The sequence below is a fragment of the Curtobacterium sp. MCBD17_013 genome, assembly GCF_003234565.1.
GTDB lineage: Bacteria > Actinomycetota > Actinomycetes > Actinomycetales > Microbacteriaceae > Curtobacterium.
In genome coordinates, this window is sequence record NZ_QKTU01000001.1 from 285,602 (window position 1) to 343,272 (window position 57,671).

Genomic DNA, 57,671 nt, shown 5'->3' on the forward strand with positions numbered 1-57,671 from the left:
AGCTACGGCCCCGCCGACGCCGAGCGGTGGCTGCCCGAGGAACACTCGAGCCGACGGAGCGACTTCGCCCGTGACCGCGCCCGCCTGCTGCACTCGAGCGCGCTCCGGCGACTCGCGGCCAAGACGCAGGTGCTCAGCCCGACCACCGGCCTCGACTTCGCCCGCAACCGCCTGACGCACTCGCTCGAGGTCGCCCAGGTCGGACGGGAGCTCGCGGACAGCCTCGGGCTCGACCCGGACGTCGTGGACACCGCGTGCCTGGCCCACGACATCGGACACCCGCCGTTCGGCCACAACGGCGAGACCGCGGTCAACGCCTGGGCGGCGGACATCGGCGGGTTCGAGGGCAACGCGCAGACGCTCCGGCTGCTCACGCGCATCGAGCCGAAGCTCTACGGCGAGGACGGCCGACCCTACGGACTGAACCTGACGCGGGCGAGCCTCGACGCGAGCTGCAAGTACCCGTGGCCAGCGGCGCAGGGCGTGCTCGAACCGTCGTCGGGCCGGCGGAAGTTCGGGTTCTACGACGACGACGTCGACGCGTTCACGTGGCTCCGCTCGGGCGCACCACGGCGGCAGCGGTGCATCGAGGCCCAGGTCATGGACCTGTCCGACGACATCGCGTACTCGGTGCACGACTTCGAGGACGCCGTCGTGGCCGGGTTCATCGACGTGGCCGCCCTCGGGGACCGCGTCGGCGAGAACGACATCGTGTCCGCCATGCACGCCTGGGTCGGCGACACCCTGAGCCGGGACGAACTCCTCGAGGCGTTCGACCGGCTGCGGTCGCTGTCGCTGTGGATGACCTCGTACGACGGCTCCCGCGTCGCGCAGGCCCGGCTCAAGAACCTGACGAGCCAGTTCATCGGCCGGTTCGCCCGCACCGCGACCCAGGCGACGCGGGCCTCCTACGCCTCGGGCAGCCTGGTCCGGTTCGCGGCGAGCGTCGTCGTCCCGCCCGAGATCATCGGCGAGATCGCGGTGCTCAAGGGCATCGTCGCGGCCTTCGTCATGACGCAGGGCGACCGGCAGCCCGTGTACGAACGCCAGCGGGCGGTGCTCACCGAACTCCTCGACGCGCTCGTCGCGGCGGAGGACCGCGAGCTCGAGCCCGGGTTCGCCGCGGACTGGCGGGCGGCCACCGACGACGCCGGCCGGCGTCGAGCCGTCGTGGACCAGGTCGCGAGCCTGACCGACCAGGGCGCGCTCGCATGGCACAAGCGCCTCGTCGCGGGCGTGCGCGAGACCGTGCACATCGCGGTCTGAACCCGGTCCCGGGGCGCGGGACCTGTCCACCCCCCGACGCCGGGTCCGCAGTCGGGGTCGGCGCCGCCGCGTAGGATCGTCGCGTGGCGGGACTCATCACGCGGGACGACATCGACGAGGTGCGTCAGCGTGTGAACATCGCCGACGTCGTGGGGGACTACGTGACGCTGAAGTCCGCCGGCGTCGGTTCCCTCAAGGGACTCTGCCCGTTCCACGACGAGCGGACCCCCTCGTTCCACGTGCGGCCCCAGGTCGGTCGGTACCACTGCTTCGGGTGCGGCGAGGACGGCGACGTCTACAGCTTCCTCATGAAGATGGACCACACGACGTTCCAGGAGGCCGTCGAGCGGATGGCCGCCAAGATCGGCTTCACGCTCCACTACGAGGACGGCGACGGCCCCCGCACCGACCACAACACTCGTGCCCGCCTGCTCGCCGCGAACGAGGCCGCGGCCACCTGGTTCATCGAGCAGCTCACGACCCCGGGTGCCGAACCCGCCCGGCGGTTCCTCGGCGAACGCGGGTTCGACCCCGCCGCGGCGGCGCGGTTCGGCATCGGGTTCGCCCCGAAGTCGTACGACGCCCTCCGGGACCACCTGCGCGGACGGGGGTTCAGCCTCGAGGAGATCGTCACCGCCGGCCTCGTCAGCCAGGGCGATCGGTCCCCGTACGACCGCTTCCGCGGACGGCTCATCTGGCCCATCCGCGACGTCACGGGAGCCACCATCGGCTTCGGCGCGCGGCGGCTGCTCGACGACGACAAGGGGCCGAAGTACCTCAACACCCCCGAGACGCCCGTGTACCACAAGAGCCAGGTGCTCTACGGGCTCGACCTCGCTCGCCGGGACATCTCGAAGAGCAAGCAGGTCGTCATCGTCGAGGGCTACACCGACGTCATGGCGTGCCACCTCGCGGGTGTGACGACGGCCGTCGCGACCTGTGGCACGGCGTTCGGCGTCGACCACATCAAGGTCCTCCGCCCCATGCTCGGCGACGTGTCCGGGCGCGACCCGTCCGCCACGGGCGAGGTCGTGTTCACCTTCGACCCGGACGAGGCCGGTCAGCGCGCGGCCTCCCGGGCCTTCGCGGAGGAGCAACGGTTCGCCGCGCAGACGTTCGTCGCGGTCGCCCCGGGCGGACTCGACCCGTGCGACCTCCGCCTCGCTCGGGGTGACGACGCGATCCGCCGGCTCGTCGCCGGGCGACGCCCGATGTTCGAGTTCATGATCCGGCGGACGCTGGACGGCCACGACCTCGAGACGGTCGAGGGGCGCGTGGCCGCGTTGCGGGCCGCGGCTCCCGTGCTCGCCGGCATCCGGGACCGCGCGATGACGCAGGGCTACGTCCGTGAACTCGCGGGCTGGCTCGGCATGGACATCGGTGAGGTCCGCAGCGCCGTCGAGACCGCGCGGCGCCGGCAGGGCACCTCCGGTGACGCTGCCGGGCCGGGACGATCCGCCGCGGCGGGGTCCCGGTACGCCGATGGCACCGGGGGAGTCCGCGGTGCCGACGGCCGCACGGGAGCAGCGTCCGGCGCGGCCGGGGCCCGTGCGCTCGCGCCGGGTGGCACGGGCGGCACCGGTGCCCCGGCTCCGGACGACGCCCCGACCGCGACGCTCCGCGCGCTCCCGAACGACCCGATCACGCGCATGGAGCGCGACGCCGTCATGGCGATGGTCCAGCAGCCCGAACGGGTCGGTGCCACGCTCGTCGGGCTCACGGCGGGTGCGGTGTTCACGGCCCCGGTGCTCGCGGTCGTGCGCGACGCCGTCGTGGCGAACGGGGACGCACTCGGTGGACCGGGGTGGCTCGACCGAGTGCTCGGCGACGTACCCGGGCCGTTCGCCCCGTTCGTCCAGGAACTCGCCGTCGCGCCGCTGCCCGCCCGTACGGATGAGGACCTGGCGTTGTACTGCCGCAGCATCGTCGTGGCCCTCGTCGAACGGGACCTGCTCGCCCGGAAGGCGTCCCTGCTCGGACAGCTCCAGCGCACCGACCCGCACGAGCAGGCCGATCGCCGCGCCGAGCTCCAGCGGCAGCTCGTCGCGATCGATGCCCAGCGGATGCGGCTCAAAGCGGACGCCGAGTCGGCTTGACGCCGCGCGCCGAATCGCGCCGCCGCGCGCCGACTCGCGCCGATGCGCGCCGGAGCACGCTTCCGTCCGGCCGGACGGTATTACGACGGTGTAAACAAGCGTCCCCCGATTCGTCCTCCAGGTGGCGGGGGTGCCAATCTTGAGTGTCCTCGCGCGCCCAGCAGATCCACACGCGCGACCGAGGACTCCTGCATCCATGACAGAGAGGCATACGGACATGGCTTCCGTGACCAAGCTGGGCAAGCGCGCCGCCGTGCTCGCCGGAGGGGCCCTGGCGACGACGCTCGTGCTCACCGGCTGTGCGGGCGGCGGCTCGTCCTCGAACCTGAACGGCCTGATCGTCGGCACGAGCGACAGCATCGTCTCGCTGGACCCGGCCGGGTCGTACGACACCGGGTCCTTCGTGGTCCAGAACCAGGTGTTCCCGTTCCTCATGAACACGCCGTCGGGCAGCCCAGACGTCAAGCCGGACATCGCGACCAAGGGCACCTTCACGAACCCGACGACCTACACGGTCACCCTCAAGAAGGGCCTCGAGTTCGCGAACGGGCACAAGCTCACCTCGAGCGACGTCAAGTTCTCGTTCGACCGCGAGGTCAAGATCAACAACGCGAACGGCCCGCAGTCGCTGCTCGCCAACATGAAGAGCATCTCGACCCCGAACGCGACGACGGTCGTGTTCCACCTGAACCACGCCGACCAGACCTGGCCGCAGGTGCTGTCGAGCCCGGCCGGCCCCATCGTCGACGAGCAGGTGTTCTCGGCGACCAAGCTGACGCCGGCGTCGAAGATCGTCTCCGGCGACGCCTTCGCGGGACAGTACAAGATCACGTCGTACAAGCAGAACGACCTCATCCAGTACGCCCGCAACGACAAGTACGACGGCGTGCTCGGCAAGGCGAAGACCGACCAGGTGACGGCGCAGTACTTCACCAAGGAGACGGACCTCAAGCTCGCGGTGCAGAAGGGCGACGTCGACGTGGCGTACCGCTCCTTCACGCCGACCGACGTCACGAACCTGGCGAAGAAGAAGGACCTCAAGGTCACTTACGGTCCGGGTGGCGAGCTCCGCTACGTCGTGTTCAACTTCAACACGCAGCCGTTCGGCGCGACGACGAGCGAGAAGGACCCGGCCAAGGCCCTCGCGGTCCGCAAGGCCGTCGCCGACGTCGTGGACCGCAACGCCCTGGCCAAGCAGGTCTACGACAACACCTACACGCCGGCGTACTCGATGGTGCCGGACGGCCTGACCGGTGCGACCACGCCGTTCAAGACGCTCTACGGCGACGGCAACGGCGGCCCGGACGTCCAGAAGGCGAAGAAGACCCTCGCCGACGCGGGTGTGACCGGCAAGGTGACGCTCAACATCCAGTACGCGCCGGACCACTACGGCGAGGCGAGCGACGACGAGTACGCGCTCCTCAAGACCCAGCTCGAGAACTCGGGCCTGTTCGACGTCAACATCCAGTCGACGCTGTACACGACCTACTCGGCCGAGCGCGTGAAGGACGCCTACCCGGAGTACCAGCTCGGCTGGTTCCCGGACTTCTCGGACGCGGACAACTACCTGTCGCCGTTCTTCACGAAGGACAACTTCGTGCAGAACCACTACGACGACCCGACGATCCAGAAGCTGATCGCGCAGGAGCAGGCGGAGTCCGACAAGACGAAGCGTGCGGACATCATCGGTCAGGCGCAGCAGCGTGAGGCCGAGCAGATCTCCACCCTGCCCCTCCTCCAGGGCAAGCAGGTCGCCGTCGCGAGCAAGGACGTCAAGGGCCTCGTGCTCGACCCCTCGTTCAAGTTCCGGTACGGGACGCTCACCAAGTAATCTCGGCACCACGTGCAGGGGGCGCTCCGACCGGGGCGCCCCCTCTCGTTGCCCGGCCGGGAGGACCGGGGCGACCCCGGTACGGTCCGCACGCCGACGAGGCGGGCGCGAACCGTCCCTCCCGACCGGCACCGGACAGAAAGGCACACAGCACTCGTGACCGTGACCAACGCGGACCCCGTGGCGGCGGAGCCGACGAAGGCGACCGCCGCTCGTCGCTCGGCCGGCGGGGGAGGGCTCGGACGGTACGTCCTCGTCCGGTTCCTCCTCATCTTCCCGACCGTCTTCATCCTCGTGACGCTCGTGTTCTTCCTCATGCGCGTCATCGGGAACCCGATCGTCGCCTCGGTGGGAGGGCGCCTGACGCCCGAGCAGCTGCAGGCGCGGTTGCACGCCGCGGGCTACGACCGTCCGGTGATCGTGCAGTACCTGCAGTACCTCGGACAGATCGTCCGCGGCGACTTCGGCACGACGGTCACGGACCACCGGCCGATCAGCCAGATCATCCTCGAGTACGGCGGCGCCACGGTCGAGCTCGTGTTCTACGCGCTCATCATCGCGCTCGTGCTCGGCATCCCGCTCGGCATGCTCGCCGCGTACATGCGCGACAAGTGGCCGGACGTCCTCCTGCGCGCCCTGGCGATCCTGACGTACGCGACCCCCGTGTTCTTCGGCGGTCTGCTGCTCAAGCTCGTGTTCTCGATCTGGCTCGGGTGGCTGCCGCTCGGCGACCGCGCCTCGACCCGGGTCGAACTCGCGCTGAACAACGTGCCCGGTGCCACGGGCATTTACCTGATCGACGCGCTCCGGACCGGCAACGGCGTCATCATCGGCGACGTCCTGCAGCACGCGGTGCTGCCGGCGTTCACGCTCGGGCTGCTGACGGCGGGCATCTTCCTGCGCCTCGTCCGCGCGAACATGATCGGCTCCCTCGGGTCCGACTACGTCGACGCCGCCCGGTCGCGCGGTGTCCGCGAGTCCCGGCTCGTGCGCACGCACGCCTTCCGGCCGGCCCTCGTGCCGATCATCACCGTCATGGGGCTGCAGATCGCCATGCTCCTCGGCGGGTCCGTGCTCACCGAGACGACCTTCGGGTGGCGGGGACTCGGGTTCGAGCTCCAGCAGTACCTGTCCGCGCGCGACTTCGTCGCCGTGCAGGGGATCGTCGCGGTCCTCGCCGTCATCGTCGCCGTCACGAACTTCGTCGTCGACGTGGTCGCGGCGCTCATCGACCCGAGAGTGAGGTACTGAGATGTCCGACGTGGCCCTCCTCGACCGCCGCGAGGCCTGGTGGAAGCGCCTGCCGATCGTCGAACAGCTCCGGCGGAGCGTCGGCTGGCAGCGGGCGATGCTCGTCACCGGAGTCGTCATCTGCGCGCTGTTCCTGCTCGTCGCCCTCTTCGCGCCGCTCATCGCGCCGTACGGGTTCGCGCAGTTGCAGGACGGCGCGGGCCATCCGTTCCCACGCACCGGCGCCCCGAGCAGCACGCACGTCTGGGGCACGACCGTCGGTGGGTTCGACGTGTTCAGCCGGGTGGTGTTCGGCGCCCGCACCGCGGTCCTCGTGGTCGTCGTCGCGGTCGTGATCTCCATCGTCGTCGGCGTCCTGCTCGGCATGGTCTCCGGGTACATCGGCGGCTGGCTCGACCGGGTGCTCGTGGTCGTCGCCGACGCCGTGTACGCGTTCCCGTCCCTCCTGCTCGCGATCGTCGTGTCGATCGTGATCTCCGGCGGTCAGTCGAGCTACGCGGGCGGCATCGTCTCGGCAGGCATCTCGATCACGGTCGTGTACGTGCCGCAGTACTTCCGCGTCATCCGTGCCGAGGCCGTCCGGCTCAAGGGCGAGGCGTTCGTGGAGTCGGCCCGCGTCGTGGGCACGAACCCGTGGCGCATCATGACGCGCCACGTGCTCCGCAACGCGACGCGCAGCCTGCCGCTCATCCTGACGCTCAACGCGTCGGACGCGATCCTGACGCTCGCGAGCCTCGGGTTCCTCGGCTTCGGCATCGGCCCGACCGCGGGCTCGGAGTGGGGGTACGACCTCAACCGCGCCCTGTCCGACACCGCGAGCGGGATCTGGTGGACGGGTGTCTACCCCGGCATCGCGATCGTGCTGCTCGTGCTCGGGGTCACCTTCATCGGCGAGAGCCTCAACGACATCTCCGACCCCCGCCTCCGTGCGCGCCGCCGCGCGAAGCAGCGGGTCACCGAGCGGCCGGTCCCGGCCGCGGCCACGGAAGGAGCGGGCGCATGACGGACGCGACGAACGAGGCGGGCGCCGCGCCGCGCCTCCACAACGGTCGGAGCACCGGGGAGGCGGTGGCGACCGTCGACGACCTGTCGGTCACCTTCGCCACGGACAACGGTGCGGTCGCCGCGGTCGACCACGTGTCGATCGACGTGCGGCCGGGTGAGGTCCTGGCCCTGGTCGGCGAGTCCGGGTCCGGCAAGTCGGTGACGGCCCGGAGCATGCTGCGCCTGCTCCCGGAGACCGCCACCGTGTCGGGTGCGGTCGTGCTCGGCGGCGACGACGTCGTGCGCGTCTCGTCGCAGCGGCTCCGGGAACTCCGCGGCACCGCGGGCGCGATGGTGTTCCAGGAGCCGTCGACCGCGCTGAATCCCGTGTTCACGGTCGGATGGCAGATCGCCGAGGGCATCCGTGCCCACGGTGGGGTCTCGAAGCACGAGGCCCGGAAGCGCGCCATCGAGTACCTGCGCCGCGTCGGGATCCCCGACCCCGAGCAGCGGGTCGACCACTACCCGCACCAGTTCTCCGGCGGTCAGAAGCAGCGCGTCGTCATCGCCATGGCCCTCGTCCTCGAGCCGAGCGTGATCATCGCGGACGAGCCGACGACGGCCCTCGACGTCACCGTGCAGGCGGAGATCCTCGACCTGCTCCGGCGCTGCCGCGACGAGTTCGGTGCCGCCATCGTCCTCATCACCCACAACATGGGCGTGGTCGCCGACCTCGCGGACCGGGTGGCCGTGATGTACCAGGGCGAGGTCGTCGAGGAGGCCGACGTACGGACGCTGTTCGCCGCGCCGACCGCCGACTACACGAAGCGCCTGCTCGCGGCCGTGCCGCGGCTGTCGGCCGCGACGACGAGCGACCGGCGGGCGCTGGTCGACGAGTCCGTCGCGCCGGTCGTGCGGGCTCGCGGTCTCGAGATCGAGTACCCGGGGCGGCTCGGATCGCCCGCGTTCTGCGCCGTCAAGGGCGTCGACCTGGCGATCCGCCCCGGCGAGGTCCTGGGACTCGTGGGCGAGTCGGGGTCCGGCAAGACGACCATCGGCCGGGCGATCGCGGGCCTCACGCGCGTGACCGGCGGGTCCCTCGAGGTGCTCGGCACCGAGATGCTCGGCTACCGCGAGCGCGACTTCAAGCCCCGTCGCAAGGAGATCGGGTTCGTGTTCCAGGACCCCGCGACGAGCTTCAACCCGCTGCTGACGATCGCGGAGGCCGTGGCCGAGCCGCTCGTCGTGCACGGTGAGGCCCGGTCCCCGCGCGCCGCCCGCGCACGGGTCGACGAACTGCTCGAGGCCGTCCAGCTGCCCCGGGCGTACGGCGAGCGGTTCCCGCACGAGCTCTCGGGCGGTCAGCGGCAGCGCGCGTCGCTCGCGCGGTCGCTCGCGCTGCGGCCGAAGCTGCTCATCGCCGACGAACCGACGAGTGCGCTCGACGTGTCCGTGCAGGCCCGCGTGCTCGAACTGTTCCTCGAGCTCCAGCAGGACCTCGGGTTCGCGTCGTTGTTCATCAGCCACGACCTCGCCGTCGTCGGCGCGCTGTCCGACCGGATCGCCGTGCTTTACCGGGGCGACCTCGTCGAGGAGGGCACCGCGGCCGAGGTCCTCGGCGCGCCCCGGCATCCGTACACCCAGCGCCTCCTCGCGTCCCTGCCGGTCCCGGACCCGGCGGAGCAGGCGGAGCGACGGCGTACCCTGGAGCAGCTGGCGGCGCAGTGATCGACGGCTCCCGCGATCAGGAAGGGGACGCATGGTCGGGGTGAACGGTCCCGCGGTCATCGCGGACGACGTGTCGATCGAGTACCGCGGCACCGGCGCGGCCCGGCCGGTCCGTGCCGTCGACGGCGTCAGCCTCACGGTGCAGCAGGGCGAGATCCTCGCCGTGCTCGGTGGTTCCGGGTCGGGCAAGTCGACCCTCGCCGCGGCGATCGCCGGACAGGTGGGGGACCCGCGCGAGGGCGAGGCATCGGCCCGTCGGCACATCGTCGGCGGCGAGCTCACCGTGCTCGGACAGGGCCTGCGTCGGCTCGGCACGCACTCGCGGCGCCGCACCCGGCTGACCGGCACGATCGGCTACCTGAGTCAGGACGCGGCCGACCACCTGAGCCCGGACCTGACCGTCGGCGAGGCGATCGCCGAGCCGGTGTACGCGCGGGACCGACGGTTCGACCGGAAGGTCGCCGGCCTCATGGTCGCGCGCCTCGTCGACGCCGTGCACCTGCCGCTCGGGATCATGCGCTCGCACACGTGGGAGCTCTCGAGCGGGCAGCGGCAGCGCGTCGCCCTCGCCCGGGCGCTCGTGCTCGAGCCGCAGCTCCTCGTGGCCGACGAGCCCGCGCGGGGCGTCGACGTCCTCGTCCGCCAGTCCGTGCTCGAGGCCCTCGCGACCATCCAGCGCGCCCTCGGGTTCTCGGCGGTCGTCGTCTCGAGCGACGTCCGGGAGGCCCGTGCCCTGGCCGACCGCGTCGCCGTGCTCCGCGAGGGGGGGCTCGTCGGGCTCGGCACCTTCGACGAGGTGTTCGACGCGCCACTCGACCCCTACGTCAAGACCCTCGCCGCGACCGCCGCACGGCCCGTCAAGCGGGCCAAGCCGACCTCGCGTCGGATGGCACCCCCGATCGAGACGGCCGTCGCGGCCACGACCACCGAAGGAACCGTGTGAGCACCAACGAACGGCAGCAAGCGACCCGCGGCCACCGCGCCGTCGTGACCGACGCCGGGCGGCCCCTCCCGGGACCGGTCCCGACCCCGGGCCCGGTCGCGGTCCTCCCGGCCCCGGCGGACCTGCACGTCGCCGCGGTGGAGGCGGCGGGCGGCTCCGTCGCGCCGGCCTCGGCGGACACGCGGGGCATCGTCTGGCTCGACGCGCGCGACGCGCAGGGCCTGGCGGACGCGCTCGCGGCCTCGCCCGGCGTGACGTGGGTCCAGCTGCCGTTCGCCGGCGTCGACGCCTTCGCCGACCTCATCGCGGACCACGGCGACCACGTGCTCTTCACGAGCGCGAAGGGTGCCTACGCGGAGCCGGTGGCCGAGCACGCGCTCGCCCTGACGCTCGCGACGCTCCGCGTGCTGCCGAAGCGCGCCCGGGCGACGAGCTGGGCGACCGAGCCCGAGGGCGTGTCGCTGTACGGACGGAACGTCGTCGTCATCGGTGCGGGCGGGATCGCCCTCGAGTACATCCGGTTGCTCGCCCCGTTCGACACCGAGGTCACCGTCGTCCGACGGTCCTCGGAGCCCGTGCCCGGAGCGGCGCGCACCGTCACCGTCGACCACATCGACGAGGTCCTGCCGGATGCCGACGTCGTGATGATCGCCGCCGCGATGACGTCCGGCACCGCGCGACTGCTCGACGCCGACCGCCTGGCGCGCATGCGTCCCTCGGTCCGGATCGTGAACATCGCCCGTGGCGGACTCGTCGACACCGACGCGCTGCTCGCTGCGCTGCGGAGCGGGCAGATCGCCGGCGCGGGCCTCGACGTCACCGATCCCGAACCGTTGCCCGACGGCCACCCCCTGTGGGACGAGCCGGGCGTGGTCATCACGCCCCACCAGGCGGACACCCCGGACATGGTGGCGCCGCTGCTCGCCGAACGGATCCGCGTGAACACCGCGGCGTTCCTCAGTGGTGACGGCACCGGGTTCATCGGGGTCGTCGATCCGGCTGCCGGGTACTGATCGCAGGTGCCGGCGGCCCGGCGCCGGCCCGGCTCGCTGTTCCTCGTCGACTCAGCGGGAACGACAACGGCCCCCCGCAGATGCGGAGGGCCGTCGCCGTGGATCGCTCCCCGACTTGGACTCGAACCAAGAACCTGCCGGTTAACAGCCGGCTGCTCTGCCAATTGAGCTATCGAGGAATGCTGCTGAACAGCGGGTACGAGCATACCAGCACTCCGGGCTCGCCACGACCACGGGGCCGCATCCCGGGCGCGTCACGCTCCGAGCTGACACCGGTGCGGTCACGTCGGATGCCCGTCCGCGCCAGGAGACCCTGTTAGCGTTCTCAGGTGCGGATCGTCCGGAGGAGCGCGGCGGCGACGGCGCTCGGGCTGGCGCTCGCGTCGCTGCTGGCCCTGGGCGCGTGCACGACGAACGAGCCGGCCGCGCCGCCCACCGCGGGCGCGCTGCCGTCGACCGCGAGCCCGCAGGCACCCGGCCCGGCATCGGGATCCCCGAGGACCGCAGCAGGCGCGGGTGCGTCAGCGGACACGGGGGCCTCGTCGGACACCGCTCCGGGCACGGGCGCGGGGGCGGGTACGGACAGCGTCGGCGCGAGCCCCGTCGTGTTCGCCTTCCGCTGCCGGACCACGACGAGCAGGAGCGCGACGGACGGCGTCCCCGACGACGACTCCGGCGACGTCACGCTCTTCACCACGTACGCCGCCGCATGGGAGGCCCGGAGTCGCTCCTGCACCGCCGTGCGGATCGCCGGGTCGGTGCCGTCCGACCAACAGCGTGCCGCCGTGGCGGCGGCGGGCGGGGCGCTCGGGCTCCGCGCGCTCGCGGGCCGGTGCGCAGAGGTCGGGACCGGTCCCTTCGACGGCAGGGTGGCCTCCCGACATGCGTTGCTCGAGGCCCGTGCCGTCGTCCTCTACTGCCCGGGGCACCCGCAGATCGCGCGCGTGCGCGCCGCCATCGCCGCGGTCGAGGGCTGAGGGGTCAGCCTTCCGGGTGGTCGCGACCGGGGAGCCAGGACTTGCCCGGCACCCCCCAGCTCTGCTTGCGCACCGCCTTGAGTGCGGCCTTGCCGTACGGGTGGGACAACCGGTCGGCGTAGAGCACGCCGTCCAGGTGGTCGTACTCGTGCTGAAAGACGCGGGCGAGCCAGCCGTGCGCCTCGATCTCGTACGGGGTGCCGTCAACGTCCTGCGCGCGGAGGATGGCGCCCTCGGCCCGACGGAGCGGGAACCGCTCGCCCGGGATGGACAGGCAGCCCTCGGACTCCTCGTCCTCGTCGAGGTCCGCGTGGGTCTCCGGGACGAGGGGCGACGTCCACAGCACGGGGTTCACCGCCGCGCCCCGCCAGAGCTCGCCGTCGTCGTCCCTCCACGAGAACACGAACAGACGCTTGGCGACCCCGACCTGCGGCCCGGCCAGCCCGACGCCCGGAGCGAGGTCCATGGTGGCGTACATGTCGTCGACGAGCGCACGGAGTCCGTCGTCGAAGGCGGTGACCTCGGTCGCAGGAGCGTGGAGCACGGGATCGCCCGTGATGCGGATCGGGAGGACGGCCATTCGTCCAGGCTATCGGCCAGCCGAGCGGTAGCCTCGACCCCGTGGCGCCGGACCTCGTCGATCTCACCGATCGCATCAACATGACGCCGTTCCAGGCGCTCATGATCCCGGTGGCCCTCGTCGGCAGCGTCTTCCTGTCGCTCGGCGCGCACTTCCAGAGCGCCGGCGTGCACCGGGTCGAGGCGCGCATCGGCAGGCAGTCCGGCGGCCTGTCGGTCCGGCACGTGCTCGCGCTCCTCGGCAGTGGATCGTGGGTGCTCGGCACCCTCATGCTCGGGTGCGCCGTGGTCCTCCAACTCGTCAGCATCACCTTCGCGCCGCTCATCGTCGTGCAGCCACTCGGGGCCGTCGCCCTCGTCATCACGACGTGGTTCTCGACGCGCTCCTCGGGCGTCCCGCTCGACGCACCCTCGCGTCGGGCGGTGTGGACCTGCATCGTCGGCGTCGGGATCTTCGTGGGGATCGCCGCGCTCGTCGGACACGAGACGCCGATCTCGCACAGTCAGCTCGTGACGGTGCTCGTCGTCCTCGCCGTCGTGCTGGCGATCGTGCTGCTGTCCTTCCGGCTCGTCCGCAGGCGGCGCAACCCCCTGTACTTCATCGTCGGGGCCGGGATCCTCTACGGCTTCGTCGCCACGCTCGCCAAGGTGACGCTGAACCGTGTGGTGAACGGCACGTTCGACTGGGTGACCGCCGTCGCGATCGCGGGGGTGATCGTCGCCGCGGTACTCGGCGGCTACTTCGTCCAGAACGCCTACGCCAGCGGATCGCCGGACCTCGTGATCGCCGGCCTGACGGTCATCGACCCGATCGTCGCCGTGGGGATCGGCATCGTCGTCCTGCGCGAGGCCACCGGTGCGCCGTGGTTCGCCGTGGCCGGGTTCCTCCTCGCCGCGGCGATCGCGATCACGGGCGTGTTCCAGTTGGCGAAACACCAGCCCGAGGCGCGACGCTGAGCGTCGCCCGGCGCACCGGGCCGGGCCACGGTCTGTACCGATGCGCAGGACCGGGCCGACCCGCCGACGCCCGGTGGGGGCGTGCGCGGCGAGGCGTGCGGTAGCGTCGGAGGCCAGCCGAGCATGAGACGAGAGGACGACGCGCCCCGTGCCAGGACAGGACGAATCGACGACCACCCCCAGCGGGCGACCGGAGCGGCTCCGCATCCTCCTCGCCGCCGACACCTTCCCACCGGACGTCAACGGCGCCGCGGTGTTCTGCGAACGACTCGCGATCGGCCTCGCCGAGCGCGGGCACGAGGTGCAGGTCGTCGCGCCCGCCGCCAACCGCCACCACGGCACGCACGACGAGGAACACGGCGGCGTGACCTTCGTGGTGCACCGGCTCTTCTCGATGAAGTGGCCGCTCCACTCCTGGCTCCGGTTCGCGTGGCCCTGGACCGTGCGCCGGAACACCGCCCCGATCCTCGACGCGTTCAAGCCCGACGCGCTGCACATCCAGTCCCACATCGTGATCGGCCGTGGCATCGCGCGTGAGGCCAAGGCACGCGGCATCCGCGTCATCGCCACGAACCACTTCATGCCCGAGAACCTGCTCGAGTACGCACCGTTCGGACGGTGGACGCTGCCGATCGCCCTCAAGATCGCGTGGGCGGACGCGGCCAGGACGTACCGGCTCGCCGACGCGGTCACGACGCCCACCCGGAAGGCGGCGGCCTACCTGCAGGCCGCGATCAAGGCCCAGCAGGTGCTCGCGATCTCGTGCGGCATCGACGCATCCCGGTACACCTCGCGTGACCTCCGACCGCCGCGGAACGAGATCGTGTTCGTCGGCCGCGTGGCGCCCGAGAAGCAGCTCGACGTACTGGTGCGTGCCCTGCCCCTCATCCCCGCCGAGCTCGAGGCGACGATCCGCATCGTCGGTGGCGGCGAGATGATCCCGCGGCTGTCCTCGCTCGCCGAGGAACTCGGGGTGGCGGACCGCGTCGTGTTCACCGGGTACCAGTCGGACGAGGACCTCCGGGCAGCGCTGACGAACGCCACCGTCTTCGCGATGCCCTCGACCGCCGAGTTGCAGAGCATCGCCTCGCTCGAGGCGATGGCCTCCGGACTGCCGGTCGTCGCAGCGGATGCGATGGCCCTGCCGCACCTCATCGACGGCAACGGGTACCTGTTCCGTCCGGGCGACCCGCAGGACCTGGCGGACAAGCTCACCGCCGTGCTCGCAGCGCCCGACGACGAGTACCTCCGCATGAAGCGGCAGAGCCTCGACATGATCGTCGACCACGACATCAACCGCACCCTGTCGACGTTCGAGGCGCTGTATCGTGGTGAGCCGGTGCCCGATGGCCCCGGCGCGGGGCGGTAGCCAAGCTGGTCAAGGCAGTCGGCTCATAACCGAACGATCCGCGGGTTCGAGTCCCGCCCGCCCCACCGCCGCGTTCGCCGCGGCGCGTCCGGTCGGTGGTCGTCCTCGGAGCCGGCCGCTCGCCCGCGCCGTCCCGCTCGCGTCGGTGCCGGTCGGTAGGGTCAGGGCATGAGGAAACGCGTCGCCGAGACGTCGCAGATGCACGCGCCGAGCCCTGACGTCACGTTCGAGCTGCACCGGGGTGCGACGGGCGTCCGGGTCAACGCGTTCCGTATCGGGTTCATGGGGGGCATCGGCGTCCTCGTCGCGCTGCTCGCCGCGATCCTCCTGCGCGAGCTCTCCACCGTGCTCGTCTACATCGGCGTCGCGGTGTTCGTCGCCCTCGGCCTCGACCCCGTCGTCAACTGGCTCGAACGCATCATCCCGCGGTGGCTCGCGGTCACCGTGGTCGTGCTCGGCGTCATCGGCGCCTTCGTCGGGATCCTGTTCGCGATCGTCCCCGTCATCGTCGACCAGGCCACGAACCTCGTGCAGTCCTTCCCGGACTTCGTGCAGGGGTTGTCGCAGCAGGACTGGGTCCAGGACCTGTCGCGGCAGCTGAACGGCTCGATCAACATCGACGACGCGCTCGGATCGGCGAGCAAGTACGTCGAGGACCCGGGCAACCTCCTCAGCGTCGGCGGCGGACTGCTCGCCGTCGGGACCGGCATCGTCTCGGGGCTGACCGGCGCGGTGATCGTGCTCATCCTCATGCTGTACTTCCTCGCGTCCATGCGGTCGATCAAGCGCATGACGTACCGCTTCGTGCCGGCGTCGCGTCGCGCGAACTTCGCCGACGTCACCGAGCAGATCACCCGGTCCGTCGGTCGCTACGTGGTCGGGCAGATCGCCGAGGCCGTCCTCAACGGCGTGCTGAGCCTCGTGTTCCTCCTGATCATCCGCGCGCCGCTGCCCGTGCTCCTGGCGACGTTCGCGTTCCTCGGCGCGCTGGTCCCGCTCGTGGGCACCCTCGGGGCCGCGATCGTGATCTGTCTGATCTGCCTCTTCGCATCACCCCTCACCGCGCTCGTCGCCGCGATCTACTACCTCGTGTACATGCAGGTGGAGGCCTACGTGATCGCCCCGCGGATCATGTCGCGGGCCGTGCAGGTCCCCGGTGCCCTCGTGGTCATCGCCGCGGTGGCGGGTGGCACGATCGGGGGTGTCCTCGGCGCGCTCGTGGCCGTGCCCGTCGCCGCGTCGGTGATCATCATCGTGCAAGAGGTCATCTACCCCCGGCAGGACCAGCTGTGACGACCGCGGACGGCGACCGGCGCGACGGTGGCGATCCGGCCCTCCAGGCGCTGCGTGCCGAGCGCGAGCGGTGGGTGCGGAGTCCACGGGGGCCGCTCGCCCTGGTCAACAGCCAGACCGTCACGGTGCCGCAGCCCGTGTGGCCGGTCCCCGGGACGTGGGCGCCCGCGATCGGTGGGCTCAGCGTCACCGCGACGGCCGATGCCGGGGTCGTCGTGGACGACGTGCTCGTCGACGGGACGGTGCACGTCGCCGGCGACGACGCCGTCGTGGCCTCGACCGTCCGGTTCGCCGACGGCACGTCCGGTTCCGTCGCCGCGACCACCGCCGGCCACGCACTCCGGGTGTGGGATCCGGCCTCGCCGGCGATCGCCCGCTTCGGGCACATCGGTGTGTTCCCCGTGTCGACGGCGTGGGTGCGGACCGGCGTGTGGGAGCCCGGCGACCGGGAGGGCCGGGGCAGCGTCACCGACGCGGCCGGCGCCCCGCTCCCCGTCGCGGGGACCCTCCGGATCCGGATCGGCGTCGAGGACCGCGCGCTCGTCGTCGTCCGTGCGGGGGACCGGCTCCAGCTCGTGTTCCAGGACGCCACCTCGGGGGAGCGGTCCTACTCGATGGGCCGGTTCCTGTTCCTCGACGATCCCGGTGCGGCCGGTCCGATCACGGTGGACTTCAACCGTGCGGTGCTGCCGCCGTGCGCGTTCTCGTACCAGTACGCGTGCCCGGTCCCGCCGCCCGAGAACCGCCTGCCCGTGCCTGTCGAGGCCGGGGAGACCCACGGGTACGACGCCGACGGCGCCGTCCTGCACTGAGGGCCGCCGCCGACGCGCGCAGCACACTGGCGTTCCCAGCGGTGCCCGTGCATAATGAGCACGTCCCTCGGACGTCACAATCGCATATCGAATCGGTTCCGTCTGCGGAGGCAGGCGTGGTCGTGAGCCTCCGGGTCCAGGTCGATGGGGAAGTCGCACCTGATGATCGGAGGAATCGTGACCCCAGGAACCGTGACGGCCGGACGTCCGGCCACGAGGGGTGTGCTCTACGTGCACTCCTCACCTCGCGCGCTCTGCCCGCACGTCGAATGGGCGGCAGGTCGCGCCATGAGCCGTGCCGTGAACTTCTCGTGGCTCGACCAGCCCGTGCTCGAAGGCGCCCGGCGCACCGAGTACACCTGGACGGGTCCGGTGGGCACCGGTGCGGCGATCGCGTCCGCGCTCCGGGGTTGGGAGCACCTGCGGTACGAGGTCACCGAGGACGCGACCGAGCAGTCCGACGGCGGCCGGTGGATGCACACGCCGGACCTCGGCGTGTTCTACGCGCAGACGGACGCTGCCGGCAACGTGGTCGTTCCCGAGGACCGGGTGCGGTACGCCATGGAGCTGGCGGGCAGCAACGCGCTCGAGCTGCACCGCGAGTTACGCCTCGCGCTCGGGCAGGCGTGGGACGACGAGCTCGAGCCGTTCCGGTACGCCGGTGAGGACAACCCCGTCGTCTGGTTGCACCGCGTCGGCTGATCGGCCGCGGATCGTCAGGACACGACACAGGGCCGGGAGCAGACGCTCCCGGCCCTGCGTCGTGTCGCCCGGGCGCGCGGTCAGACGGTCCGGAACGCGACGACCGCGTTGTGGCCGCCGAACCCGAACGAGTTGCTGATCGCGAGCAGGTCGCCGTCGCCGAGCGTGCGTGGCTCGCGGACGACGTCCATGACGATCTCCGGGTCCTGCTCCGTCAGGTTGATGGTGGGCGGTGCGACGCGGTTCGCGAGCGCGAGGACCGTGAACATCGCCTCGATCGCACCCGCACCGCCGAGCAGGTGCCCGGTCGACGCCTTCGTGGCGGACACGGCGATGCCGTCGAGGTGCTCCCCGAACACGCGACGCATCGCGTGGTACTCGGCGACGTCGCCGACCGGGGTGCTCGTGGCGTGCGCGTTCACGTGGACGACGTCCTCTCGCGCGGCACCGGCGTGCTCGAGCGCCTGGATGACCGCCCGGGCGGCCGCGCTGCCCTCGGGGTCGGGGGCGGTGATGTGGAAGGCGTCGGAGGTGATGCCACCACCGGCGACCTCGGCGTAGATCCGGGCGCCTCGGGCCTCGGCGTGCTCCTTGGTCTCGAGGATGAGCGCCGCTGCGCCGTCCCCGAGCACGAAGCCGTCGCGCGTGACGTCGTAGGGCCGGGAGGCCGTGGCCGGGTCGTCGTTGCGGCGGGACAGCGCCTGCATGGCCGCGAACGCCCCGAGGGGCATCGGGTGCAGCGCCGCCTCGGACCCGCCGGCGATGACGATGTCGGCGTCACCGGTCGCGACGTGGCGGTAGGCCTCGACCAGGGACTCGGTGCTCGACGCGCAGGCCGAGATGTAGGTGCGGGCACCGCCGCGGGCGCCGAACGCCATCTCGATCGCGGCGGCCGGACCGTTCGCCATGAGCATCGGCACGGTCATGGGGAGCATCCGCCGGGGACCGCGCTCGCGCAGGGTGTCCCACGCGTCCAGCAGCGTGTTGACGCCGCCGATCCCCGTCGCCCAGTCGACGATGAGGCGCTCGGGGACGACGGCTCCGTCGTCGATGCCGGCGTCCGACCAGGCCTCGCGCGCGGCGATGAGCGCGAGCTGCGAACCCGGGTCGAGGCGCTTGACCTCTTGGCGGGTCAGCTGGTCGCCGATGAAGCGGCGGGCCTGCCCGGCGAAGTGGACGGGCAGGTCGTAGCGCTCGACCCAGTCCTCCTCGATGGCGGTGATCCCCGACTCGCCCGCGAGCAGGGCATCCCACGTGGCGGGGGCGGTCGCGGCGAGCGGCGAGATGGCGCCGATCCCCGTGACGACGACGGTGTGCTTGGTGGTCATGGACGACGGTCTTTCTGCAGGACGGACGGTGCGACGGGCGGCGCGACGGGCGCCAGGACACGTCGTGGCCCGGACCCGAGGGGATCCGGACCACGACGGGTCAGGCGGGTGTCAGCCCTGCGCCTTGACGATGTAGTTCACGGCGTCACCGACGGTCTTGAGGTTCTTGACCTCTTCGTCCGGGATCTTCACGTCGAACTTCTCCTCGGCGTTGACGACGATCGTCATCATCGAGATCGAGTCGATGTCGAGGTCGTCGGTGAACGACTTGTCCATCTGCACGGTGTCGGTCGCGATGCCGGTCTCGTCGTTGATGAGCTCGGCCAGGCCGGCCAGGACTTCTTCGGTGGACGCTGCCATTGTTCTTCTCCTTGAGGGGGTGTCGATGACCGTGGACAAGCCTAGGGCACGCCGGGTCTGGGGGTTCGGGAGCGCCGCAGGCGGCACGCCGGGTGGAACGGTCAGGGGAGCACGACGACCTGCGCGCCGAACACGAGTCCGGCGCCGAAGCCGATCTGCAGGGCGAGGCCGCCGTGGAGGTCCGGGTGTTCCTCGAGCAGGCGGTGGGTCGCGAGGGGGATGCTCGCGGCCGACGTGTTGCCGGTCGTCGTGATGTCGCGGCCGATCACCACGCGCTCCGGGAGCCCGAGCTGCTTGGCGAACTCGTCGATGATCCGCATGTTCGCCTGGTGCGGTACGAACGCGGCGAGGTCCGAGGCCTCCACGCCGGCGACCTCGAGCGCGCGCTTGGCGACCTTGACCATCTCCCACACCGCCCAGCGGAAGACCGTCTGGCCCTCCTGGCGGATGGTGGGTTGCTCGCCACCCGCGCGCCACTCGGAGAACGTGCTCGTCATGCGGATGGCGTCCCACTTGGAGCCGTCGGATCCCCAGACCGTCGGCGCGATGCCCGGGGTGTCGCTCGGCCCGACCACGGCCGCGCCGGCGCCGTCGCCGAGCAGGAACGAGATCGAGCGGTCCGTCGGGTCGACGATCTCGCTCAGCTTCTCGGCCCCGACGACGAGCACGTGGTCGGCGACGCCCGTCTTGACGAAGGAGTCGGCCTGGGCGATGCCGTACGCGTAGCCGGCGCACGCGGCGCTGATGTCGTACGCGGCGGCGGGCGCGGCGCCGATGCGCTCGGCGAGGAGCGACGCCATCGACGGCGTCGCGACGGTGTTCGTGACGGTGGAGACGAGCACGACGCCGATCTGGTCCGCCGTGATCCCGGCGGCCGCGATCGCCTCGCGGGACGCCGCCTCGGCGAGGTCCACGGCCTGGACGTCGTCACCGGCCCGCGCACGGGTGACGATGCCGGTGCGCTGGCGGATCCACTCGTCCGACGAGTCGATCGGCCCGACGAGGTCGTCGTTCGGGACCGCGTGCTCGCCCCGGGCCGCCCCGATGCCGAGGATGCGGGTGAAGGCGTGACCGGTCCGCTGGGCGAGCATCGGGCGCGACGGCGCCGGGTCGAGGACGCCCTCGTCCGCGCTCACGCGGCCGCTCCCGCCGACTCGAGCAGGTCGATCGCGGCGGGGAGGTCCTCGGGCGACTTCACCGCCACGGTCGGCGTGCCGCGCATGGCCCGCTTGGCGAGCCCGACGAGCGCACCGGCCGGCGCGAGTTCGACGATGCCGGTGACCCCGGCGGCGACGAACGAGTCCATGACGGCGTCCCAGTGCACCGGGTTCGCGATCTGCCGCACCATGAGGTCCACGAAGCGGCGGCCGTCGTCGACACGGGAGCCGTCCGCGTTGGTCCAGATCGGGAGGGTCGGGTCGGCCACCGAGGCCGCTGCGGCGAGCGGGGCCACGCGGTCGACCGCGGGGGCCATGAAGTCCGTGTGGAACGCACCGGCGACGCTGAGGGGGACGACCCGGGCCTTGGCGGGCGGCTCCGCGGCGAACGCGGCCAGCGCCTCCACGCGACCGGCGACGACGGTCTGACCGCCGCCGTTGTGGTTGGCGGCGCTGAGCCCGGCCGCCTCGATCGCGGCGGGGAGGGCCTCCTGGTCGCCGCCCAGCACGGCGCTCATGCCGGTCGGCGTGCGGGTGGCGGCGTCGGCCATGGCGCGTCCGCGTTCGGCGACGAGCGCGACGGCGTCCGAGGGGGCGAGCACACCCGCGATCGCGGCGGCGGTGAACTCGCCGACGGAGTGCCCGGCGACGCCGCCGACGAGGCTCCGGCGCCCGTCGGCGAGCAGCGCGTCCGCGGTCACGAGTCCCGCGGCGACGATGAGGGGCTGCGCGAGCGCGGTGTCGCGGATGGTGTCGGCGTCGCTCGTCGTTCCGTGCGCGACGAGGTCGACGCCGATCGCGTCCGACCACGCGGCGACCCGGTCACGGACGGCCGGGTCCTCCAGCCACGGGGCGAGGAATCCGGGGGTCTGCGAGCCCTGTCCGGGGGCGACGACGACGATCACCGGACAATCCTCCCCGGCGTGCAGGGGCAGGCATGTGTGCGGACCGTCACAGAAATCGGGTCCGACATTGTGGGACCCGAACGAAGGGACTCGCCCTGGCGGCCGGGACGGTGTCGGTCAGCGCCGTGGCGGTCGGCGTCGTCGCTGGCCCGTGGACTCCGACATCGCCCCGATGATGAGCGCCGACTGCACGATGAGCGCGTCGCGGGCGTGGGTGGCGTCCCATCCGATGACGTCGGCCACCCGGCGGAGCCGGTAGCGGACCGTGTTCGGGTGGACGAACAGCTCCCGCGCCGTTGCCTCGAGGCTGCGTCCCGTGTCGAGGTAGCACCAGAGGGTCTGCAGGAGTTCACCGGACTGGTCCTTGAGCGGCGTGTAGATCCGCTGGACGAGCGCCGTCCGCGCCAGGGGATCGCCCGCGAGGGCACGTTCGGGCAGCAGGTCGTCGGCCAGCACGGGTCGGGGCGCGCCCCGCCACGCCCGGGCCACCGCGAAGCCGGCGAGGGCGGCCTTGGCGCTCGTCGAGGCGTCGACGACACCCGGGACCTCGTTGCCGAGGACCAGGTGTCCGTCGCCGAAGGACGGTGCGAGGGCCTCGGCGATGGTCGTGAACGAGGTCGGGTCCTCGCCCTCGGGTGTGTCGTCCCGGGGCGTGGCCCGGCCGATCACGACGACGAGGCGCGCCCCCTGCACACCGATCAGGACGTCGGCGTCGAGGTGCCGGGCGGTCCGACGGATCGTGTCCACCTCGAGCTGCGGCGGCGCGGTGCCGACGAGCACCGCGACCTCGCCGTGCCCGTGCCAGCCGAGCGCGGCGATCCGGCTCGGCAGCTCGTCGTCGTACTCGCCCGACAGGATCGAGTCGACGACGAGGGCCTCGAGTCGGGCGTCCCACAGCCCGCGGGCCTCCGCGGCCCGGGCGTAGACGTCCGCCGCGGCGAACGCGATCTCGCGCGAGTACAGGAGGATGGCCTCCTGCAGGCCGTCGTCGCCGTCCTTCACGCGGTCCTCGACGACCTCGACCACGACGCGGATGAGTTGGAGCGTCTGCTGCAGACTCACCGACCGGAGCAGTTCGCGCGGTGCCGCGCCGAAGACGTCGGCCGCGATCCACGGAGTGGCCGCGGGGTCCTCGAACCAGGCGATGAACGACGTGATGCCCGCCTGTGCGACCAGGCCGACGGCCGACCGGCGGCCGGGCGGCATCTCGCCGTACCAGGGGAGCGTGTCCTCGAGACGCTTGATCGTCGCGCTCGCGAGTTCGCCCGACACCTGGCGGAGCCAGGCGAGCGTCCGTCCCCGGTCGCCCGCCCGGCCCAGGGCATCGGCGCGCAGTGCGCTCACGGGCGGGTCAGCTCTCGCCGCCTGCGCTGCCGGTCGTGCCGGCCGTGACGTCCCACAGGCGGTACTTGTCGATCGCCTGACGGACCACCGACGGATCCATCTCACCGCGACGCACGAGCTGCTGCAGGGTCCGCACGACCACCGACGGGCCGTCGATCAGGAAGACCCGACGCGCGGCGGCACGGGTGTCCGAGAACCCGAAGCCGTCGGCTCCGAGCGTCGCGTAGTCGCTCGGGACGAACTCGCGGATCTGGTCGGGAACCGCGTGCGACCAGTCGCTCACGGCGACGACGGGGCCGTGCGTGCCCTGGAGCTTCTCGGTGACGAAGGGCGTGCGCGGCTGCTCCTCGGGGTGGAGGAAGGCGTCCGATGCGGCGGCGAGGCCGTCACGACGGAGCTCGTTCCAGCTCGTGACGCTCCAGACGTCGGCGGAGACGCCCCAGTCCTGGACCAGCAGCTGCTGGGCCTCGAGGATCCACGGCACGGCGACACCGGACGCGAGCAGCTGCGCCTTCGGGCCGTCGTGCTCGGCGGCCTTGAGCAGGTACATGCCGCGCACGATGCCGTCGACGTCGACGTGCTCCGGCTCCGCCGGCTGGACGAGCGGCTCGTTGTACACCGTGAGGTAGTACATGACGTTCGGGTCGGCGTGCTTCGGCGAGCCGTCCTCGTTCCTGCCGTACATGCGGTCGAGTCCGGACTGCACGATGTGTGCGATCTCGTACCCGTACGCGGGGTCGTACGCGACCACGGCCGGGTTCGTCGACGCCAGGAGCAGCGAGTGGCCGTCGGCGTGCTGCAGACCCTCACCCGTCAGCGTCGTGCGGCCCGCGGTGGCGCCGATGAGGAACCCGCGCGCCATCTGGTCGCCAGCGGCCCACAGGGCGTCGCCGGTGCGCTGGAACCCGAACATCGAGTAGAAGACGTAGACCGGGATGAGCGGCTCACCCTGCGTCGAGTAGGACGTGCCGACCGCGGTGAAGGCCGCGAGGGCTCCCGCTTCGTTGATCCCGACGTGGATGATCTGTCCCTGCGGGCTCTCCTTGTAGGCGAGGAGGAGCTCGCGGTCGACCGAGGTGTAGTGCTGGCCGTTCGGGTTGTAGATCTTCGCGGTCGGGAAGTACGCGTCCATGCCGAACGTGCGGGCCTCGTCCGGGATGATCGGCACGACGCGGTCGCCGAAGTCGGGCGAGCGGAGCAGGTCCTTGAGCAGGCGGGCGAACGCCATGGTCGTCGCGACCTCTTGCTTGCCCGAGCCCTTCTTGGCGATGGCGTAGCGGCCGTCGTCCGGCAGCGTCACCTGCGTGTACTTGGTCCGGCGCTCCGGGACGTACCCGCCGAGGGCACGCCGACGCTCGTGCATGTACTGCACGGCCTCGTCGTCGTGTCCGGGGTGGTAGTACGGCGGCAGGTAGGGGTTCTCGTCGAGCTGCGCGTCCGACACGGGGATCCGCATCTCGTCGCGGAACTGCTTGAGGTTGTCGAGCGTCAGCTTCTTCATCTGGTGGGTCGCGTTGCGGCCCTCGAAGCTCGGGCCGAGTCCGTAGCCCTTGACCGTCTTGGCCAGGATGACCGTCGGCTGGCCCTTGTGCTCGGAGGCCGCCTTGAACGCCGCGTACACCTTGCGGTAGTCGTGGCCGCCGCGCTTGAGGTTCCAGATCTGGTCGTCCGTGTAGTCCTCGACGAGTGCGAGCGCCTTCGGGTCGCGTCCGAAGAAGTTCTCGCGGACGTACGCGCCGTTCTCGGCCTTGTACGTCTGGTAGTCACCGTCGGGGGTGCGGTTCATCAGGTTGAGGAGCGCGCCCTCGGTGTCGCGGGCGAGGAGGTCGTCCCACTCGCGACCCCAGACGACCTTGATGACGTTCCAGCCCGCACCGCGGAAGAACGCCTCGAGCTCCTGGATGATCTTGCCGTTGCCGCGCACCGGGCCGTCGAGGCGCTGGAGGTTGCAGTTGATGACGAAGTTCAGGTTGTCGAGGCCGTCGTTCGCCGCGACCTGCAGCTGGCCCCGGGACTCGACCTCGTCCATCTCGCCGTCGCCGAGGAACGCCCACACCTGCTGCTCCGAGGCGTCCTTGATGCCGCGGTTCGTCAGGTACTTGGCCTGCTGCGCCTGGTAGATCGCGTTGATCGGCCCGATGCCCATCGAGACCGTCGGGAACTGCCAGAACGAGGGCATGAGACGCGGGTGCGGGTACGACGACAGTCCGCCGCCCTGGTGCGAGTGCTCCTGCCGGAAGCCGTCGAGCTGGTCCTCGCTGAGACGGCCCTCCAGGTACGCCCGGGCGTACATGCCGGGGGAGGCGTGGCCCTGGAAGAAGACCTGGTCGCCGCCGGACGGGTGGTCCTGCGCGCGGAAGAAGTGGTTGTAGCCGACCTCGTACAGGGCGGCGCTCGACGCGTAGGTCGAGATGTGGCCGCCGACCGCGACACCGGGGCGCTGGGCGCGGTGCACCGTGATGGCGGCGTTCCAGCGGATCCAGCGGCGGTAGCGGCGCTCGAGGTCCTCGTCGCCCGGGAACTCCGGCTCGTTCTCGGGCGCGATGGTGTTGACGTAGTCGGTGGTCGGGACCATCGGCACGCCCAGGTGGAGCTCGCGCGAGCGTTGCAGCAGGCTGAGCATGACCTCGCGCCCCCGGCCGTGGCCGTTCGCTGCGACCAGGCCGTCGAGGGACTCACGCCACTCGGCGGTCTCCTCCGGGTCCTGGTCCTGGGTGTCGGCACCCGCGATCCATGGCTGACGCTGGGGGTCCTGGTCGTTCACCGTCACCGTTGACCTCGTTCGTTCGTGGTGGACATGTCGATGCATCCGTCGCCGGGTCACGACGCGTGGATGGGCGAGACCACTCTAGTTCCCGCGTCCGACGCGCTCGCGCGGCTCGATGCCAGCGCACGCGGCATCGGGCACCGCGCTTGCGTTCGCGTGCCGTCGGCGTAGGATCTCACGTCGTGCGCGCGCCCGCCCGGGTGTGCGCCTGATGCAGCCGGGACCCATGCCGTCCCGCGACCGGGGCAGACCCAGAGAGAAGCACGCCAGATGGCACTCGAGATCGGTTCCCTCGCTCCCGACTTCGAACTGCCGGACCAGCGCGGCGAGCACGTCCGCCTCAGCGACTTCCGCGGTGTGCGTCCGGTGGCGCTCGTGTTCTTCCCGCTCGCGTTCTCCTCGACCTGCACGAGCGAGCTCTGCGCGCTCCGCGACAACATCGCGATGTTCGCCGACCACCGCGTCGAGCTCATCGGCATCAGCGTCGACTCGAAGGCCACGCTCCGCTCGTTCGCCGACTCGAACGGGTACGACTTCACGCTGCTCGCGGACTTCTGGCCGCACGGTGCGGTCAGCAAGGAGTACGGGGTCTTCCTCGAGAAGAAGGGCTTCGCGAACCGCGCGACGTTCGTCATCGACACCGACGGTCGGATCCGCGCCTCGATCATCACCGAGCCGGGGCTCGCCCGCGACGTCAGCGAGTACCGAGCCGCGCTCGATCGTCTGACGCCCGCACCCGCCGCCGCCTGAGCCCTGCGGCGAGGGGCCGTGCGCCGAGGGGCGGTGCGCCGAGGGGCCGTGCGGACCCGGCACGGCCCCTCGGTCGTCAGACGCCCACGGCCTGCCGGACGGACGGGTCCTGGACGAAGGCCGCGACGGCGGTGGCGAGCACGGCCTCCGTGGCCGCCTCGCGCGTCGCGGCACCGAACATCGCATGGTCGGCCTCCGGGAGCTCCACGACCCGGAGCGTCCCGGGCAGGTGCGCGAGCCGGTGGGCTGCCGTGGCGCCGCCTCGTGCCCGGAAGACGGCGCCGTCGCCCGGACCGAGCACGAGGGTCACGTCGGTGCCGGCCGCGAGCGGCGCGCGGATGACGGGTTCGACGAACTGCACGTGTCCACGCCGGGCCAGCGCCAACGCCACGCGGTACGGCAGGTGCCGCTTGACGGCGGCGACGAGCGCGTCACGGCGTGTGCGGACGTGGGGCCGTGCCTCCGCGTCCGCGGCCGCGACGGCACCCGGTGCTGCGGGGCGGGACCGGTAGTCCGCCTGGCTGAGGCCGACCACGAACCCGGCACGACCCGCGGCGACCCGGAGGCCCAACCACCCGCCGACCGAGAGTCCGACGATCCCGACCCGGTCGGCCGGGAGCGCGAGGTGGTCGAGGACGTGGCTGACGTCGTCGATCCACTCCTGGGTGAAGAGCAGGCTCGGCTCGTCGGCGACGACGGGTCCGGTCTCGCCCGTGCCCCGACGGTCGACACGGACGGACCGGATGCCCGCCGCGGCGAGTCGTCGAGCGAGGTCGACCTGCAGGCGCGTGACGCCGATGCGGTGTTCGGACGAACCGTTGAGCAGCACCACGGTCGGGGCGTCGTCGTCGCCGTGCCGCGGCCTGGTGTCGACGGCGAAGAGGTGGTCCGGTCCGATGCGGACGAGGTGTTCCTCGACGTCCTGGTCGACGACCGCCCGCTCGGTCGGGACGAGCTCCATCGGCGCCGGGACGGGCTCGGGCGGCACACGGCGGGTCACCCACTCGCCGACGGCGTCGACGCTCGCGGCGGGGATGCGCGCGGAGAGGCTCGACACGCCGAGGAGCGCCTCGTGCCCGTCGACCCGCACGATGTCGATCCCGTCCCGGTCGTACCCGGCCGGGACACGGCGGTCCCCGTCGTTCCGCACCGCCACGAGCACGGGCATGCGGTCGGCCGGTCCGGTCGGGTACCCGAGGGCCCCGATCGCCGCTGCCTGGTCGGCGGGGATGTCAGCACCCACCACGGTGACCGTGCCGTCGTGGGCGGTGGTGACCGCCGATCCGGGTCTGGTGTCGATCCCCGCCACCGAGACCGCGGCGAGTGCCCGTGCCGCCCGGAGCCAGGAGCGTCCGGACCGCGGCGGGTCCCAGAGCACGAGTCCCGCGGCGTCCGGGTCGTCGTCGGCTGCCGCGGCCGCGACGAGGGCCCCGGACGCGAGGCCGACGTACACGATTCGGGTGCAGCCGGCGGTGCGCAGCGCCTCCGCCGCGAGCCGTGCGCCGTCACGATGGGACGTCGCGGTCGCGGCGACGACGGAGTCCCCGCTGCCGGGGTGGTCGTAGCGCACGGAGGCGATGCCGTGGTCCGCGAGTCGCGCGGCGAGGAGGCGTTCGGTCCGGTAGGCGAGGACGTGCTCGTGCCCGAAGGGTGGGCAGACGACGACCCCGGTGGAACCGGGCCGGGTGGGGCGTTCGACGGTCGCGAGCACGGCCCCACCGCCGAGCCACGTGTCGAGCGCCGGCATCAGCGCAGCGACAGCTGGTCGAGCGTCGAGACCGGCCAGTCCGCGAGCGAGGTCCCGAACGTGCGGAAGAGGGCGAGCGTGATCCGCTCCATGCCGAACGCGATGCACGACGTGTGGGCGACGCTGCCGTCCGCGGTCGTGATCCCGAAGGGTGCGCCGAAGTGGTCACCCGCACTGTTCGCACTGGCGATCGCGGTGCCGTCGGAGAGCCCGGGGTAGATCGGGACGGTGACCTCGATCTTCAGCTCGTCGGTGAGCTGGTTCGCGGCGAGGAACTTGCCGGCGCGGCCGAAGAAGGGGTCGTTCGCGGGGACGCGGGTGACGTCGAGCCCGAGGGCGGCGAGCATCGCGGCCTGGCGCTCGCTCCACGTGTTGCGGAAGGTCCTGGCGTCGTCCTCGCCGCCCACGTAGACGAACTCGTGCATGCGGAACGACTGGAGCCGCATCGGGTCGTCGGAGGGCTCGTGGCGGAACGTGTACCCGACGACGTCGAACACGCGACCGTCGACCTGCTGGCCCGCCAGGTGGTCGTAGAGCGGGTGGCACACGGCGGACACGAGCATGGTCTCGCCGGGGTGCAGGAACCGGTCCCAGTCCTCGCCCGCGGCACGCGCGGCGAGGAGCGCGGCGTGGTCGCGGTCGGAGCCCGTGAACGTGTGGATGGCACCCGTGAGCTGCGGGAACGAGGCCACGTAGTCGGTGCGCTCGAAGGCGGACCGGGCGATGACCGGGGCGAAGCGGATCCGCTCCGGGGCGAGCTCGGCGAACCCGAGCGTGATGTACCGGTCGACGGCGTCGACGACGTCGTCGAACGTGCCGTTGCGGCCGAAGAGGCCGGGCTCCCCGGCGGGGACGAGGAGGCCGGCGTCGACGAGCTCGTCGCGGAACGCGAGGCGGGCGGCGTCGAGGTCGGTGGTCTGCGGTGCTGTTGTCGTGTCGGTCACGGGTTCGACCTTCCGTTGCTGATGGTTGCGATCTTGGCGTTGTGGTGCAGGATGCGGTCGTTGCCGACCATGAGGGCGGTGCCGTGCGCGTCGCGCACGATCCGGCCCAGGCTCGACGGGTCTCCGAGCCGGTACCCCGCGATGCCCGTGATCACGAGCGCGCGGGAGACGATGTCGAGCACGGCTTCGCTCGCCGTGACCTTGAGGCCGTTGACCCAGCGGGCCGTCGCCACGGACTCGAGCACGGCGGGCTCGTTCGCCGCCGCCTCCCACCGTCGCGCGGACGCCTCGACCGTGTCGGCCAGGGACTGCACGCGCAGCTCGACCTCGGCGAGGCGGAGTGCTGCGGGCGGGGTGGTGCCGAGGGCCTTGCGGGCGGCGCGACGGACCGACGCGCGGGCGGTCTCGGTGGCGCTCCGGGCCATGCCGAGCCAGGCCGCGGCCCAGAGCACGTGCGACACCGGCGTCATGGTCTGCGCCGACATCTCGGCGAAGGGCTGGGCGAGCACGTGGTCCGGGTCGACGTCGGCGGTCAGCGAGAACCCCTCGCTCGCTGTGCCGCGGAGGCCGAGGGTGTCCCAGCCGCTCCGACGCACGAGTTCGGTGCGCTCGGCCGGGCAGACCACGAGCACCTGGTCGGACGGCGGGCTGTCCGGGGTCCGGCGCGCGGTGGCGAGCACCGCGCTGGCATGGAGACCGTAGGAGATGACCGGGGTCTCCTTGGCGAGACGCACGCCGCAGGTGGTGGCCTCGACCGAGCAGCCGCTCGATCCGGTGTCGCCGCCGGTCGTGATCTCGGTCGTGGCCGAGGCGATGAGGGCGCCCTCGTCGCGGACCCGGGCGAGGAGCCGGGCGGCGGCGACGCTCGTGCCGCCGTGGCGGACGAGCGTGGCGACCTGCCCGACGTGCATCGCGAACACCATGGCCGTGGAGGCGCAGGCGCCGCCGAGGACGGTCGCGACGTCGGCGAGTTCCGTGAGCGTGGCACCCTCGCCGCCCAGATCGACCGGGAGGACCGCGGCGAGCAGTCCGAGTCGGCGCAGCGCCGCCACGGACTCGCTCGGGAACCGTCCTTCGGCGTCGATCCGGTCCGCCCACTCGGCGGCGACGCCCGCGGCCTCGACCGCGCGGTCGTGCAGGGAGACGACGTCCGTGGCGCGGACGTCGGGGAGGACCGTCACGCTGCCACCGCCTGAGCGCGGACGACCGCCTCGATCGACGCGATCGTGGCGAACGTGCTGCGGGTGAGCGCCTCGTCGGGGAACTCGATGTCGCACTCCTCCTCGACGGCGAGCATGACCGTGATGGTCGCGTGTGACGTCAGGCCGACCTGGTACAGGTCGTCGGTGTCGAGGACCTGGGCGACGGGGACGGAGAGGTGGCCGTGGCGCTCGAGGACCTCGCGGATGATCGTGGACATTGGCTGGTGTTCCTTCCCCCGGATGACGGAGACGGCGGTCGCGGCGGCGAATCCGCCCTCGTGGGTGAGCGAGACGCTCACGGACTGGAGCCGTTCGCGGACCGATCGGTCACGGGCGGCGTGGTGGAGCCGGACGACGGGTGCGCCGCTCGGCAGGCTGAGGATCTCGACGTCGTGCGGCAGCACCGGCTCGTCGGGAGCCGGGCGGAGCAGCTTGACCACGGCCTCCTTGCCGGCGAAGCGCGCGGCGACGCGGTGCGGCTCGTCGTGGCACTGGAGCCGCTCCCTGGGCGACAGGATGCGGTCGAGGTAGCGGTCGCCGAACCGGTCGATGCTCGCGGCGACCGTCTGCACGGCGATCATGTCCGTGCCGACCCGGATGCGGGGGCTCATGCGGACGCTCCGTAGTGCTCGAGGACCCGGTCGACGTGCCGGTCCATGTCGAGTTCCTCGGCGCGACGGGTCGCTCCCGCGCGGAGTGCGGCGCGGAGCGCGCGGTCGTCGACGAGTCGTTCGATCGCGCCCCGGAGCGCGGCGGCGGTGGGCGGCACGACGAGGCCGCTGTCGCCGTCCGCGACGAGCGGGGGTGACGCCGTGGTCGTGGTGAGGACGGGCACCCCGGCGAGCAGGGCCTCGGCCACGACGATCGGGAAGTTCTCGGCCCACCGGCTCGGCATCACGAGCAGGTCGGTCTCGGCGAGGGCGCGGGCCCGCCCGGCCTCGTCGAGCCAACCGGCAGCGACCACCGCGTCGGCCGCCGACACGGCGTCGCGCAGGGGGCCGTCACCGCCGACGGTGAGCGTGGCGCCCGGGACACCGGCGCCCCACGCCTCGAGCAGCAGCGGGATCCCCTTGTGCTCGGCGAGCTTGCCGAGGAACAGGACGCGGAGCACGTCGGACTCGCTCCGCGGCGGGGCGTCCCGGGGCGCCGACCAACCGTGCGGCAGCACCGTGCTCCGGTGGGCGTCGAGTCGGAAACCGCGTTCCGCGTGCCGGTCGCGCGTGCGCTCGCTGGGGAAGATGAGCGTCGCGTCGCGCGGGATGGCAGCGGCGACGACGCGCGATCGGAGCCCCTGGACCCGACCGACGTGGTCGATCGGGGCGTCGCCGCGCGTCAGGGACGCCGACGTGTGGACGAGCGTGAAGTCGTGCGCGGTGTGCACCACCCGCGGACCGGCGAGCCGGAACGGTGCGGCCCCGAACCCGGAGAACCGGTGGACGTGCACGGCGTCGAACCCGCCGTCCTCGAGGAAACGGGTGATGGCCGTCGGACGGAGGGAGTCGCGCAGCTCGGCCGCGTGGAACCGGACCCGGGCGAGGCGGCCGGTGCCCTGGCGGTCCGGGGAGTAGGGACGGCGTCCGGGGACGACGACGAGCCGTGCGCCCGTCGCGGCCACGAGGGCGCGGGCGCCGTCGTCGACCCATCCGGTGACGACGGTGACGTCGTGCCCGCGCCGGACCTGTGCTCCGGCGAGTGCGAGGCAGTACTGTTCGGCGCCGCCCAGCGGACTGAGCAGGGAGCTGGACACATGTGCGATCCTCATGCCGCGCCTCCCGCCCGGACCAGGCGCGTCACCGCGTCGTGGAGGAGCGTGGCGCTGCGGTCCCACGAGAACCGGTCGCGGATCGTCGCGGCTCGGCGGGTGCGCTCGTCGGCAGCGGTCGGCCCGGTGAGCGCGGCGGCGAGCCCGTCGCGGATCGCGTCGGTCGAGGTCGGGTCCACGTAGGTGGCGTCGTCACCGCACACCCAGCGCAGGGCCGGCACGTCCGAGACGAGGACGTCCGATCCGGCGGCGAACGCCTCGACGGCGGGGAGGCCGAAGCCCTCGTCGAGGCTCGGGAACGCCACCAGCGCGGCGTGGGCGTAGAGGCGGGCGAGCTCGGCGTCGTCGACGTACCCGAGGCGGAGCGCCCCGCGGTCGTCCGCGTCGGTGCGCGCGTAGATCGCGCTCCCGCCGCCGACCATCACGAGGGGGTGCGTCGTCCGCAGGGCCTCCGGGAGCGCGGCGTGCGCGGCGACGAGCCGGGCGGTGTTCTTGCGCGGGTCGTCACTGCCCACGGCGAGCACGTACCGTCCGGCGGCCTCACGCGCACCGGCGGACTCGGGCACCGCGAGGCCGGGGCGGAACGGGTCCGCGGGCGCGTTCGGCACCGTGACGACCGGGGTGCCCGGGCCGAGCAGGGCCCGGACGCGCCCCGCGATGGGCTCGCTCACCGCGACCACGAGGGCGGCCGAGCGGAGCTGGGTCCGCAGCACCGGCGCGTGCGTCGCGACGTACCGCCGGCTGAACCACTCCGGGTGGTCGAGGACGAACAGGTCGTGCACGACGACGACGTGCCGGGCCGCGAGCGCGGGACCGCGGCTCGTCAGCGTGAGCAGGTACTCGTCGGCGGACCGGCCGACGCCGGCGGACTGGGCTCGCGCCCAGGCGGCGATCGGACGGTCCCCACCGGTGCCGGCCGCGGTCTCGCGGACGTCCGGGAGGCCCGACAGCCGATCCGCGATCTCGGTCGCGTACCGCTGCTGCCCCGTCACCCGCTGCGTGCGGAAGGCGCCGTTCACGACGATGCGGGCGCCGACGGGGGAGCGCCGACCGCGGCGGCCGGTACGCGGCCCGCGGCCGGGGACCGGCACCGCGAGGAGGGGCTCGTCGTCGAGGTCGTGCTCGGACCGCCGCGCACCGGGGCGGAGCGGGGCCGACGCCATGTCGGCCGGCTCGTCCCTCGCGACGGCGGCCACGCCGTGCCGGGTCACCGACCAGGCCGGGGCGGACGTCGCGGCCGCGGCGATCGGCACGCCGGAGCCCGCCGCGACGAGCGCCGCCGCCGTGCCACCGGCGAGGACCGGGAGCATCCAGTCCCGCACCTCGTCGGCGAACCGCTCGGCGCCGAAGTCCCGCGCCCGTCGGCGACAGGCGTCGGGGTCGACCGTGACGGCACGGTCGACGGCGGCCGCGAGTTCGTGCGCGCCGAGGCCGGACGCCACCGCGCCTGTGACGCCGTCGACGACCGACTCGGTCGCGCCGCCGGTCGGTCCGACGACGACCGGGACGCCGAGCGCCATCGCCTCGACCGGCATGATGCCGAAGTCCTCGACGGCCGGGAACACGTACACGGCCGCCTGCGCCATCACGGCCCGGAGCAGCCGGTCGGACGGGTCGAGCACGAACCGGACGGGCACACGGGCCGCCGCGGCGTGGGCCTCGAGCGCCGCCTGCTCCGGGCCGCCCCCGGCGAGTACGACGGGACGCCCGGCGGCCTCGCCGGCCGCGATCACGAGGTCGAGTCGCTTGTAGGGGATGAACCGGGAGGCACCGAGCACGTAACCGGCCGGTAAGGCGTCGAGGACGCGGCGTTCGTCGTCGTCGAGCAGGGCTCGCCAGTCGGACACGGCCTGGAGGTCGGCGACCTCGACCGGTGGGTGGATCACGCGGGAGTCCTTGCCCCAGGTGTCGCGGATGCGGCCCTGCACGAAGGCGCTGTTCGCCGCGATGTTCCGATGGGCCGCAGCGCGGCGCCGATCGGTCAGGCGGAGCGGCACGGCGGCGATCCGGCTCGCGAGCCCGTTCCCGCGGCCGTCGAACTCCGGGGTCCAGACGTACCGGGCGGGCGTGTGCACGTACGCGAAGTGCCGGTCGGCGGGCACGGCCGAGTGGGCGACGACCTGGTGCGAGAACGCGTGCGAGCTCGACAGCACCCAGTCGTACCCCTCGGCGCGGAGCCGACGCCACACGGCGGGCATCGCGGGGAGCGCCAGGGCCTTGCGACCGCGGAGCGGGGTGCGAGCGAGGAGGCTCTCGGTGACCCGTCCGGGTGCGAAGCGGTCGGGCGCCTCGTTCCAGAGGCAGAACACGTCCGCGTCCGGGTACATGCGGGCGAAGGCGTCGAGGACCTTCTCGGACCCGCCGGAACGGCCGATCCACTCGTGGACGATGAGTCCGGGCATGACTCGTCGTTCCTTCCTAGTAGGCGCCGTCGGAACCGACGACGGCACGAGCGGTGCGCCAGAGGATCCCGAGGTCGAGGGCGAGGGACCAGTTCTCGACGTAGTCGAGGTCGAGGCGGATGGCTTCCTGCCACGACAGGCGGGAGCGGCCGCTCACCTGCCAGAGGCCGGTCATGCCGGGGCGCACCTTGAGACGTCGGTGTGCGCTGGCGTCGTAGAGGGCGATCTCGGCGGGCCGCTGGGGGCGGGGCCCGACGAGGCTCATGTCGCCGCGGAGGACGTTGACGAGCTGGGGCAGCTCGTCGATGGAGTACCGGCGGATGAACGCCCCGATCCGGGTCAGCCGGGGGTCGTCCGCGATCTTGAACAGGGGCCGGTCGCTGGTGCCCTGCGCCGCCAGGAGCTTGTGCAGGTGGGCGTCGGCGTCGGTCACCATCGAGCGGAACTTGAGGATGTCGAATGCCTGGTGCCCGGCGCCGATCCGCTCCTGCCGGTAGAACACCGGGCCGGCGCTCGTGGTCCGGACCGCGATCGCGACGACGAGGAGGAGCGGCGAGAGCGCCGCGAGCAACAGGAGGGAGCCCACGACGTCCGTCGCCCGCTTCACCACGCGCTGCGGCCCGGTGTAGGTGGGCGCGGCGACGTGCAGCACGGACAGACCCGCGATGCGTTCGCTCCGGAGCCGCCCGGTCGCGACGTCGACGATGGTCGGGGCGACGACGAGTTCGCACGCGCGGTGTTCGAGGTCCCAGCTGAGCTTCCGGACCCGGTCCGCGGTCAGGGCGTCGGCCCCGGTCACGAGGACGAGGTCCGCCCCGGTCGCATCGAGCGCCTCGGCGACGCGCACGGGGAGGTCGACGTCGAGGGCGTCGGGCGCGGGCACGACCGATGCGACGACGTCCCACCCGGCGGCGACACGGCTGGTGAGGTGTGCGGTGGCCTCGGCGATGCCGGCGGGGGAGCCGACGAGGACGATCCGGCGGCGCAGGCGGCCCGCGAGTCGTTCGCGTCGGATCCACCGCACCCAGGACAGCCGGGCCACGAGGAGGAGGACGACCCCCGCGGCGACGGCCCAGGGGAGGCCGACGCCACGGAGGTCGATCCCGGTGGACCACGATGCGAGGGCGAGGGTCGCGACGGACGCAGCCGTCGCGGTGAGGATCGCCCCCGCACCGTGGTTCCCGTTGCCGAGCCCGAGGAGGCCACGTCGCTCGAACACCGCGAGCCACACGATCCAGACCACGGCGACACCTGCGAGCAGGGCGATGCGGGAGATCGTGGAGCGGGAGAGGTCGGGTACGAGCATCGAGGCTCCGAGTGCCGCCACGACGAGCACGGCGTCCGTCAGACCCACCACGGCACGGAGCCGTTCGGCGGATCGGTCGGGCACCGCAACGGCGTGCGGGGCATCCGTCCAGATGGGGGATTCAGCGGTGGGCGCGTCCGGGTCGGGGTTGCCGGGCGCGTCGAACACTGCATTCGACATGGGTGAGCCTGCTCTTCGGGTCAACAGGTGACCGACGGCGATCCGTTCGGGGACGACGATCGCCGACGCACTCGTCGTCTTCGGGAACGACGGGTCCGCGGTCGTGTTCGGGGCACGACGCGGTTGAGCAGTCAGAGGGTCGATCCTGGCCGGGTAACCGAGGGTCGAGCGGATTCGGGTTCCGCGTGCTGGCCACGGTATTGCCCCGGCTCGCGACCGTCAAGCAACCGCGACGGGATTCCTGACCCGGACGGGCGTCCAGCGGCGTGTCGCCGTCCGTCAGCCGACCGACGTCGGGTGGAGGGCGCGGCGCAGTCGGTACCCCCGGATCGCCATGGCACGGCGGAGGAACCGGGCCAGGGCGTCCTGGAGGCGCCACGCTCGGAACACGCCGGCGACCCGGTACGCGATCCGGATGATCGACTCGGATGTCCCGGGCGTGTCGCGGTCGCCGATGTGCTGCTGGATCCGCCCGAGGCGCCCGTGGGTGGCCGGCACGACGACGAGGTCACCGAGCTGGCCGGGGAGTTCCGGCCACAGGTCCTCGAGATCCGCGACGGCCTCGCCGCGCACGACGCACTCGGCGACGAACGCGTCGATGCCCCGGGTGTGCAGGTGCCGAGCCGCGGCACGCTCGTCGAAGCCGGCACCCGCGCCGATGGCCGCGAGCCGGAGCCCGAGGTCGAGGTCCTCGTTGTAGCCGAGCTCCACCGGCGGCCGGTACGCCTCGGCCTCGCGGTAGAGGTCGCGGGGGATGCTCGCATTGCCACCCCAGAAGGACGTCAGCAGCGTCATGGCGTCCCCGGTGCGCCAGACGGCGACCTGGTTCTCGTAGTCGCGGGCGTAGATGCGGGTCGCTGCCTCGTCGCGGCCCCGACGGGGTGTCAGACGCACGGGCATGTAGCCGAGCAGGGCGCTGCGGGGGTGCTCCGCGTGGAAGGCCCGGTGGCGTTCGACCAGCCCCTCGAGCGGCAGGACGTCGTCGTCGGCGACGAGCACGACGTCGCAGGTGGCGGCCTCGAGCCCGACCGAGCGCGCGATCGACCTCCCGCGGTTCTCGGGGAGCGTGATGAGGCGCATGCGGGGGTCCGCCGTCGCCCGGGCGAGCGCGGCCTCCGCCCCGTCGTGCGGGCCGTCGAGCACGACGACGAGCTCGTCGAGGTCCTGTCGGAGCCAGTGGTCGAGCATGTCGGACAGGCGGTCGAGGCGTCGGTAGGACGGGACGACGACGGAGATGGTCGGGAGGTGCGACATTCGGGTCTCGCGTTTCTCGGGTTCGGGTCAGGGTCGGCGCACGAGCCGGACGGGTACTGGACATCGGCGCTGAGCGTCGCTATTGTCGCAGCCACGACGAGCCAGTCAACCCGCTGACGCCGCCCCGAACCGGCGTCACGACCACGGTGCCCCGGACCCCGAACCCAGGGCACGACTCGCGGCGAGGACCCGAAACCCCGCAGCGTGACGTCGAGCGAACCGACGGTGGCGTACCCGAACGCCCGGCTCCATACCCGAACGGCGCCCACCCATGCCCATTCGTGAGCGGCTCCACGACCAACTCGACCTGGTCGTGGTCCTCGGTCCCGTCCGTGAGGACGTCATCGACGCCCTGCCCGACGCCCTCCACCGACACCTGATCAGCGACGACGGCAGCGAGCTCCGTCGCGCCTACCGTCCGGACCGGGCCTGGGGGCACGTCTCCCGCCGCGCGGCCGACTCGCTCGCGGACGACGTCCTCGACGTCGCCGTCGACGGCCTGGAACCGGCCGAGATGGCGACGCACCTCCTCGACGCCGGCTACGCGGTCCTCCCGATCCGGATGCTCGTGTCCGGCGGACTGATCGCGGTCCTCGTGCCGCACGACCTCTTCGACGGCGCCTCCAGCGGCCACCACATCCGGCGCGTGCTCGCGATCGCCGCGGGTGAGCCGGAGGGGCGCACCGTGCGCCCGCCGACCCGGCGGCCGTTGGCCGCCACCATGCGGGTCGCCGGGCTCGACCGTCCCGGCCCGCTCCGTCTCGCGCGGGCGGCCCGGCGGGACGCGGAGCGACAGGTGCCACCCGACCCCCAGGTACCCGGCGGGCTCGCCGTCGACCGTGCACGGCGCCTCCGCGGGTTCCGCACCGTCCAGCTCGACGAACAGGAACTGCGCACGCTCGACGCCCGTGCGGTCGACGGAGCCGGGCGCCGCACCACGCGCGGCATGAAGCTGTCGGCCGCCGTGCTCGACGCCATCGCCGACGCCGTCCCGCCGACGACCGACTTCACCATCCGGATGAACGTCGACCTCCGTCGCTGGGCGCCCCGCGGCGAGCGGGTCCAGGGCCCGTTCTCGACGTCGTACCCGATCGGTCGGCTCCGGACGATGCGACGCGACGCGGCATCGGTGCACGAGCAGGTCCGCCGGGCGATCGAGACGCGGGCACCGCTCGCGGCCCTCGTCGGCGACGTCGTCGGCCTGGTCCGCGACCGCGTGCGACACCCCTTCCCGATCCCGTCCGGCGACGTCATCCGCACGCAGTTCGACGTCGCCCTCTCCGTCTTCCCCTCACTCATCCCGGACGCCGTCTGGCGACCGGGTGCGACCCCGCTCCTGGGCACGATCCTCGTGCACCCGGGGCACGTCGCGAACCCGTACGTCCAGATGTCGCTGGTCGGGTCCGAGGCCTCGATCGCCCTCTGGGACGAGACCGGGATCATCGACCAGGACCGATTCGAACAGTCGCTCCGAGCCGCCGTCACCCCGGCCGCTCGGGTGCGAGAGGAGCACCACGCATGATGAGCGCACCCGACGCGGTCCGCACCGTCCTCCGGCACTGGGCACTCGTGCTCGTCGCCGTCGTCCTCGGCGTCGTGGGCGGTTCCGTCTACAGCGCCACCGCGAGCCCGACGTACAGTTCGTCGTCGCAGGTGCTCGTGACGATCCGCTCGAGCGGCAGCACGACGGACCGCCTGCAGGGCGCGTCGTACATCAGCCAGGTCCTGCCGACCTACACGTCGGCGATCACGAGCTCGTCGGTGCTGGAGCCCGTCATCCAACAGCTCCACCTGTCGACCGGGGTCGCCGCCCTCGCGAAGGACGTCTCGGCGACCGCGGGGACCGACACGGCGATCATCACCGTCACGGCGGACGCGGGCAGCCCGCGCGCCGCCCGTGCGCTCGCCGCCGCGGTCACGAACCGGTTCATCCAGGTCGCACCCGACCTGCTCTCACCCACGAGCGCGGCGGGTACCAGCACCGCCACGGCCGGGGCGTCCGGCGACACGACGCCCGCGGACCTCCGGCTCTCGACCGTCAGCGTGCCGACCACCCCGACCGGTCCGACCAGCCCCGGGCGACTCGTCGTGGTCCTCCTCGGGCTCGTGGCCGGGTTGATCGTCGGGATCGGCATCGCGCTCGCGCTCGGCGCGGCCGACCGTCGGGTCCGGAGCGCCGAGCAGGCCGCCGCGATCGCCGACGCACCGGTCATCGGACGGCTCCCGCGCCTCCCGGCCCGCGCCTGGCACGACCGGTCGTCGGTCCCCGCATGGACGGAGGCCGTCCGTGACCTCCGCGAGTCGCTCCTCGCCCGGGCAGGCGACCGGCCCACCATCACGTTCCTCGGGAGCACGACGGGCGAGGGCGTGACGACCGTCGTCGCCGACGTCGCGACGGCGTTCGCCCGTGCCGGTGTCCCGACGACCGTGCTCGACATGGACCTCCGGTCGTCCGACCTCCAGGCCGGACTCGCGGTGCGCGGAGAGCGTGGCCTCGTGGACGTCGTGAACGGCCGTGCCGAGTTGTCGGACGTCCTGCTCCGCCCGGCGTCGCTCCCCGCGTTGAGCGTCGTCCCCGGCGGCCGCGGGTCCGATGCGGGCGACGTGTTCACCGCCCGGAACCTGCAGCCGGTCGTGGACCACCTGCACGGCAGCGCCGAGGTCGTCCTCGTCGACACGCCGCCGGCGAACGGCTTCAGTGAGGCCCTCGCGGCCGCCCGCATCGCCACCGCCGTGGTGCTCGTCGTCGGCATCGGCGAGGTCACCACGCCGACGTTGAGCGCCGTGGTGGAGCGGCTCTGGACGAGCGGGCAGGAGGTCCTCGGCGTCGTGGCGGTCCGGGTCCCCGCTCACGTCCGGGTCCCGTCCGCGCACGCGGCGGCCCGCCGGTCCATCGCGGCGACCGCACCGTCCGGAGCATGAGCACGAGCGAGGCCCTGCGCTCCCGTCGCCGCGGAGCAACCGTCGTGGGCGTCGGCAGCGTGGCCGCCGTCGGCCTCGGCGCCGCCGCCGTGGCGCAACCCGCCGCGATCGTGCTCCTCGTGGCGCTGCCGCTCGTCGCGCTCGTACCCGCGGTGGCGGTCTGCTTCGCCGCCGCGGCCGACGGGGTGACCCTGCCGCTGCTGCTCACGGTGCACAGCGCCACCGCGGTGAACATGGCCGTCCTCGGTGCGACGGTCCTCGCGGCACTGGTCGCCGTCCTCCGTGGGCGGATCGACCGACGCGTCGGGTGGCCGGTGCTCGGCATGGTGGCCCTCGTCCTGCCCGCGACCGTCCTCGCGGTGTTCGAGTTGCCGTCCGCGCAGTGGCTCAGCGGCCTGCGGTACGTGTTCATCCCCCTGCTCGTCGCCCTGTTGGCATCGACGATGACGGCGCGCACGATCCGGACGGTGCTCCGGGTGCTCACCACGCTGCTCGCCGTAAACGCCGTCGTCTCGGGCATCGAGTCCGCGCTCGGGTCCGACCGGCTCCTGGCCCTGACCGGCCTGTCCTACGGCACGAACATCCGCAACATCGGCACCACGCTCCGTGCCATGGGGACGTTCGGCACGAACTACCAGCTCGGCGCGTTCGCCGGGGTGCTCGGCGCGGTCGCGCTGCTCTGGTGGGGGACCCTCGAGGACGCCCGACGCGACCGCGTGTGGCGGATCGTCGCGATCGCGTCCGGGGTCGCGTGCCTCGTCTTCAGCACCTACCGCACGGGCATCGTCGTGTTCGTGGTCGCGATCGCGGCCGCCGTGTTCCTGACCCGCGGCGTCGTCGCCGGATGGGTCCGCGTCGCAGCGGCCGTCGGGGGTCTCCTCGCGGTGATCGGGTTCCTGGCCGTCGGCCTCGGGAACGCGGGGAGTCTCCTGGAGCGCTTCGCGGTCTGGGGACAGCTCCTCGCCGCGTCACCGCGGTTCTTCGGACGCGGACTGGGATTCGCCGGTGCCGCGTCGCAGGCGAAGGGCTCCGCGCTCCAGGTCTTCACCGACGACTACTACATCTCGATGTGGCTCCAGTTCGGCGTGGGCGGCGTGCTCGCCATCGTCCTGTTCCTGGCGGTCGCGGTCGCGCTGTACCGTGCCGGCCGCCGCGGCAACCGCCGCGCCGCGCTCGCCGTGACGATCTGGATCGGCGTCCTCGTCGGGTTCTTCTTCGTCGAGCTCTGGGAGTACACGTCCGCCATGTCGATCGTCATGCTCGTCCTCGGTGCATCGGGCTCCCACGCCCGCGCCGTCGACACCGGACCCGTCACCGTTCCCGCACCCCGTCCATCCAGGAGGCCGTTGTGAACACCACCGAGACCGACGGACGCACCCGCCGGGAGGCCCGGGTCGACAGCGAGGGCGTCGGTCGCCGCATCCGCACCTTCGGCTGGTTCTTCGCGACCGTCGTGGTGTCCGGGGCGTCGAGCATCGTCACCATCCCCGTGATCGTCACCCTCACGAGCGCCCACTCCTGGGCTGCGGTCGCGCTGGGGCAGGCCGTCGGGTCGTCCCTCAGCGTCCTGACCATGTTCGGGTGGGGCATCACCGGGCCCGCCCGCATCGCGATGATGCCGCGGAGCGAGCACGCCGTCGCCTACTGGGACTCCATCGTCGCCCGCTTGATCGTGCTCGTCCCCGTCCTCGCCATCACGGTCGGCGTGACGTGGGTCATCGCGCCGACCGCGCACCTGGCCGCCGTCGTCGCGGGCGTGGCGATGGCGGCGGGCGGACTCTCCGGCACGTGGGCCCTCATCGGCCGACGGGAGCCCGTGGCGCTGTTCTGGGCCGACACCGTGCCGCGCGTGGTCGGGACGGTCCTCGGGGTCGGCGCGCTCGCGTTGGGCGGTGGGCTCATCGCCTTCTCGGCGCTGCAGCTCGCCGGCGCTCTCGCCGCGTTCGTCATCGTGTCCGTGCGACTCCTCGGCGGAGTGCGGCGGCCCGCGGGCGGGGTCCACGACGCGGCCGGCGCGTGGCGGGTCATCCGCGAACAGCGCCACGGCGTCGCCGTCGCCGTCGCCGTCGCCGCGTACTACCCGCTCGTGCTCGTGATCGTCGCGCGGTTCATCCCGGCGCAGCTCCCGCTGTACGCGCTCAACGAGAAGCTCCTGCGGTTCGCGACGATGGCGATGCAGCCGGTGCATCAGTACATGCAGGCCGCGGTCCCGTCCCAGCAGGGACGTGCCCTCGTCCGCGCCCTCCGGCGCTCGCTCGCCGCGATCCTCGTCATCTCGGTGCTGGCCTGGGTGGTCTACACCGTGCTGCTGCCCGTCGCGAGCGGTCTGCTCACTGCGGGCCAGGTCCAGGTGCCTGCGTTCGCGGGACTCATGCTCGGTGCGTTCATGGGCTTCAGCGTCCTCGGGAGCTACATGACGAGCGTCGCGCTCGTGGCCGTCGACCGCGTCGGCGTCATCAGCCGCGGTTCCCTCATCGGGTTCGGCGCCGGGCTCCTCGCCGTCCTGCTCACCGCGCTCATCGGCGCGGCGGACGCCCTCGCCGCGGGGTTCGTCGTGACGGGGATCGTCACCGTCCTGTACCAGACCACCGTGTTCGTGCGGGCGATGCCGCGGCACGCGGACGTCCAGTCCGACATCGTGCTGCTCGACGCCCCCGAGCCCACTGAGCCCGCCGCACCGGGCCTCCCGCCTGCCGGATCCGGGGCCGTCGCCCCGATCGTCGTGCCGGAGGTCTGATGGCGGCACACGCTCCCGGCGACGGGGCGCACCGCCCGACGAGGGCACGCCGCCGCCACCGATGGGCGTACCTCGTCGCGGGCGGGGTGGCCCTCGTCGTGCTCGCCGGCGCCGGCGCCGTGTGGGTGCACCGGACGTCCGGCGCGGCGTCGACCCTGTCGGCCTGCGGTGACCACGGCTCCGTCCCGGCGGACGACGCGGCCGCCCCGTCGGCGTCGGCCTCGGCGCCGAGCCCGCAGGTGCGGTCCGGCACGGCCGTCGACAGCTCGACCCGCGCCTCCCGGGACGCCCTGCGGCGGATGGGGGGACTCGGGTTCACCCAGGGCGACCAGCCGATGACCCTCGGCTCGGCGCGGCTGACGACGCTGTTCCGCGGGATCGCCGCCACGGGCGCGACGATCGTCCGGCTCGACCTGAACTGGGCGGCGATCGAGCCGTCCGGCCCGGACTCGTACGACCTCACCCACACGCTCGCCGTCTACCGGGCGGCGACGGCGCACGGCCTCACGGTGCTCCCGGTCCTCACCGGCGTGCCGGGGTGGGCGAGTTCGGCGCCCGGCGGATGCGGGCCGGCATTCGCGGCCTTCATGGACCGTGCCTCGCCCCCGATGCTCGCAGCCGGGGTGCGTGCCGTCGAGATCGGCAACGAGGTGAACACCACCGGGATGTCACCGCAGGCGTACACGCACGACCTGCTCGTCCCGGGAGCGCGCGCCTTCCGTGCCGCGGGGATCACCGCGGGCGTCACGGTCGGCGTGATCTCCACCGGCCTCGCTCCCGCCCGGACCGGGGGCGGCACGTGGTCCCCACCTGACTTCCTGCGTGGCGTCTACGCGGCCGACGGGGGTGCGTACCTCGACGCGGTCGGCATGCACCCGTACTCCTGGCCGGACGCGCCGACCGCGGACGTCGCGTGGAACTGGCTCCGGGGTGCGACGGACGTCCGTGCCGTCATGGTCGCGAACGGCGACGCCGACAAGGCCATGTGGGCCACCGAGTTCGGGTTCCCGACGAACAGCGATCGCGGCGTCTCGGACGCGCAGCAGGCGAGGTACCTGGCGGTCGGGGCGCGGATCTGGGGCGCCCGTGCGTGGGCCGGCCCGATCGTCATCTACTCGTACCAGGACCTCGACACCGGCGCCCGCGACCCCGAGGACAACTTCGGGGTCCGCGACACCGACGGGACCGCGAAGCCCGCGTACGACGTGGTGCGGGACCTCGCTGCGGCTGCAGCTGCCCAGGGCGAGGGGTAGTGCGGGTGTCGACGGAGGACCGGTCCGCGCAGCCTCACGGGACCCGAGCGCTCGGTACACTGGGCCTGCCGCTCCGGCGGCGGGGGCCTTTAGCTCAGTTGGTAGAGCGCCACGTTTACACCGTGGACGTCGTCGGTTCGAGCCCGGCAGGGCCCACCTCGACAGCCCGCGTCCGTGGGACCCGTCCGATCGGTCCGCACGCTGCGGACGAGCCCGCGCCGATGCGACGCGGGAGTCAGGAGTCATCCGTGGGAACGGACATCCAGTTCCGAGTCGGCCACGACGAGCGCGAGTGGGACGCCCTCGTCGCGGCGAGTCCGGGCGCCACCGCATTCCACGACTGGTCGTGGCTCCGGATGCAGACCGACCTCCACGGTTGGCGGTTCGAGCCCCTGGTCGTCGAGCACCGCGGCCGTGCGGTCGGCGTGTTCCCCGTCCTGCTGCGGTCGCCCCGCAGAGCGCGACCCGCGGATCCGCCGTTCCCCTTCGTCGGACCGCTCGTGCCCGAGGCGCTCCTGGCGAGCACGTTGCGCCAGTTCCGACGCTGGCAGCTCGTGCACCGGGTGCCGGTCGTCCGGTTCGACTTCGGGCCCGGCGTCGCGGCGGCCGGCGAAGCAGCACTGGTCGGCAACGGATCCGAGTGGAGCGCCGACCGCACGTTCGTCATCGACCTGGTCGGTTCCTCGCCCGAGTCCCTGGTGGCCGGCATGAAACGCGGCGCGCGCCAGGCCCTCCGCGCGGCCGGACGTCACGCGGTGGAGGTCAGACCCGCGCTGCCCGACGAGGTCACGACGTTGCTGCCGCGGGTCCTGAGCGAGTCCTACGAGAGCCGGGGCGTGCCCTCGCCCTATCCCTCGGAGATCGGCGAGCGCGTCGCACGCTGGGCAGCGGATCGGTCCGACGTCTACCTCTCCACCGCACTCGTCGCGGGGGAACCGGTCGGTGTGCTCGTCGCGCTGGGGAGCCACGACGTGGTGACGGGATGGGCGGGTGGAACGCTCCGAGCGCACCGCGCCGTCAACCCGAGCACCGTGCTGTACCACGACATGCTCCAGTGGTCCCTTGCCCGGGGCCACAGCGCGGTCGACCTCGTCGGCTACGTCGACCTGGGCGTGAGCAGGTTCAAGATGTCGCTCGGGGCCGTCGAGCGGCCGTACGTCAACGCCGTCTCGTCGCCGGTGCCGCGCTTCGTGCGATCCGCCGTCGCCCGGGTGCGGGACCGTGGCACGGCGGCCGACCCGCGCTGACACCGCCTCGCCCGGTCAGCCGGCCGCGATCGCCGGTGCCGGTGCGTCACCGGTCTGCTCCGACGAGCGGCGACGCCAGTGGGCGGGGGAGACGCCCACCGCACGCTTGAACGCGGTGCTGAAGGCGCTCTCCGAGCCGTAGCCGAGCTCCGCGGCCAGGGCGCCGACGCGGACGTCGGAGTCGCGGAGCGCCCGTTGCGCGAGCAGCATCCGCCACCGTGACAGGTACGCGAGGGGTGGGATGCCGGCGACCGTCCGGAACCGCTCGGCGAAGGTCGTGCGGGACATCCCGGCGGCACGTGCGAGCTCGGCGAGGCCCCAGGACCGGCCGGGGTGATCGTGCATGAGTCGGAGCGCGGGCGCGAGCGGTTCGTCGGCGAGCAGGCGGAACCACCCGACGGGCGGACGCTCCTGCTCCAGGTACGCGCGGAGGACCTCCAGGAGGATGAGTTGCGCGTTCTGACGGATGGCGAACGCGGACCCCAGGCGTCCACTCGATGCCTCGCGGAACAGTTGCGCCACCAGGGTGGCGAGTCGGGCGGCCGCGGGCGTCGAGGCGCGGACGTGCACGAGACCGGGCAGCGCGGTCCGGAACAGCGCCTGCCCGGCCGGGTTGACCTGGATCCACCCGCCGACGAGGACGTCGTCCGTGGAGAGGTCGGCCGCGGCCAACGCCATGGAGTCGAAGCGCGCGTCGGGGACGAACTCCGCAGGCGGTCCGTCGCCGACGCCACCCCGGACCTCCAGGTGCGTCCGGTGGTTCAGCAGGACGACGTCACCGGGGCCCAGTTCGACGGGCCCGATCGGTCCTCCGGGTCCGTCGACGACGATGCGAGCGGAACCGGCGACGAGCGCGACGAGCTTGAGCGGCCGCGTGATCGTCCCGTGGGACGTCCACGAACCGCGGACCGCGAAGCCACCGGTCATCAGGCCGCGGACCTCGACCTGGTCGAGGACGTCGGACAGGGCGTCGCTCTGCGCGGAGTGGACCATGGTCCGTACTCTGCCGCATGAGAACAGGACGCGCGATGATTCCCCGTCCGATCCTGGACGATGAGGCTGGGGGCATGACCTCGCAGCAGATCCCCCTCGGGACGCCGTTCACCGCAGCCTCCACCGCAACCGACGTCCTCCGGGGCGTCGACCTCACCGGGGAGGAGGCGATCGTCACCGGCGGCCACAGCAGGCTGGGCCGCGAGGTCTCCCGCGCCCTCGCCGCCGCCGGTGCGTCGGTCACGGTCGCCGCCCGCGACACCGCCCGCGCCGCCGAGGCGGTCGCCGGGATCGACGGCGTGCGCGTCGAGCAGCTCGACCTCACCGACCCGGACTCGATCGACGCCTTCGCCGCGCGGTGGAACGAGACCGGACGGCCGGTGCACATGCTCGTGAACAACGCCGCGGTGCTGTTCACCCCCGAGCTCCAGCTCGACGCGCGCGGGCACGAACTCGCCTTCTCGACGTCCCACCTCGGTCACTTCCAGCTCACGCGTGCCCTCCTCCCGGCCCTCCGGGCGGCGCACGGGGCACGCGTCGTCACCGTGACCTCCGGCGCGGCCCGCATCGGGGGCGTGCGGTGGGACGACCTCGACTTCCGGTCCGGCTACGACCCCGTCGCGGCCTACGCCCAGTCGAAGCGGGCGAACGTGTTGTTCACGGTCGAGCTCGACCGACGCACCGCGGGGCAGGACATCCGGGCCTTCGCGGTGCACCCCGGCGTCGTCATCGGACCCGGCCCGCACGCACCCGCGCGCGTCGACTCCTACCGCGCGCAGGGTCTCGTCGACGAGCACGGTGCCACCGTCATCGACCCGGAGGTGGGCAAGAAGACGGTCGAGCAGGGCGCCGCCACCATCGTGTTCGGCGCGGCCAGCCCGTGGCTCGACGGGGTCGGTGGCGTCTACCTCAAGGACAACGACGTCGCCGTGCTCGACGACGTCGAGCGTCCGATGACCGCCGACAGCATCCCGGCCGACGCGAACTCGGCGATGCGTGACCCCGCCGACGCACGGCGCCTGTGGGCGCTGAGCGAACAGCTGCTCGCCTGAGGACGCGCGGTCGCTCCCGCCGCCGACCGTACCGCGTCGTCGGTCGGTCCTCCGTCACCGCCGCCGGGTCCGTCGGGGGCTGCTGGTCAATAGCTGATGCCGGCGAACGTCGCGTACGACGGCTTCTTGACGTGCGCGGACGTGTACAGGCCGAAGTCACCGTCGATGCCGCCGTCCTGCCAGTCGTAGAGGAACACCGGACCGAGCTGCGGGTACTTGGCGGCGACCTGGAACAGCTGGGTGATCGTCTGCTGCTGCTGCGCGACGGTGTACGCGGGGTAGCCGCCGTCGGTGCCGGTGGGCATCCCGGCCTCGGTGATCCAGATCTTCTTCGCGCTGTCCCCGTTGCTCGACATGATCGCGAGCAGGTCCGGGAGCACGGAGAGGACGTTGTAGCCCCCGTCCGGCGTCGCCGGCATCGCCGGGTACACGTACGGGTGCAGGTTCAGCGCGTCGAAGCTGCCGCGCGCCCCGTCCTCGTACATCTGGTCGATGAAGTCGAACGGGTGGTAGTTGCTGCCCTGCGCGCTCCGTGTCGGGGACTCCTTGCCGTAGGGCGCCATACCGGCCATCAGGACGGTCGCCTTCGGGTCCGCGGCGTGGATCATCGGGTACACGGTCTCGAGCAACGCCGTGTACGCGGCCGGGTCCGGGGTCCCGCCCCAGTTCGCCCCGAGGTTGACCTCGTTGCCGATCTCGAACGTGTGCACGCCGAGCGCGGCGAGCTGCGTCACGGAGGACGTCATCCACCCACCGGCCGCCTTGTACCCGGCGGACTCGGGCATCGGCGCGGTGCCGTCACCGAGGATGACGAGCACGTTCAGCCCGGCCGACCGCGCGGCCGTGATCGTCTGGGTCGTCGCGCCACCGTGGCGGGTGGTGTTCCCGGCGTAGTTGTAGTCGAGGCGGACCCACGTCGCACCCGTCGAACGCATGTCGGCGAAGACGGCGGTCGCCGCCGACGCGCTCATCGTGTTGATCGTGTTCTCGTACAGACCACCGGGCGAGATGCCCTTCCCGCGCCCCGAGGAGGCGGGGGAGGGGCTGGCGCCCACCGGGACCCACGCGGGGGTCCCGATCATGGTGATCGGGGTCCGCGGGGGCACCACGGCGGTCGACGAGGCGGCGCTGGCGGCCGGCGACGGCGCAGCGCTGGGTGCCGCGGCGGGCGAGGAGCTGGTCGGCGCCGCGGCGGGCGAGGAGATGCTCGGTGCGGCCGGTGCCGGCGTCCGGACTCCGACGGCGAGCTGTGCGGCAGGGAGTGCGTCGGACAGCGCGCCGGTGTGCGGTGCTGTCCCGGTCGCGGGCCCACGGGTCGTCCGGGCTTCCACCGACGCTGCTGCGGCGGACGGCCCTCCGGCCCGAGGAGCCGACGACACCTGCGGGCGCTCGCTCGCGGCCGACCCGCCCCGGACCGTCCCGCTGACCGCACCGGGCGCCGCGGGTGCCGCCACTGCGGCGCCCGTCGGGGAGGCGGGTGCACCGAAGGCCACGTCGGCGTCGCCCGCGGCGCGGGCGCCGGACGCACCGGGCCCGCTGACGCACCCGGTCAGGGTGACGCCCGCGATCACGGCAACGGCGATCGCTGCCCAGGTCCTCCGTGTCCGAGGACGCCGGGAGGACCCGGTGGGTACAGCGAGGGAAGTGCTGACGCTTCCTGATCGCGTCCGCGGCCTGCCGGTCAGGTCGTGGTGGTTGGCCATGAGACAAGGAATGCGGCAGCGTGCGCTGCGGACAATTCCCGCGTTCTGGGGACCCTCCCAGAACGTGGGACAAACGGTGCGCGACGGTGGACCGCACCGCGGACCGTCCCGGCGAGCTCCGCGCAGCGCCGGGTGCGGTGCTCGACGTCCCAGTTCGAGGGTGAAACAGTCGGCACCACTACTGCCGAGTCGCCGCCCGAACGTATCGTGGGCGCCGGCCGTCGACCGAGCGAACAGGGGCTCGGGGCACCGTCGGCGGACACGGGTCAGTCGTGTCCGCAGACCTCGTCCACGTTCTGCCGCCCATCGGGGAGGGCGCACGTCGGGGTCGCGCCGATCGACGAGCCGACGAGCGACATCGCACCCACGCCATCGAGTCCCACCGACGGCGTGACCGGACAGGGAGGCAGCATGACCGGCAACCGCGGCGACCACCGTTCCGCCCACACGACCGGGGCCGGATCCCGAGCGACGAAGGGCACCCTCGCCGGCATCGTCGTCGCCGCGCTCGCCGGGGCGACCGTCATCGGCATCGCCGCGCCCGCGTCCGCGTCGCGGCTCCCGCCCGTCGTACCGGAGCCGACGGTGCCGGCCTCCCACGCCTCCACCGGCTCCGCGTCCACCGGTGCGACACCGGCGGACACCCGGGTCGACCTCACCGTCGTGCTGACGCCGCGCGACCGCGCCGCGCTGCGTGACCTGCCCGCGAGGGCGCACGGCCTCTCCGCGCACCAGCGGGGGACCCGGATCGCCGGGACGAGCCCCACGACCTCGGGTCGCGCGCGGGTCGAGGCGGCACTCGTCGACGCCGGCTTCACCGTGTCCGACGCGGGGCCCTGGAACGTCAGTGCGAGCGGGACCGTGGCCGACGCGGAGGCCGTGTTCGGCGTCCGCGTCGTCGGCACCGGCACGCAGATGCACCCCGTCGGCCACCTGACCATGCCGGCGTCCTTCGGAGGCGCGGCAACCACCGTCCTCGGCCTCGATCGGCGGCTCGTCGCGGTGCCGGCAAGCGTGCCGGGGACGTCCGTCAGCGACTTCCGCACGGCCTACTCGGCCTCGGCGAACGCCGGCGCCGGCACCACGATCGCCACCGTGCAGTTCTCCGGCTGGAACGCCGGGGACCTCGCCGCCTACGCGAACGCGGCGGGGACCGCTGTCCCGTCGGTGACACAGATCCCGATCGACGGAGCGGACCCGACCACCCCGAGCGACACGAACGGCGGGGTCGAGGTCGCGCTCGACCAGGAGACCATCCTCGGGAACGCGCCCGCGGCCGCGCAGCGCATCTACTTCGTCAACCAGGACGCCCAGGGCGTGTACGACGCCTACAGCCGCATCGCGGACGACGTCGTGGCCCACGGCATCACCGCGGTCAGCGAGTCCTGGGGGTCCTGCGAGGCCGACATGGACCAGGCCACGCACGCAGCACTCGAGGACGCCATCGACCGCATCGTCGGAGCGGGCGCGACCATGTTCGCCGCGGTCGGCGACACGGGGGCGTCGTGCCAGGGCCTGTCCGGCCCGGCGACCAGCGTCCTCTACCCCGCAGCGAGCTCCGCGGTGGTCGCCGTGGGCGGCACCAGCCTCACCGAGAACGCCGACGGCTCGTTCTCCGAGAGCGTGTGGAACAACAGCAGTGGTTCCGGCGGTGGCGGGTACGCCAGCCTCGACTCCGCGTCGTACCAGGCGGGGACGAACGCCGACCCGTCCCGGGGACGAGCCGTCCCCGACATCGCGGCCGAGGCCGACCCCTACCAGGGCCCCGGCATCTACACCAGCAGCACGAACGGCTGGGTGCTCGGTGGTGGGACGAGCCTGTCCACGCCGATGATGGCGGCGCAGCTCGCCACCACCCTCGCGGACCGCGGCTGCACGAGCGGCATCGGCGACATCCACGCCGCGATCTACGCCCACCCTGGTGACTTCCAGGACGTCACGAGCGGGTCGAACGGCACGTACCCGGCGACGGCGGGCTACGACCTCGCGACCGGTCTCGGAAGCCCCAACTGGTCGAAGCTCCGCGGCGACCTGCCCGTCTCACCGGCGTGCTCGTCCACCCCGCCGGTGTCGAGCACCTCGCCCACGGGGACCCCGAGCCCGACGCCGACCGGCTCGCCCACGGCGGCTCCGACCGCCGCGCCGACGCGGACTCCGGCGCCGACCCCGTCGCCCACCCAGACCCCGAAGCCGACCCCGTCGCCCACCCAGACTCCGGCGCCGACCCCGTCGCCCACCCAGACTCCGGCGCCGACCCCGTCGCCCACCCACACCCCGGCACCGCCGGTGACCGGGATCTCCGCCGACGGCACCAAGCTCCTCGGCGCCACCACCATGACGGCCGGCCAGAGCATCCACTCCCCGTCGCGTCAGTACCACCTCGACATGCAGGCGGACGGCAACCTCGTCGAGTACGGCAACGGCCGCGCGCTCTGGGCGACCGGCACGACCCGGTACCACGGCGCGCACCTCGCACTGCAGGCGGACGGCAACGCCGTGCTGTACGCCGTCACGGGCAAGGCGGTGTGGGCCACGGGCACATCGGGGAAGGGAGCTGGCGCCGTCCTGAGCATCGACGACCACGGGCGCCTGAGGCTCACCCGCAACGGCTCGACGTTGTGGAACAACAAGCGCCCCGGCGCGGACACCCTGACACCCGGCGCCGTGATCACCGCCGGTCAGTCCATCTGGGACTCCGCCGAGCGACGCCAGTTCGTCCTGCAGACGGACGGCAACGTCGTCGTCTACAAGGACGGGAAGGCGGTCTGGTCGACCCGTACGAGCGGCAGGGGCGGCGCGAAGCTGACCCTGCAGTCGGACGGGAACCTCGTGCTCTACACGAAGGCGGCCAAGGCCCTGTGGTCGAGCAAGACCAGTCGGTTCGGTGGCTCCGGGATGAAGCTCACGCAGCAGAGCGACGGGAACCTCGTCCTCTACAAGAACGGCAAGGCGGTGTGGGCCACCGGGACCAACCGGTGACCGGGAACCGCCCCCGTCTGCATGAGGTGGGGGCACGTCCGGCCCGGTGACGGGCCCCGCCCGGTACCGGTACCGGTACGGTCGGTGTCGACCCGATCGGTCGAGGACGACGAGGAGTTGGCGATGGCGGCACTGCGCGACCTGCAGCCCGAGGAGAAGCTTGAGCGCCTGCTCGCCGAGGAGCGTGAACTCGAGCAGGAGCGCTTCGACCTCGACGACGCATGGGCGGTCGGCTCCTGGCTGCGGGCGACCGCGATCGAGCGCGGGCTCGGCGTCGCCGTCGCCGTCGCCTTCGGTGAGCAGCGTGTGTTCCACGTCGCGACGCCCGGATCCGGCGCGGTGAACGACGCGTGGCTGGATCGGAAGTTCCGGGTCGTCCGCCACTTCGGGCACTCGACGCTCGCGGTCCGGACGCAGTACGAGGCCGACGGCACGACGTTCCGGGACTCCTCCGCGCTCGACCCGCTGCTGTACCAGGCGGCTGGGGGCGGATTCCCGCTCCGGGTCCGTGGCGCGCTCGTCGGGGTCCTCGGCGTCAGCGGACTCGAGATGCACGCCGATCACGAGTTGGTGGTGGAGGCGCTCCGGGCGCACCGCTCGGCCTCCAGCGCGTGAGCGACCCGCTTCTCGAGCAGACCCGATCCGGGTACGACGCAGCGGCGGACACCTACGCGGAACACCTGCCGGACACGTCCTTCGAAGCGCCGATCGACATGGCGATGGTCGATCACTTCGCGCACATGCTCCCTCGTGCCGCGACCGTCCTCGACGCCGGATGCGGCACCGGCAGGATGCTCCGGCACCTGCAGGACCGTGACGGGACGATGCGGCTCACCGGCGTCGACATCTCGTCCGGGATGCTGGCCCACGCCGCCCGACGAGGGATCGCGGTCGACCTGCGGCAGAGCGACCTCGCGGCCCTGCCGTTCGACGACGCCACGTTCGCGGGCGTGCTCGCGTGGTACTCGATCATCCACACGGCACCCGACGGACTGCGGGACGTCGTCACCGAGGTGCGGCGGGTGCTCCGACCGGATGGCGTGTTCCTGCTCGGGTTCCAGGCCGGTACCGGCACACGGAGGATCGAGCGGCCGTACGGACAGGAGGCCCCCCTCACGGCGTTCCTGCACGAGCCGTCGTCGGTCACCGGGCTCCTGCGGTCACTCGGGTTCCGCGTCGACGCCGTCCTCGACCGCGCGCCCCGGCAGGTGGAGCGGCACCGGCAGGGGTTCGTGCTCGCGCGCACGGCGGGCTGACCAGCCGACCAGGCGTACCGACGTGCATGGGACGGTCCTGGGCCGCCCCGATCCTCCACCCGCGTAGCGTCCGCTCTGCCACGTCAGCCCGGGTCCGGACGCCATCGGCCACCACCCGCGTCGTCGCTGCGACGCTCGACGCGCCGGAGCCGCACCACCGCCGAGAAACACACCGCCGGCACCGCCGGAGCAGACCAGGGAGCACCATGTCCGAGAACAACACCGTCATCCGCAGCATGCACGACATCGGGCTCGCCGCCTGGTTCGGCGGGAACCTCATGGGGGCGACCGGCCTGAACGGTGCTGCGGCCGGAGCGAAGGACCCGGTCGAGCGGCTCACGCTGTCGGCGCTCGGGTGGAGCAAGTGGGCGCCGTTGCAGCTGGCGGCGCTCTCGGTCCACGCGATCGGTGGCGCCGGCCTGATCATCGCCAACCGGGACCGGCTCGGCGTGCAGCCGGAGGCCCGGACCAACACGGGCGTCAAGCTGACGCTCACGATCGTCGCCGCCGTGACGACCTTCTGGTCGGCATCGCTGGGCAAGAAGATGGCCGAGCACGCCTCCGAGGGCGCGGCCGGCACGACGGAGGCGTCGCCCGCCGCCTCCTCGACGCTCACGTCAGCGCAGCGTCAGCAGAAGATCCTGCAGTGGGTGACGCCGGTGCTCACGGGCATCCTGCTCGTGATGGGCGCCCAGCAGGGGGAGCAGCAGCGGTCCGCCGCCGGCGTCATCGACAAGCGGCGCCGCTGACCGCACCACCGACGGACGGGAGGGACGGCACGAGCTGGTGCCGTCCCTCCCGTCCGTCGGAGCGGGGTCGTCGCGAGCGGCGAGCGCGTCCTCATCGCGCGTCGACGGCCTCGTACGCCTGCCACATCGCCGCGTACCGGCCCTCGCGCGCGAGCAGCTCGTCGTGCGGGCCGAGTTCCGCGATCCGCCCTCCCGCGATCACGGCGATGCGGTGCGCCGCGCGTGCCGTCTGCAGCCGGTGGGCGATGACGATCGTGGTCCGACCGGACGCGACGGTCTGCATCGCCGCCGTCACGCGCGCCTCGGTGAGCAGATCGAGGTTCGAGGTGGCCTCGTCGAGCAACAGGACCGCGGGATCGACGAGTTCGGCACGGGCGAGGGCGATGAGCTGCCGGTGCCCCGCGGAGAGGGACCGCCCCCGTTCCGACAGCTGGTGGTGGTAGCCGCCGGGCAGCTCGGACACGAACTCGTGTGCACCGACGGCGCGCGCCGCCGCCTCCACCTCGGCATCGGTGGCGTCCATCCGGCCGTACGCGATGTTGTCCCGGACGGTGCCGGTGAACAGGAACGCCTCCTGCGGCACGTACCCGAGTTGCCGGCGGTACGCCCGCAGGTCGAGCGTGCGGAGGTCCCGCCCGTCGACGAGGACGGCGCCGTCGTCCGGGTCGTAGAACCGCGCGATGAGCTTCATCACGGTCGACTTGCCGGCGCCCGTCTCGCCGACGAACGCGATCGTCTCGCCCGGCCGCACGGCGAGCGTGACGTCGTGCAGTGCCTCCGGCGGTCGGACCGCCCTCGCCGGCGGGGCGGCGGACGCGATGCGCGGGTCGGCCGGGCCGCGGCGTTCCGCTGGACGCACGGGCGTGCGCACCACGGGATAGGCGAACCGCACCGACCGCAGCTCCAGCGCACCCGACAGGCGGGGCGGGACGACGGCGTCCGACGCGTCCGGGGTGAGGGTCTCGAGCGCCATGAGGTCGCTGATCCGCGACACCGACACCCGGGTCTGCTGCCACGCGTCGAACACCTGCGACAGCTGCTGGATGGGCGAGAAGAACATGTCGATGTAGAGCAGGAACGCGATGAGCGCCCCGGACGTCAGGTGTCCGGACCCGATGAGCGTCGCGCCGACGCCGAGCACGATGACGTCGGCGACCCCGGACAGGAACTGCACGAACGGGAAGTACGTCGCGACGAGACGCTGCGCCGCGATCCGCGAGTCGAGGTACCGCCGCCCCAGCGCGTGGAAGTGCCGCACCGTCGCGGCCTCGTGCACGAACGCCTGGGACTCGCGGACGCCGGACAGACTCTCCTGGAAGTCCGCGTTGACGACGGCGATGCGCTCACGCGCCTCGTCGTACAACCGGGAGGACCGGCTCCGGAACCACACGGTCGCCCCGGCGAGCGGGACCACGACCGACAGGGTCAGCAGACCGAGTTCGGGGTCGATGAGCACGAGCGCGACGCCGACCCCGACGAACGTCACGATCGACACGAGCGCCGAGAGCAGGCCGTTCTGGATGAGCGTCTCGAACTGGTCCACGTCCGTCGTCATCCGGGTCATCACCCGGCCCGCCATCTCACGCTCGTAGAAGTCGAGGGACAACCGCTGGAGCTGGGCGAAGATCCGGATCCGCAGACTCAGCATGATCCGCTGGGCCGCCTTGCCCGTCACGAAGGTCTCGGCCATGCCGTCGGCGAGGTCCGCGAGCGTCACCAGCAGGAACAGGGCCGCGGCGCCGAACAGCACGACCTCGGAACCCCGCTGCACGCCGTCGTCGATGCCGGTCTTGACGAGCACCGGCCCGAGCAGGCCGGCGACCGCGTCGACCACGACGAACAGGAGGGCCAGCAGCAGCGGACGTCGGAACTCCCGCAGCAGCGTGGCGAGTGAGAACCGTCGGTCCTGCACGGTCTCGCGGTCGAGGTCGACCGTCGGGACGTCCCGGATCGGTCCGAGCGCCGCCACCAGCGCGAGCAGTTCCGGGGTCGCCGCGAACATGCCGGCCATGCCCCGCCCGCTGCCGCGTCCGCGACCGCCGAGCCCCGCGCCGAGGCCACCACCGGGCCCCGACGTCGCGACCGTGGTCGCCGCAGCCGCTCCGGGCCTCCAGGCATCGTCCGTCACGCCGCCCGCCGCCTGCGCGAGCCGGCTCAGGGCGTCGATGTCACCCGCCGCGGCCGCCGCCGCGGTGTCGTCGGTCGCGTCGTCGTCGAGGCCGGTGACGAGCGCGCGGTACACCGCACTCGTGGCGACGAGGGACTCGTGCGTCCCCTCGTCGACGACGCGCCCGTGGTCGAGGACCAGGATGCGGTCGGCGAGGTGCAGCGTCGACTCGCGGTGGGCGATGAGGATCACCGTCCGGTCCCGGAGTTCGCCGCGGAGCGCGTCGTGGATCGACTGCTCGGTCGAGGCGTCGATCGCGCTCGTCGCGTCGTCGAGCACGAGGATCCGCGGATCGGACAGGATCGCCCGGGCGAGGGCGATCCGCTGCCGCTGCCCGCCGGACAACGACAGGCCACGCTCACCGACGACGGTGTCCAGCCCCTTCGGCAGCGCATCGATGAACCCGATCGCATGAGCGACCTCGGCCGCGTGGCGGATCTCCGCCTCGGTCGCGGAGGGACGCCCGTAGGCGATGTTCGCCCCGACCGTGTCCGAGAACAGGAAGCTGTCCTCGAACACCATGCCGATGGCGCCACGGATCGAGTGCAGGCTGAGGTCGCGGAGGTCGTGTCCGTCGAGCAGGACCCGCCCGGACTCCGGGTCGTGGAACCGGGCGACGAGGGACGCGACCGTCGACTTGCCGCTCCCGCTCGGCCCGACGAGGGCGACGCGCTCGCCGGGCCGCACCTGCAGGTCGAGCCCGTCGAGCGCAGGGTGGATGTCGGCACTCCCGGTCCCGTAGGAGAAGGTCACACCCTCGAACACGACGTCGCCCCGGACGTGGTCCACCGCCACGGCGTCCGGCGCGTCCCGGATCGCGGGCTCCCGGTCGATGAGCTGGAAGATCCGCTCGATGCCGACCTGCGCTTGCTGTCCGATCGTCAGCACGCCCGCGAGCTGCCGAGCGGGCGCCATGAGCGCGGCGACGTAGCTCGTGAACGCGAGGAACGTGCCGATGGTGATCCGGCCCTCCAGGGCGAGCCACCCGCCCAACGCGAGGATCGCGACCTGCGCGAGGGTCGGGATCGACTCGAGCAGGGGCTGGAACCGCGCCTGGATCCGCACCGAACGCATCTGCGCGCCGTAGAGGCCGGTCGCGACGCGCGTCAGGTGCTCGACCTCGTGCCGCTCCCGGCCGAACGCCTTGACGACGCGGACCCCGTTGACGTCCTCGTCGACGATCTGCGCCACCTCGCCCTCGCGCTGCTGGGCGTCCCAGGTCGCCGGCATGATCCTGCGCCGCATCCGGTACGCCGTCACGACGAGGACCGGCACCATCACGAGGCTGACCAGGGCGAGCAGGGGTGACAGCGTGAACATCACGACGATCGACAGGACCATCAGGATCACGTTGCCGCTCATGATCGGCAGCATGTTGAGCAGGCCCTGCACGAGCGCCGAGTC

At 72.7% G+C, this 57,671-nt stretch carries 44 protein-coding genes and 3 tRNA genes (2 of these 47 running past the window's edge); 28 read left to right on the forward strand and 19 right to left on the reverse strand.

Annotation, left to right across the window (positions count from 1 at the left end; all coding sequences use genetic code 11):
• The 8 genes from DEI81_RS01265 to DEI81_RS01300 form a co-directional block, all read left to right on the forward strand.
• On the forward strand, positions 1 to 1,266 hold the 3' portion of the coding sequence (locus DEI81_RS01265) for a deoxyguanosinetriphosphate triphosphohydrolase (protein ID WP_111008686.1). The gene continues 33 nt to the left of window position 1, outside the view; only the last 1,266 of its 1,299 coding nucleotides appear in the window; the start codon falls outside the window, past its left edge; the stop codon is at positions 1,264 to 1,266.
• An 83-nt stretch (positions 1,267 to 1,349) separates the two neighbouring features.
• The gene (gene dnaG, locus DEI81_RS01270; RefSeq protein ID WP_111008687.1) at positions 1,350 to 3,362 is read left to right on the forward strand and encodes a DNA primase; all 2,013 of its coding nucleotides are present in this window, start codon (positions 1,350 to 1,352) and stop codon (positions 3,360 to 3,362) included.
• Between the two features lie 217 nt (positions 3,363 to 3,579).
• Positions 3,580 to 5,193: an ABC transporter substrate-binding protein gene (locus tag DEI81_RS01275; RefSeq protein WP_111008688.1), complete on the forward strand. Its 1,614-nt coding sequence runs from the start codon at positions 3,580 to 3,582 to the stop codon at positions 5,191 to 5,193.
• Between the two features lie 156 nt (positions 5,194 to 5,349).
• Positions 5,350 to 6,444: an ABC transporter permease gene (locus DEI81_RS01280; RefSeq protein ID WP_375334748.1), complete on the forward strand. Its 1,095-nt coding sequence runs from the start codon at positions 5,350 to 5,352 to the stop codon at positions 6,442 to 6,444.
• Between the two features lies 1 nt (position 6,445).
• The gene (locus DEI81_RS01285; protein WP_111008689.1) at positions 6,446 to 7,447 is read left to right on the forward strand and encodes an ABC transporter permease; all 1,002 of its coding nucleotides are present in this window, start codon (positions 6,446 to 6,448) and stop codon (positions 7,445 to 7,447) included.
• On the forward strand, positions 7,444 to 9,156 hold the full coding sequence (locus DEI81_RS01290) for an ABC transporter ATP-binding protein (RefSeq protein ID WP_111008690.1): 1,713 nt from the start codon (positions 7,444 to 7,446) through the stop codon (positions 9,154 to 9,156). Before DEI81_RS01285 ends, DEI81_RS01290 begins: the two co-directional genes overlap by 4 nt.
• Positions 9,157 to 9,187: 31 nt before the next feature.
• Positions 9,188 to 10,099 carry an ATP-binding cassette domain-containing protein gene (locus DEI81_RS01295; protein WP_111008691.1) on the forward strand — a complete coding sequence of 304 codons (912 nt, stop codon included), beginning with the start codon at positions 9,188 to 9,190 and terminating at the stop codon, positions 10,097 to 10,099.
• Complete coding sequence (locus DEI81_RS01300) at positions 10,096 to 11,112, forward strand: D-isomer specific 2-hydroxyacid dehydrogenase family protein (RefSeq protein ID WP_111008692.1); 1,017 nt, start codon at positions 10,096 to 10,098, stop codon at positions 11,110 to 11,112. The genes DEI81_RS01295 and DEI81_RS01300 overlap by 4 nt, the downstream gene beginning before the upstream one ends.
• A gap of 106 nt (positions 11,113 to 11,218) precedes the next feature.
• On the opposite strand, the gene DEI81_RS01305 is transcribed toward DEI81_RS01300, so the two are convergent.
• Positions 11,219 to 11,291: transfer RNA gene (locus tag DEI81_RS01305), tRNA-Asn, on the reverse strand.
• 150 nt (positions 11,292 to 11,441) lie between these two features.
• On the opposite strand from DEI81_RS01305, the gene DEI81_RS15910 reads away from it, so the two are divergent.
• Positions 11,442 to 12,089 (forward strand): hypothetical protein, encoded by a 648-nt coding sequence (locus DEI81_RS15910; protein WP_146243980.1) that lies wholly within the window; start codon positions 11,442 to 11,444, stop codon positions 12,087 to 12,089.
• A gap of 4 nt (positions 12,090 to 12,093) precedes the next feature.
• On the opposite strand, the gene def is transcribed toward DEI81_RS15910, so the two are convergent.
• Positions 12,094 to 12,669 (reverse strand): peptide deformylase, encoded by a 576-nt coding sequence (def, locus tag DEI81_RS01320; protein WP_111008695.1) that lies wholly within the window; start codon positions 12,667 to 12,669, stop codon positions 12,094 to 12,096.
• 41 nt (positions 12,670 to 12,710) lie between these two features.
• Here def and DEI81_RS01325 point away from each other — a divergent pair, with 41 nt between their 5' ends.
• From DEI81_RS01325 to DEI81_RS01350, 6 genes are all read left to right on the forward strand, one after another.
• Positions 12,711 to 13,625: a multidrug DMT transporter permease gene (locus DEI81_RS01325; protein WP_258368413.1), complete on the forward strand. Its 915-nt coding sequence runs from the start codon at positions 12,711 to 12,713 to the stop codon at positions 13,623 to 13,625.
• Positions 13,626 to 13,773: 148 nt separating this feature from the next.
• Complete coding sequence (locus DEI81_RS01330; protein WP_111008696.1) at positions 13,774 to 14,994, forward strand: glycosyltransferase; 1,221 nt, start codon at positions 13,774 to 13,776, stop codon at positions 14,992 to 14,994.
• Positions 14,985 to 15,059: transfer RNA gene (locus tag DEI81_RS01335), tRNA-Ile, on the forward strand. The genes DEI81_RS01330 and DEI81_RS01335 overlap by 10 nt, the downstream gene beginning before the upstream one ends.
• Before the next feature lie 103 nt (positions 15,060 to 15,162).
• A complete protein-coding gene (locus DEI81_RS01340) occupies positions 15,163 to 16,287 on the forward strand; it encodes an AI-2E family transporter (RefSeq protein ID WP_111008697.1) in 1,125 nt (374 codons plus the stop codon).
• Entirely contained in the window at positions 16,284 to 17,099 is an 816-nt protein-coding gene (locus DEI81_RS01345) for a DUF1684 domain-containing protein (protein WP_258368415.1), read from the forward strand. The genes DEI81_RS01340 and DEI81_RS01345 overlap by 4 nt, the downstream gene beginning before the upstream one ends.
• Before the next feature lie 162 nt (positions 17,100 to 17,261).
• Positions 17,262 to 17,801, forward strand: coding sequence for a DUF3145 domain-containing protein (locus tag DEI81_RS01350; RefSeq protein WP_258368416.1), 540 nt, complete (start codon positions 17,262 to 17,264; stop codon positions 17,799 to 17,801).
• An 80-nt stretch (positions 17,802 to 17,881) separates the two neighbouring features.
• On the opposite strand, the gene DEI81_RS01355 is transcribed toward DEI81_RS01350, so the two are convergent.
• From DEI81_RS01355 to aceE, 6 genes are all read right to left on the reverse strand, one after another.
• A complete protein-coding gene (locus DEI81_RS01355) occupies positions 17,882 to 19,129 on the reverse strand; it encodes a beta-ketoacyl synthase (RefSeq protein ID WP_111008699.1) in 1,248 nt (415 codons plus the stop codon).
• Between the two features lie 111 nt (positions 19,130 to 19,240).
• Positions 19,241 to 19,489, reverse strand: a complete 249-nt coding sequence (locus DEI81_RS01360; RefSeq protein ID WP_111008700.1) for an acyl carrier protein — start codon at positions 19,487 to 19,489, stop codon at positions 19,241 to 19,243.
• 101 nt (positions 19,490 to 19,590) lie between these two features.
• Entirely contained in the window at positions 19,591 to 20,580 is a 990-nt protein-coding gene (locus tag DEI81_RS01365; protein ID WP_111008943.1) for a beta-ketoacyl-ACP synthase III, read from the reverse strand.
• 41 nt (positions 20,581 to 20,621) lie between these two features.
• Complete coding sequence (locus DEI81_RS01370; protein WP_111008701.1) at positions 20,622 to 21,551, reverse strand: ACP S-malonyltransferase; 930 nt, start codon at positions 21,549 to 21,551, stop codon at positions 20,622 to 20,624.
• 117 nt (positions 21,552 to 21,668) lie between these two features.
• On the reverse strand, positions 21,669 to 22,886 hold the full coding sequence (locus tag DEI81_RS01375; protein ID WP_181434699.1) for a CdaR family transcriptional regulator: 1,218 nt from the start codon (positions 22,884 to 22,886) through the stop codon (positions 21,669 to 21,671).
• 16 nt (positions 22,887 to 22,902) lie between these two features.
• A complete protein-coding gene (gene aceE / locus DEI81_RS01380) occupies positions 22,903 to 25,665 on the reverse strand; it encodes a pyruvate dehydrogenase (acetyl-transferring), homodimeric type (RefSeq protein WP_375334749.1) in 2,763 nt (920 codons plus the stop codon).
• 267 nt (positions 25,666 to 25,932) lie between these two features.
• Here aceE and DEI81_RS01385 point away from each other — a divergent pair, with 267 nt between their 5' ends.
• A complete protein-coding gene (locus DEI81_RS01385) occupies positions 25,933 to 26,412 on the forward strand; it encodes a peroxiredoxin (RefSeq protein ID WP_111008703.1) in 480 nt (159 codons plus the stop codon).
• A 76-nt stretch (positions 26,413 to 26,488) separates the two neighbouring features.
• Here the strand turns inward: DEI81_RS01385 and DEI81_RS01390 are convergent, their stop codons facing one another.
• From DEI81_RS01390 to DEI81_RS01425, 8 genes are all read right to left on the reverse strand, one after another.
• Positions 26,489 to 28,159: an alpha/beta fold hydrolase gene (locus DEI81_RS01390; protein WP_111008704.1), complete on the reverse strand. Its 1,671-nt coding sequence runs from the start codon at positions 28,157 to 28,159 to the stop codon at positions 26,489 to 26,491.
• Complete coding sequence (locus DEI81_RS01395) at positions 28,159 to 29,103, reverse strand: amino acid--[acyl-carrier-protein] ligase (RefSeq protein ID WP_111008705.1); 945 nt, start codon at positions 29,101 to 29,103, stop codon at positions 28,159 to 28,161. The genes DEI81_RS01390 and DEI81_RS01395 overlap by 1 nt, the downstream gene beginning before the upstream one ends.
• Complete coding sequence (locus DEI81_RS01400) at positions 29,100 to 30,284, reverse strand: acyl-CoA dehydrogenase family protein (RefSeq protein WP_220035606.1); 1,185 nt, start codon at positions 30,282 to 30,284, stop codon at positions 29,100 to 29,102. Before DEI81_RS01400 ends, DEI81_RS01395 begins: the two co-directional genes overlap by 4 nt.
• The gene (locus DEI81_RS01405; protein ID WP_111008706.1) at positions 30,281 to 30,916 is read right to left on the reverse strand and encodes an acyl carrier protein; all 636 of its coding nucleotides are present in this window, start codon (positions 30,914 to 30,916) and stop codon (positions 30,281 to 30,283) included. Before DEI81_RS01405 ends, DEI81_RS01400 begins: the two co-directional genes overlap by 4 nt.
• Positions 30,913 to 32,052 (reverse strand): glycosyltransferase, encoded by a 1,140-nt coding sequence (locus tag DEI81_RS01410; protein ID WP_181435287.1) that lies wholly within the window; start codon positions 32,050 to 32,052, stop codon positions 30,913 to 30,915. The genes DEI81_RS01405 and DEI81_RS01410 overlap by 4 nt, the downstream gene beginning before the upstream one ends.
• Before the next feature lie 11 nt (positions 32,053 to 32,063).
• Positions 32,064 to 34,469, reverse strand: a complete 2,406-nt coding sequence (locus tag DEI81_RS01415; protein ID WP_111008708.1) for a glycosyltransferase — start codon at positions 34,467 to 34,469, stop codon at positions 32,064 to 32,066.
• A 16-nt stretch (positions 34,470 to 34,485) separates the two neighbouring features.
• On the reverse strand, positions 34,486 to 35,955 hold the full coding sequence (locus DEI81_RS01420) for a sugar transferase (RefSeq protein WP_111008709.1): 1,470 nt from the start codon (positions 35,953 to 35,955) through the stop codon (positions 34,486 to 34,488).
• 279 nt (positions 35,956 to 36,234) lie between these two features.
• Complete coding sequence (locus tag DEI81_RS01425; RefSeq protein WP_111008710.1) at positions 36,235 to 37,209, reverse strand: glycosyltransferase; 975 nt, start codon at positions 37,207 to 37,209, stop codon at positions 36,235 to 36,237.
• 271 nt (positions 37,210 to 37,480) lie between these two features.
• On the opposite strand from DEI81_RS01425, the gene DEI81_RS01430 reads away from it, so the two are divergent.
• From DEI81_RS01430 to DEI81_RS01460, 7 genes are all read left to right on the forward strand, one after another.
• Entirely contained in the window at positions 37,481 to 38,731 is a 1,251-nt protein-coding gene (locus DEI81_RS01430) for a hypothetical protein (protein ID WP_111008711.1), read from the forward strand.
• A complete protein-coding gene (locus DEI81_RS01435; protein WP_111008712.1) occupies positions 38,728 to 40,131 on the forward strand; it encodes a Wzz/FepE/Etk N-terminal domain-containing protein in 1,404 nt (467 codons plus the stop codon). The genes DEI81_RS01430 and DEI81_RS01435 overlap by 4 nt, the downstream gene beginning before the upstream one ends.
• Positions 40,128 to 41,483, forward strand: coding sequence for a hypothetical protein (locus tag DEI81_RS01440; RefSeq protein ID WP_111008713.1), 1,356 nt, complete (start codon positions 40,128 to 40,130; stop codon positions 41,481 to 41,483). Before DEI81_RS01435 ends, DEI81_RS01440 begins: the two co-directional genes overlap by 4 nt.
• Complete coding sequence (locus DEI81_RS01445; protein ID WP_111008714.1) at positions 41,480 to 42,868, forward strand: hypothetical protein; 1,389 nt, start codon at positions 41,480 to 41,482, stop codon at positions 42,866 to 42,868. Before DEI81_RS01440 ends, DEI81_RS01445 begins: the two co-directional genes overlap by 4 nt.
• Entirely contained in the window at positions 42,868 to 44,121 is a 1,254-nt protein-coding gene (locus tag DEI81_RS01450; RefSeq protein ID WP_111008715.1) for a hypothetical protein, read from the forward strand. Before DEI81_RS01445 ends, DEI81_RS01450 begins: the two co-directional genes overlap by 1 nt.
• 83 nt (positions 44,122 to 44,204) lie before the next feature.
• Positions 44,205 to 44,277, forward strand: a tRNA-Val gene (locus DEI81_RS01455).
• Between the two features lie 92 nt (positions 44,278 to 44,369).
• Positions 44,370 to 45,368, forward strand: coding sequence for a GNAT family N-acetyltransferase (locus DEI81_RS01460; protein WP_181435288.1), 999 nt, complete (start codon positions 44,370 to 44,372; stop codon positions 45,366 to 45,368).
• A 15-nt stretch (positions 45,369 to 45,383) separates the two neighbouring features.
• Here the strand turns inward: DEI81_RS01460 and DEI81_RS01465 are convergent, their stop codons facing one another.
• Positions 45,384 to 46,361, reverse strand: coding sequence for an AraC family transcriptional regulator (locus DEI81_RS01465; protein WP_111008717.1), 978 nt, complete (start codon positions 46,359 to 46,361; stop codon positions 45,384 to 45,386).
• A 74-nt stretch (positions 46,362 to 46,435) separates the two neighbouring features.
• On the opposite strand from DEI81_RS01465, the gene DEI81_RS01470 reads away from it, so the two are divergent.
• Positions 46,436 to 47,413, forward strand: coding sequence for an SDR family NAD(P)-dependent oxidoreductase (locus DEI81_RS01470; protein WP_111008718.1), 978 nt, complete (start codon positions 46,436 to 46,438; stop codon positions 47,411 to 47,413).
• 86 nt (positions 47,414 to 47,499) lie between these two features.
• On the opposite strand, the gene DEI81_RS01475 is transcribed toward DEI81_RS01470, so the two are convergent.
• Positions 47,500 to 48,495, reverse strand: coding sequence for a hypothetical protein (locus tag DEI81_RS01475; RefSeq protein WP_146243982.1), 996 nt, complete (start codon positions 48,493 to 48,495; stop codon positions 47,500 to 47,502).
• Positions 48,496 to 49,527: 1,032 nt separating this feature from the next.
• On the opposite strand from DEI81_RS01475, the gene DEI81_RS01480 reads away from it, so the two are divergent.
• From DEI81_RS01480 to DEI81_RS01495, 4 genes are all read left to right on the forward strand, one after another.
• The gene (locus DEI81_RS01480; RefSeq protein WP_111008720.1) at positions 49,528 to 52,095 is read left to right on the forward strand and encodes a hypothetical protein; all 2,568 of its coding nucleotides are present in this window, start codon (positions 49,528 to 49,530) and stop codon (positions 52,093 to 52,095) included.
• An 84-nt stretch (positions 52,096 to 52,179) separates the two neighbouring features.
• Entirely contained in the window at positions 52,180 to 52,710 is a 531-nt protein-coding gene (locus DEI81_RS01485; RefSeq protein WP_258368420.1) for a heme-degrading domain-containing protein, read from the forward strand.
• Positions 52,707 to 53,351 (forward strand): class I SAM-dependent methyltransferase, encoded by a 645-nt coding sequence (locus tag DEI81_RS01490; RefSeq protein WP_111008721.1) that lies wholly within the window; start codon positions 52,707 to 52,709, stop codon positions 53,349 to 53,351. Before DEI81_RS01485 ends, DEI81_RS01490 begins: the two co-directional genes overlap by 4 nt.
• A gap of 206 nt (positions 53,352 to 53,557) precedes the next feature.
• A complete protein-coding gene (locus DEI81_RS01495) occupies positions 53,558 to 54,100 on the forward strand; it encodes a hypothetical protein (protein ID WP_111008722.1) in 543 nt (180 codons plus the stop codon).
• 91 nt (positions 54,101 to 54,191) lie between these two features.
• Here DEI81_RS01495 and DEI81_RS01500 read toward each other — a convergent pair whose 3' ends face one another.
• Positions 54,192 to 57,671: the 3' portion of an ABC transporter ATP-binding protein gene (locus DEI81_RS01500; RefSeq protein WP_220035607.1), read on the reverse strand. It continues 378 nt past the right edge of the window; only the last 3,480 of its 3,858 coding nucleotides appear in the window; its start codon lies beyond the right edge, outside the window; its stop codon occupies positions 54,192 to 54,194.

Bases quoted from the DNA above. Each gene is read 5' to 3' on its own strand.
- DEI81_RS01275 (WP_111008688.1), top strand. From the start codon at position 3,580: ATGGCTTCCGTGACCAAGCTGGGCAAGCGCGCCGCCGTGCTCGCCGGA.
- DEI81_RS01285 (WP_111008689.1), top strand. From the start codon at position 6,446: ATGTCCGACGTGGCCCTCCTCGACCGCCGCGAGGCCTGGTGGAAGCGC.
- DEI81_RS01290 (WP_111008690.1), top strand. From the start codon at position 7,444: ATGACGGACGCGACGAACGAGGCGGGCGCCGCGCCGCGCCTCCACAAC.
- DEI81_RS01295 (WP_111008691.1), top strand. From the start codon at position 9,188: ATGGTCGGGGTGAACGGTCCCGCGGTCATCGCGGACGACGTGTCGATC.
- def (WP_111008695.1), bottom strand. From the start codon at position 12,669: ATGGCCGTCCTCCCGATCCGCATCACGGGCGATCCCGTGCTCCACGCT.
- DEI81_RS01340 (WP_111008697.1), top strand. From the start codon at position 15,163: ATGAGGAAACGCGTCGCCGAGACGTCGCAGATGCACGCGCCGAGCCCT.
- DEI81_RS01350 (WP_258368416.1), top strand. From the start codon at position 17,262: ATGATCGGAGGAATCGTGACCCCAGGAACCGTGACGGCCGGACGTCCG.
- DEI81_RS01355 (WP_111008699.1), bottom strand. From the start codon at position 19,129: ATGACCACCAAGCACACCGTCGTCGTCACGGGGATCGGCGCCATCTCG.
- DEI81_RS01360 (WP_111008700.1), bottom strand. From the start codon at position 19,489: ATGGCAGCGTCCACCGAAGAAGTCCTGGCCGGCCTGGCCGAGCTCATC.
- DEI81_RS01365 (WP_111008943.1), bottom strand. From the start codon at position 20,580: ATGCTCGCCCAGCGGACCGGTCACGCCTTCACCCGCATCCTCGGCATC.
- DEI81_RS01385 (WP_111008703.1), top strand. From the start codon at position 25,933: ATGGCACTCGAGATCGGTTCCCTCGCTCCCGACTTCGAACTGCCGGAC.
- DEI81_RS01390 (WP_111008704.1), bottom strand. From the start codon at position 28,159: ATGCCGGCGCTCGACACGTGGCTCGGCGGTGGGGCCGTGCTCGCGACC.
- DEI81_RS01405 (WP_111008706.1), bottom strand. From the start codon at position 30,916: ATGAGCCCCCGCATCCGGGTCGGCACGGACATGATCGCCGTGCAGACG.
- DEI81_RS01415 (WP_111008708.1), bottom strand. From the start codon at position 34,469: ATGCCCGGACTCATCGTCCACGAGTGGATCGGCCGTTCCGGCGGGTCC.
- DEI81_RS01420 (WP_111008709.1), bottom strand. From the start codon at position 35,955: ATGTCGAATGCAGTGTTCGACGCGCCCGGCAACCCCGACCCGGACGCG.
- DEI81_RS01425 (WP_111008710.1), bottom strand. From the start codon at position 37,209: ATGTCGCACCTCCCGACCATCTCCGTCGTCGTCCCGTCCTACCGACGC.
- DEI81_RS01430 (WP_111008711.1), top strand. From the start codon at position 37,481: ATGCCCATTCGTGAGCGGCTCCACGACCAACTCGACCTGGTCGTGGTC.
- DEI81_RS01435 (WP_111008712.1), top strand. From the start codon at position 38,728: ATGATGAGCGCACCCGACGCGGTCCGCACCGTCCTCCGGCACTGGGCA.
- DEI81_RS01440 (WP_111008713.1), top strand. From the start codon at position 40,128: ATGAGCACGAGCGAGGCCCTGCGCTCCCGTCGCCGCGGAGCAACCGTC.
- DEI81_RS01450 (WP_111008715.1), top strand. From the start codon at position 42,868: ATGGCGGCACACGCTCCCGGCGACGGGGCGCACCGCCCGACGAGGGCA.
- DEI81_RS01465 (WP_111008717.1), bottom strand. From the start codon at position 46,361: ATGGTCCACTCCGCGCAGAGCGACGCCCTGTCCGACGTCCTCGACCAG.
- DEI81_RS01470 (WP_111008718.1), top strand. From the start codon at position 46,436: ATGACCTCGCAGCAGATCCCCCTCGGGACGCCGTTCACCGCAGCCTCC.
- DEI81_RS01475 (WP_146243982.1), bottom strand. From the start codon at position 48,495: ATGATCGGGACCCCCGCGTGGGTCCCGGTGGGCGCCAGCCCCTCCCCC.
- DEI81_RS01480 (WP_111008720.1), top strand. From the start codon at position 49,528: ATGACCGGCAACCGCGGCGACCACCGTTCCGCCCACACGACCGGGGCC.
- DEI81_RS01495 (WP_111008722.1), top strand. From the start codon at position 53,558: ATGTCCGAGAACAACACCGTCATCCGCAGCATGCACGACATCGGGCTC.